Origin of the sequence: Cellulosimicrobium sp. AB352, from assembly GCF_049538415.1 — a bacterium.
GTDB lineage: Bacteria > Actinomycetota > Actinomycetes > Actinomycetales > Cellulomonadaceae > Cellulosimicrobium > Cellulosimicrobium funkei.
Genome location: NZ_JBMVFX010000003.1, coordinates 171,885 through 227,813 on the forward strand (window position 1 = coordinate 171,885; position 55,929 = coordinate 227,813).

51 protein-coding genes (1 of these 51 cut by a window edge) are annotated in these 55,929 nt (G+C 74.8%); 24 read left to right on the forward strand and 27 right to left on the reverse strand.

Features of this window, described 5'->3' with window-relative positions; genetic code table 11:
- Positions 1-63 precede the first annotated feature (63 nt).
- The 3 genes from thiD (at position 64) to ACPCUX_RS03745 (ending at position 4,444) form a co-directional block, all read left to right on the forward strand.
- A complete protein-coding gene (thiD, locus tag ACPCUX_RS03735; protein ID WP_021483778.1) occupies positions 64-882 on the forward strand; it encodes a bifunctional hydroxymethylpyrimidine kinase/phosphomethylpyrimidine kinase in 819 nt (272 codons plus the stop codon).
- A gap of 260 nt (positions 883-1,142) precedes the next feature.
- Positions 1,143-3,752 carry a phosphoenolpyruvate carboxylase gene (locus ACPCUX_RS03740; protein WP_249355972.1) on the forward strand — a complete coding sequence of 870 codons (2,610 nt, stop codon included), beginning with the start codon at positions 1,143-1,145 and terminating at the stop codon, positions 3,750-3,752.
- Between the two features lie 326 nt (positions 3,753-4,078).
- On the forward strand, positions 4,079-4,444 hold the full coding sequence (locus tag ACPCUX_RS03745; protein ID WP_021482430.1) for an STAS domain-containing protein: 366 nt from the start codon (positions 4,079-4,081) through the stop codon (positions 4,442-4,444).
- A 54-nt stretch (positions 4,445-4,498) separates the two neighbouring features.
- Here ACPCUX_RS03745 and ppgK read toward each other — a convergent pair whose 3' ends face one another.
- A complete protein-coding gene (ppgK, locus tag ACPCUX_RS03750) occupies positions 4,499-5,296 on the reverse strand; it encodes a polyphosphate--glucose phosphotransferase (protein WP_021482429.1) in 798 nt (265 codons plus the stop codon).
- Positions 5,293-6,198 (reverse strand): type I methionyl aminopeptidase, encoded by a 906-nt coding sequence (gene map, locus ACPCUX_RS03755; protein WP_114552959.1) that lies wholly within the window; start codon positions 6,196-6,198, stop codon positions 5,293-5,295. Before map ends, ppgK begins: the two co-directional genes overlap by 4 nt.
- A 69-nt stretch (positions 6,199-6,267) precedes the next feature.
- On the opposite strand from map, the gene ACPCUX_RS03760 reads away from it, so the two are divergent.
- Together ACPCUX_RS03760 and ACPCUX_RS03765 are read left to right on the forward strand one after the other, a co-directional pair.
- Positions 6,268-6,489, forward strand: coding sequence for a hypothetical protein (locus ACPCUX_RS03760; protein ID WP_043653514.1), 222 nt, complete (start codon positions 6,268-6,270; stop codon positions 6,487-6,489).
- A complete protein-coding gene (locus ACPCUX_RS03765; RefSeq protein WP_170982170.1) occupies positions 6,486-7,403 on the forward strand; it encodes an N-acetylmuramoyl-L-alanine amidase in 918 nt (305 codons plus the stop codon). Before ACPCUX_RS03760 ends, ACPCUX_RS03765 begins: the two co-directional genes overlap by 4 nt.
- A 21-nt stretch (positions 7,404-7,424) precedes the next feature.
- Here ACPCUX_RS03765 and panB read toward each other — a convergent pair whose 3' ends face one another.
- Together panB and ACPCUX_RS03775 are read right to left on the reverse strand one after the other, a co-directional pair.
- Positions 7,425-8,273 (reverse strand): 3-methyl-2-oxobutanoate hydroxymethyltransferase, encoded by an 849-nt coding sequence (gene panB / locus ACPCUX_RS03770; protein ID WP_034653916.1) that lies wholly within the window; start codon positions 8,271-8,273, stop codon positions 7,425-7,427.
- A gap of 55 nt (positions 8,274-8,328) precedes the next feature.
- The gene (locus ACPCUX_RS03775) at positions 8,329-10,032 is read right to left on the reverse strand and encodes an NAD+ synthase (RefSeq protein ID WP_423388190.1); all 1,704 of its coding nucleotides are present in this window, start codon (positions 10,030-10,032) and stop codon (positions 8,329-8,331) included.
- A gap of 116 nt (positions 10,033-10,148) precedes the next feature.
- On the opposite strand from ACPCUX_RS03775, the gene glnA (ACPCUX_RS03780) reads away from it, so the two are divergent.
- Entirely contained in the window at positions 10,149-11,486 is a 1,338-nt protein-coding gene (glnA, locus tag ACPCUX_RS03780; RefSeq protein ID WP_021483141.1) for a type I glutamate--ammonia ligase, read from the forward strand.
- The gene (locus ACPCUX_RS03785) at positions 11,483-14,638 is read left to right on the forward strand and encodes a bifunctional [glutamine synthetase] adenylyltransferase/[glutamine synthetase]-adenylyl-L-tyrosine phosphorylase (protein WP_423388191.1); all 3,156 of its coding nucleotides are present in this window, start codon (positions 11,483-11,485) and stop codon (positions 14,636-14,638) included. Before glnA (ACPCUX_RS03780) ends, ACPCUX_RS03785 begins: the two co-directional genes overlap by 4 nt.
- A 20-nt stretch (positions 14,639-14,658) precedes the next feature.
- On the opposite strand, the gene ACPCUX_RS03790 is transcribed toward ACPCUX_RS03785, so the two are convergent.
- On the reverse strand, positions 14,659-15,366 hold the full coding sequence (locus ACPCUX_RS03790; protein ID WP_423388192.1) for an NADPH-dependent F420 reductase: 708 nt from the start codon (positions 15,364-15,366) through the stop codon (positions 14,659-14,661).
- A gap of 23 nt (positions 15,367-15,389) precedes the next feature.
- On the opposite strand from ACPCUX_RS03790, the gene ACPCUX_RS03795 reads away from it, so the two are divergent.
- Positions 15,390-16,985, forward strand: coding sequence for an SLC13 family permease (locus ACPCUX_RS03795; RefSeq protein ID WP_228485379.1), 1,596 nt, complete (start codon positions 15,390-15,392; stop codon positions 16,983-16,985).
- 119 nt (positions 16,986-17,104) lie between these two features.
- Positions 17,105-18,838, forward strand: a complete 1,734-nt coding sequence (locus ACPCUX_RS03800) for a flavin-containing monooxygenase (protein WP_021482456.1) — start codon at positions 17,105-17,107, stop codon at positions 18,836-18,838.
- Between the two features lie 99 nt (positions 18,839-18,937).
- Here ACPCUX_RS03800 and ACPCUX_RS03805 read toward each other — a convergent pair whose 3' ends face one another.
- Positions 18,938-19,855, reverse strand: a complete 918-nt coding sequence (locus tag ACPCUX_RS03805; RefSeq protein ID WP_415296291.1) for a glycoside hydrolase family 19 protein — start codon at positions 19,853-19,855, stop codon at positions 18,938-18,940.
- 179 nt (positions 19,856-20,034) lie between these two features.
- Positions 20,035-21,459, reverse strand: coding sequence for a type I glutamate--ammonia ligase (gene glnA / locus ACPCUX_RS03810; RefSeq protein WP_061269191.1), 1,425 nt, complete (start codon positions 21,457-21,459; stop codon positions 20,035-20,037).
- Between the two features lie 262 nt (positions 21,460-21,721).
- Here glnA (ACPCUX_RS03810) and ACPCUX_RS03815 point away from each other — a divergent pair, with 262 nt between their 5' ends.
- Positions 21,722-22,198 carry an RDD family protein gene (locus tag ACPCUX_RS03815; RefSeq protein ID WP_043656555.1) on the forward strand — a complete coding sequence of 159 codons (477 nt, stop codon included), beginning with the start codon at positions 21,722-21,724 and terminating at the stop codon, positions 22,196-22,198.
- A gap of 105 nt (positions 22,199-22,303) precedes the next feature.
- On the opposite strand, the gene ACPCUX_RS03820 is transcribed toward ACPCUX_RS03815, so the two are convergent.
- The 5 genes from ACPCUX_RS03820 to ACPCUX_RS03840 all read right to left on the reverse strand — a co-directional run bounded on the left by ACPCUX_RS03820 (position 22,304) and on the right by ACPCUX_RS03840 (position 26,765).
- Complete coding sequence (locus tag ACPCUX_RS03820; RefSeq protein ID WP_021480396.1) at positions 22,304-23,047, reverse strand: DUF4191 domain-containing protein; 744 nt, start codon at positions 23,045-23,047, stop codon at positions 22,304-22,306.
- A gap of 10 nt (positions 23,048-23,057) precedes the next feature.
- The gene (gene lipA, locus ACPCUX_RS03825) at positions 23,058-24,068 is read right to left on the reverse strand and encodes a lipoyl synthase (RefSeq protein ID WP_163186892.1); all 1,011 of its coding nucleotides are present in this window, start codon (positions 24,066-24,068) and stop codon (positions 23,058-23,060) included.
- Between the two features lie 106 nt (positions 24,069-24,174).
- Positions 24,175-25,497, reverse strand: coding sequence for an MFS transporter (locus tag ACPCUX_RS03830; RefSeq protein WP_423388193.1), 1,323 nt, complete (start codon positions 25,495-25,497; stop codon positions 24,175-24,177).
- A gap of 83 nt (positions 25,498-25,580) precedes the next feature.
- Positions 25,581-26,252, reverse strand: a complete 672-nt coding sequence (lipB, locus tag ACPCUX_RS03835; protein WP_137281109.1) for a lipoyl(octanoyl) transferase LipB — start codon at positions 26,250-26,252, stop codon at positions 25,581-25,583.
- A gap of 9 nt (positions 26,253-26,261) precedes the next feature.
- On the reverse strand, positions 26,262-26,765 hold the full coding sequence (locus ACPCUX_RS03840) for a MarR family winged helix-turn-helix transcriptional regulator (protein ID WP_255438072.1): 504 nt from the start codon (positions 26,763-26,765) through the stop codon (positions 26,262-26,264).
- A 104-nt stretch (positions 26,766-26,869) separates the two neighbouring features.
- Between ACPCUX_RS03840 and ACPCUX_RS03845 the strand changes: the two genes are divergently transcribed.
- The gene (locus ACPCUX_RS03845) at positions 26,870-29,164 is read left to right on the forward strand and encodes an MMPL family transporter (RefSeq protein WP_423388194.1); all 2,295 of its coding nucleotides are present in this window, start codon (positions 26,870-26,872) and stop codon (positions 29,162-29,164) included.
- Here ACPCUX_RS03845 and ACPCUX_RS03850 read toward each other — a convergent pair.
- Positions 29,077-29,790, reverse strand: a complete 714-nt coding sequence (locus ACPCUX_RS03850) for an HNH endonuclease family protein (protein ID WP_253705625.1) — start codon at positions 29,788-29,790, stop codon at positions 29,077-29,079. The genes ACPCUX_RS03845 and ACPCUX_RS03850 overlap by 88 nt on opposite strands.
- A 163-nt stretch (positions 29,791-29,953) precedes the next feature.
- On the opposite strand from ACPCUX_RS03850, the gene ACPCUX_RS03855 reads away from it, so the two are divergent.
- Both ACPCUX_RS03855 and ACPCUX_RS03860 read left to right on the forward strand, forming a co-directional pair.
- Complete coding sequence (locus ACPCUX_RS03855; protein ID WP_085387750.1) at positions 29,954-30,994, forward strand: Gfo/Idh/MocA family protein; 1,041 nt, start codon at positions 29,954-29,956, stop codon at positions 30,992-30,994.
- Positions 30,995-31,080: 86 nt separating this feature from the next.
- Complete coding sequence (locus ACPCUX_RS03860; RefSeq protein ID WP_396051991.1) at positions 31,081-32,601, forward strand: hypothetical protein; 1,521 nt, start codon at positions 31,081-31,083, stop codon at positions 32,599-32,601.
- A gap of 81 nt (positions 32,602-32,682) precedes the next feature.
- Here ACPCUX_RS03860 and ACPCUX_RS03865 read toward each other — a convergent pair whose 3' ends face one another.
- The 3 genes from ACPCUX_RS03865 to lpdA all read right to left on the reverse strand — a co-directional run bounded on the left by ACPCUX_RS03865 (position 32,683) and on the right by lpdA (position 36,991).
- The gene (locus ACPCUX_RS03865; protein WP_043660186.1) at positions 32,683-33,576 is read right to left on the reverse strand and encodes a TIGR01777 family oxidoreductase; all 894 of its coding nucleotides are present in this window, start codon (positions 33,574-33,576) and stop codon (positions 32,683-32,685) included.
- Between the two features lie 169 nt (positions 33,577-33,745).
- Positions 33,746-35,578, reverse strand: a complete 1,833-nt coding sequence (gene sucB / locus ACPCUX_RS03870) for a 2-oxoglutarate dehydrogenase, E2 component, dihydrolipoamide succinyltransferase (protein ID WP_137281114.1) — start codon at positions 35,576-35,578, stop codon at positions 33,746-33,748.
- 30 nt (positions 35,579-35,608) lie between these two features.
- Entirely contained in the window at positions 35,609-36,991 is a 1,383-nt protein-coding gene (lpdA, locus tag ACPCUX_RS03875; RefSeq protein ID WP_034652939.1) for a dihydrolipoyl dehydrogenase, read from the reverse strand.
- A 215-nt stretch (positions 36,992-37,206) separates the two neighbouring features.
- On the opposite strand from lpdA, the gene ACPCUX_RS03880 reads away from it, so the two are divergent.
- Positions 37,207-37,563, forward strand: a complete 357-nt coding sequence (locus ACPCUX_RS03880) for a hypothetical protein (protein ID WP_043658675.1) — start codon at positions 37,207-37,209, stop codon at positions 37,561-37,563.
- An 83-nt stretch (positions 37,564-37,646) separates the two neighbouring features.
- Here ACPCUX_RS03880 and ACPCUX_RS03885 read toward each other — a convergent pair whose 3' ends face one another.
- Complete coding sequence (locus ACPCUX_RS03885) at positions 37,647-39,152, reverse strand: leucyl aminopeptidase (protein ID WP_034652934.1); 1,506 nt, start codon at positions 39,150-39,152, stop codon at positions 37,647-37,649.
- 89 nt (positions 39,153-39,241) lie between these two features.
- Between ACPCUX_RS03885 and ACPCUX_RS03890 the strand changes: the two genes are divergently transcribed.
- The 4 genes from ACPCUX_RS03890 to ACPCUX_RS03905 are packed head-to-tail and all read left to right on the forward strand — an operon-like array spanning position 39,242 to position 41,463.
- Positions 39,242-39,598, forward strand: coding sequence for a hypothetical protein (locus ACPCUX_RS03890; protein WP_034652936.1), 357 nt, complete (start codon positions 39,242-39,244; stop codon positions 39,596-39,598).
- Positions 39,599-39,614: 16 nt separating this feature from the next.
- On the forward strand, positions 39,615-40,148 hold the full coding sequence (locus ACPCUX_RS03895) for a hypothetical protein (RefSeq protein WP_051028504.1): 534 nt from the start codon (positions 39,615-39,617) through the stop codon (positions 40,146-40,148).
- Complete coding sequence (locus tag ACPCUX_RS03900; protein WP_163186877.1) at positions 40,145-41,257, forward strand: quinone-dependent dihydroorotate dehydrogenase; 1,113 nt, start codon at positions 40,145-40,147, stop codon at positions 41,255-41,257. Before ACPCUX_RS03895 ends, ACPCUX_RS03900 begins: the two co-directional genes overlap by 4 nt.
- The gene (locus ACPCUX_RS03905) at positions 41,254-41,463 is read left to right on the forward strand and encodes a hypothetical protein (RefSeq protein ID WP_076405433.1); all 210 of its coding nucleotides are present in this window, start codon (positions 41,254-41,256) and stop codon (positions 41,461-41,463) included. Before ACPCUX_RS03900 ends, ACPCUX_RS03905 begins: the two co-directional genes overlap by 4 nt.
- Positions 41,464-41,572: 109 nt before the next feature.
- Here the strand turns inward: ACPCUX_RS03905 and ACPCUX_RS03910 are convergent, their stop codons facing one another.
- Positions 41,573-43,084 (reverse strand): PLP-dependent aminotransferase family protein, encoded by a 1,512-nt coding sequence (locus tag ACPCUX_RS03910; RefSeq protein ID WP_423388195.1) that lies wholly within the window; start codon positions 43,082-43,084, stop codon positions 41,573-41,575.
- A 62-nt stretch (positions 43,085-43,146) separates the two neighbouring features.
- On the opposite strand from ACPCUX_RS03910, the gene ACPCUX_RS03915 reads away from it, so the two are divergent.
- A complete protein-coding gene (locus tag ACPCUX_RS03915) occupies positions 43,147-43,914 on the forward strand; it encodes a YczE/YyaS/YitT family protein (RefSeq protein ID WP_423388196.1) in 768 nt (255 codons plus the stop codon).
- A gap of 58 nt (positions 43,915-43,972) precedes the next feature.
- On the opposite strand, the gene ACPCUX_RS03920 is transcribed toward ACPCUX_RS03915, so the two are convergent.
- Together ACPCUX_RS03920 and ACPCUX_RS03925 are read right to left on the reverse strand one after the other, a co-directional pair.
- Entirely contained in the window at positions 43,973-44,986 is a 1,014-nt protein-coding gene (locus tag ACPCUX_RS03920) for an aldo/keto reductase family protein (protein WP_061269428.1), read from the reverse strand.
- Positions 44,987-45,036: 50 nt separating this feature from the next.
- Positions 45,037-45,630 (reverse strand): DUF3043 domain-containing protein, encoded by a 594-nt coding sequence (locus ACPCUX_RS03925; protein ID WP_043658508.1) that lies wholly within the window; start codon positions 45,628-45,630, stop codon positions 45,037-45,039.
- A 74-nt stretch (positions 45,631-45,704) separates the two neighbouring features.
- On the opposite strand from ACPCUX_RS03925, the gene ACPCUX_RS03930 reads away from it, so the two are divergent.
- A complete protein-coding gene (locus ACPCUX_RS03930) occupies positions 45,705-47,114 on the forward strand; it encodes a dipeptidase (protein ID WP_370512500.1) in 1,410 nt (469 codons plus the stop codon).
- 37 nt (positions 47,115-47,151) lie between these two features.
- Here the strand turns inward: ACPCUX_RS03930 and ACPCUX_RS03935 are convergent, their stop codons facing one another.
- Both ACPCUX_RS03935 and ACPCUX_RS03940 read right to left on the reverse strand, forming a co-directional pair.
- A complete protein-coding gene (locus tag ACPCUX_RS03935) occupies positions 47,152-47,991 on the reverse strand; it encodes a hypothetical protein (protein ID WP_391515339.1) in 840 nt (279 codons plus the stop codon).
- A 49-nt stretch (positions 47,992-48,040) separates the two neighbouring features.
- The gene (locus tag ACPCUX_RS03940; protein WP_396051980.1) at positions 48,041-48,571 is read right to left on the reverse strand and encodes an acyl-CoA thioesterase; all 531 of its coding nucleotides are present in this window, start codon (positions 48,569-48,571) and stop codon (positions 48,041-48,043) included.
- Between the two features lie 93 nt (positions 48,572-48,664).
- Between ACPCUX_RS03940 and ACPCUX_RS03945 the strand changes: the two genes are divergently transcribed.
- Positions 48,665-49,030: a DUF3817 domain-containing protein gene (locus ACPCUX_RS03945; RefSeq protein WP_241769880.1), complete on the forward strand. Its 366-nt coding sequence runs from the start codon at positions 48,665-48,667 to the stop codon at positions 49,028-49,030.
- A gap of 37 nt (positions 49,031-49,067) precedes the next feature.
- Here the strand turns inward: ACPCUX_RS03945 and ACPCUX_RS03950 are convergent, their stop codons facing one another.
- Both ACPCUX_RS03950 and nadA read right to left on the reverse strand, forming a co-directional pair.
- Entirely contained in the window at positions 49,068-49,667 is a 600-nt protein-coding gene (locus tag ACPCUX_RS03950) for a DJ-1/PfpI family protein (RefSeq protein ID WP_391515344.1), read from the reverse strand.
- Positions 49,668-49,723: 56 nt separating this feature from the next.
- Positions 49,724-50,932: a quinolinate synthase NadA gene (nadA, locus tag ACPCUX_RS03955; RefSeq protein ID WP_043658512.1), complete on the reverse strand. Its 1,209-nt coding sequence runs from the start codon at positions 50,930-50,932 to the stop codon at positions 49,724-49,726.
- A gap of 138 nt (positions 50,933-51,070) precedes the next feature.
- Here nadA and ACPCUX_RS03960 point away from each other — a divergent pair, with 138 nt between their 5' ends.
- The gene (locus tag ACPCUX_RS03960) at positions 51,071-52,288 is read left to right on the forward strand and encodes a glycerate kinase (protein ID WP_423388197.1); all 1,218 of its coding nucleotides are present in this window, start codon (positions 51,071-51,073) and stop codon (positions 52,286-52,288) included.
- Between the two features lies 1 nt (position 52,289).
- Here the strand turns inward: ACPCUX_RS03960 and ACPCUX_RS03965 are convergent, their stop codons facing one another.
- Positions 52,290-52,718, reverse strand: coding sequence for a VOC family protein (locus ACPCUX_RS03965; RefSeq protein WP_415296268.1), 429 nt, complete (start codon positions 52,716-52,718; stop codon positions 52,290-52,292).
- Between the two features lie 187 nt (positions 52,719-52,905).
- Here ACPCUX_RS03965 and erpA point away from each other — a divergent pair, with 187 nt between their 5' ends.
- Entirely contained in the window at positions 52,906-53,256 is a 351-nt protein-coding gene (gene erpA / locus ACPCUX_RS03970; RefSeq protein WP_043658948.1) for an iron-sulfur cluster insertion protein ErpA, read from the forward strand.
- Between the two features lie 110 nt (positions 53,257-53,366).
- On the opposite strand, the gene ACPCUX_RS03975 is transcribed toward erpA, so the two are convergent.
- Entirely contained in the window at positions 53,367-53,663 is a 297-nt protein-coding gene (locus tag ACPCUX_RS03975) for a sulfurtransferase TusA family protein (protein ID WP_415296266.1), read from the reverse strand.
- Positions 53,660-54,805 carry a cysteine desulfurase family protein gene (locus ACPCUX_RS03980; protein WP_415296265.1) on the reverse strand — a complete coding sequence of 382 codons (1,146 nt, stop codon included), beginning with the start codon at positions 54,803-54,805 and terminating at the stop codon, positions 53,660-53,662. Before ACPCUX_RS03980 ends, ACPCUX_RS03975 begins: the two co-directional genes overlap by 4 nt.
- A 401-nt stretch (positions 54,806-55,206) precedes the next feature.
- On the opposite strand from ACPCUX_RS03980, the gene coxB reads away from it, so the two are divergent.
- On the forward strand, positions 55,207-55,929 hold the 5' portion of the coding sequence (gene coxB / locus ACPCUX_RS03985; protein ID WP_021482035.1) for a cytochrome c oxidase subunit II. The gene runs 198 nt beyond the window's last position; 723 of the gene's 921 nt are visible here — the first part of the coding sequence; it begins with the start codon at positions 55,207-55,209; its stop codon lies beyond the right edge, outside the window.

Below are 55,929 nucleotides of genomic sequence, written 5' to 3' on the forward strand. Positions count from 1 at the left end.
CCGCCCGCCCCTCCCGGCACCACCGGGAGGACGGACCCCGTCCTACTCGTGCCGAGGAGCACCATGTCGCACCACGACTCGCACACGCCTCCGCTCGCCTACGTCATCGCCGGTTCCGAGGCCACCGGCGGCGCCGGCATCCAGGCCGACCTGAAGACGTTCCAGGAGCTCGGCGCCTACGGCGTCGGCACGCTCACGTGCATCGTCTCGTTCGACCCGAAGAACGACTGGGGCCACCGCTTCGTCCCCGTGGACCCGCAGGTGATCGCCGACCAGTTCGAGGCGGCGACGGTCACGCACGAGCCCTCGGTCGTGAAGATCGGCATGCTCGGCACGCCCGCGACGATCGACGTCGTCGCCGAGTCGCTGCGCTCGCGCACGTGGGAGCACGTCGTGCTCGACCCGGTCCTCATCTGCAAGGGCCAGGAGCCCGGTGCCGCCCTCGACACCGACACGGCGCTGCGCGCGCAGGTCCTCCCGCTCGCGACCGTCGTCACGCCCAACCTCTTCGAGACGCGCACGCTCGCGGGCGTCGAGTCGATCGAGACGGTCGAGGAGCTCGTCGAGGCGGCGCGCAAGGTCCAGGCGCTCGGCCCGCGCGCCGTCGTCGCGAAGGGCGGCGTCGAGCTGCCCGGCCCCGACGCGGTCGACGTCCTGGTCGACGGCGACGAGGTGCACGTGCTGCGCACCCCGAAGATCGGCGAGGAGCGCGTGAGCGGGGCCGGCTGCACGTTCGCCGCCGCGATCACCGCGGAGCTCGCGAAGGGCGCCTCGGTGCTCGACGCCGCGCGCGTCGCCAAGGACGTCGTCACCGCCTCCATCGAGGACCGCGTGGCCTCGAACGCGCCGTTCGACGCGGTGCGGGTCGGCGCGCGCCGCTGACCTCCTGCGGTGCGCCCGGGCTGCGCTCCACGACCCCGGGCCGACCCGTGCTCGACCAGCGATCACCCCTCGGACGTCTCGACGTCCCCTGACGGTCAAGGAATACTCTCGTCACCGTGAACGACCTCTCCCCTTCGGAACTGTCCCCGTCCCCGGGTGCTGCCGACGGCCCCGACCGGGTCTCCGCCGACGTCTCCGACCTCCCCGACGACACCGGGCACGCCGGGCGCGGCCTCGCGCGCCACGACGTCCCGGGCCCGCTGCGCGACGACGTCCGCCTCCTCGGCGGCCTGCTGGGCACCGTGCTGCGCGAGACGGGCGGCCAGGACCTGCTCGACGACGTCGAGCGGCTCCGCGAGCTCTCGATCCGCGCGTACGACGACCGGTCGGACGCGGTGCTCGCCGAGGCCGAGGCGCTCGTCGAGGGCCTGTCCATGGCGCGCGCCGAGCAGGTCGCCCGGGCCTTCACGTGCTACTTCCACCTCGCGAACCTCGCGGAGGAGTACCACCGCGTGCGCGTCCTGCGCGAGCGCGAGGCGGAGTTCGCGACCCGCGCCACGACGCCCGACGACTCGCTGCCCGAGGCGTTCGAGCAGCTCGTCGGCGAGGTCGGGCGCGAGGAGGCGCTGCGCCGGCTGCGTCGCCTCGAGTTCCGCCCCGTGCTCACCGCGCACCCCACGGAGGCGCGCCGTCGTGCGGTCTCCGGCGCGGTGCGGCGCATCGCGACGCTCCTCGACGAGCGGGACGCGCAGCGCCTCGGCGGCACGTCGCTCGCGGAGAACGAGCGTCGTCTCCTCGCCGAGATCGACACGATGTGGCGCACCGCCCCCATCCGCGAGCACAAGCCGTCGGTCCTCGACGAGGTGAAGACGGCGCTCGGCGTGTTCGACGCGACGATGTTCGACACGTTCCCCACCGTCTACCGCCGCCTGGACGACTGGCTGCTGGGCGACGAGGCGGGGCGCGAGGAGCCGCTCGTGCGGCCGTTCGTCAGCCTGGGTACGTGGATCGGCGGCGACCGCGACGGCAACCCGAACGTCACGGCCGACGTCACGCGCCAGGCCGCTGCGATCGCCGCCGACCACGCGCTCGCGGCGCTCGAGCAGCAGGCGCGCGCCGTCGGGCGCAAGCTCACGCTCGACCAGGACGGCACGCCGCCGTCGGACGGCCTGCGCGCCCTGTGGGAGCGTCAGCGCCGGCTCTCGGAGGCGGTCACCGTCGCCGCGTCGGAGGCGTCGCCGCGCGAGCCGCACCGTGCGGTCCTGCTCGTCGTCGCGGACCGCATCGCCGCGACGCGGGCCCGCAACGCCGACCTCGCCTACCCGAACGCCGAGCAGCTCGAGTCCGACCTGCGCGTCGTCCAGGAGTCGCTCGTGGCGGCGGGCGCGCCCCGTGCGGCGTACGGGGACCTGCAGCAGCTCGTGTGGCAGGTCGAGACGTTCGGGTTCCACCTCGCGGAGCTCGAGGTGCGTCAGCACTCCCAGGTCCACGAGGGGGCGCTCGCCGAGATCGCGGAGAAGGGCCTGCACGGCGACCTCTCCGACCGCACGCGCGAGGTGCTCGACACGTTCCGCGCGCTCGGCGCGGTCCAGCAGCGCTACGGGATCCGTGCCGCACGCCGCTACATCGTGTCGTTCACGCAGAAGCCGGAGCACCTGGCCGCGGTGTACGAGCTCGCGGAGCTCGCGTTCGAGGGCTCCGACGAGGCGCCCGTGGTCGACGCGATCCCGCTGTTCGAGACCTTCGCCGACCTCCGGGCGAGCGTCGACATCCTCGAGTCCATGCTCACGCTGCCGCAGGTGCAGCGCCGGCTCGCCGAGAACGGGCGCCGCGTCGAGGTCATGCTCGGCTACTCGGACTCGTCGAAGGACGTCGGCCCGGTGTCCGCGACCCTCGCCCTGCACGACGCGCAGAGCCGCATCGCGCAGTGGGCCGAGCGCCACGACATCACGCTCACGCTGTTCCACGGCCGCGGCGGAGCCCTCGGCCGCGGCGGCGGCCCGGCGAACCGTGCCGTGCTCGCCCAGCCCCCGGGCTCGGTCGACGGCCGCTTCAAGCTCACCGAGCAGGGCGAGGTCATCCTCGCGCGCTACGGCGACCCGACGATCGCGTCGCGCCACATCGAGCAGGTCGCCGCGGCGACGCTGCTCGCGTCGGCGCCGTCGACGGAGAAGCGCAACGCCGAGGCGACCGAGCGCTACCGCGACCTCGCGGCCGCGCTCGACGAGTCGTCGCGCCGCCGGTTCCACGAGCTGGTGCGCGCGGACGGGTTCCCGCAGTGGTTCTCGCAGGTGACCCCGCTCGAGGAGGTCGGCCTCCTGCCGATCGGCTCCCGCCCGGCACGTCGCGGCCTGTCGGTCTCGTCGCTCGACGACCTGCGCGCGATCCCGTGGGTGTTCTCCTGGTCGCAGGCGCGCATCAACCTCGCGGGCTGGTACGGGCTCGGCACGGCGCTGCGCGAGTTCGGCGACCTCGAGCTGCTGCGCGAGGCGCACCGCGAGTGGCCGCTCTTCGCGACGCTGCTGGACAACGTCGAGATGTCGCTCGCCAAGACGGACGAGCGCATCGCCGAGCGGTACCTCGCGCTCGGGGACCGCGACGACCTCGCGCAAGCGATCCTCGACGAGCTGCGCCTCACGCGCGAGCAGGTCCTCGCGGTGACGGAGAACGCGTGGCCGCTCGCGGGCCGGCGCGTGCTGGGCCGCGCGGTCCAGCTCCGCAGCCCGTACGTCGACGCGCTCTCGCTGCTCCAGGTCCGCGCGCTGCGCGGCCTGCGCTCCGGCGCGGAGGGCCCCGTGAAGGACGAGCTCCAGCACCTGCTGCTGCTCACCGTCAACGGGGTCGCGGCCGGCCTGCAGAACACCGGCTGAGGTCCGGCGCCCGCCACGACGGCCGTCACGTCGACCCGAGACCGGGTCCGTGGCGGCCGTCGTCGTCTGGACAGCCGTCCAGTTGTTGAATGAATCCTCAACCATCGCCCCGGTGAACGGCCGTCCACGGGGGCCTGGGTAAAGTCTTCGCCAGAGGCCTACCAGCCGACGCTATCCGTGGGGTACTCTGGCGACGACCGACCACGCCGGAGTCCTGCTGTCGCCCGACGACGTACGAGAGCAGGGGGCCGACAGGTCGGGGCGTCGGGCAGGAGGCGCGGCACTCGTCGGGGTGGGCGAGGCAAGGCGGGACGAAGGGCGGGGCAGTGTTGGTACAGGAGCTCGAACGCAGCGACACCGGGGCAGGGACGGGCGGCATCCGGCTGCTCGAGGAACGCGACGCGAGCGTCGTGGACATGTGGGGCGAGATCGACGTCGCCCTGCGCAGCGAGGCGAGCGCCGCGCTCGCCAACGCTCTTGAACGCGACGTACCCGTGGTCATCGACACGTCCAAGGTGACGTTCATGGACTCGACGGGCATCGCGTTCCTCGTGCAGTTCTACACGATCGGCTCCGAGGAGGGGCTGTCCGTGACGCTGCGCAACCCGCCGACGGTCGTCACGGACGTCCTCGAGATGCTCGGCGTCATCGAGATCTTCGGCACCGAGCACCACGAGGTCAGCCCGGCCTGACGGCACCGGCGAGCCCGGCCCCTCGGGACCGGGCTCGCGCCATGGTCACGATCGTCAGACGGCGTCGGCCGCGAGCGACGCGGCACCCACGATCCCGGCCGCGTTGCGCAGCTGGGCGGGCACGATCGGCGCCCGCAGGTGCAGCAGCGGCAGGAAGTGCTCGTGCTTCTTGCTCACGCCGCCGCCCACGACGATGAGGTCGGGCGAGAACAGGTCCTCGACGACCCCGAAGTAGCGCTGGAGCCGCTCGGCCCACTGCGCCCAGTCGAGGTCCTCGCGGTCGCGCGCGGCGTCGGAGGCCCGGGTCTCGGCGTCGTACCCGTCGATCTCCAGGTGCCCGAGCTCCGTGTTGGGGAGCAGGTGGCCCTCGACGAGGATCGCGCTGCCGATGCCGGTGCCGAGCGTCGCGACGAGCACGACCCCGTCCGCGTCGCGCGCGGCGCCGTAGCGCACCTCGCCCACGCCCGCGGCGTCGGCGTCGTTGACGGCGACGACGTGCCGTCCCGTCTCGCGCGCGACGAGCGCCGGGAGGTCGACGCCCGTCCACGACTTGTCGAGGTTCGCGATGAACCGCACGACGCCGTGCTGGAGCGGAGCGGGGAACGCGACGCCGATCGGCACGTCCTGCGGGAGGTCGTAGGCGCCCACGAGCTCGGCGATCACCTCCGCGACGGCCTGCGGCGTCGACGGCTGGGGGGTGGGGATGCGGTGCCGCTCCTGCGCGAACTCGCCCGTGGCGAGGTCGACCGGGGCGCCCTTGATGCCGCTGCCGCCGACGTCGATGCCGAAGGCGGTGCGGGGGCGCGGGCGGTCCGCGGGGGGTGCGGCGTGCGAGTCCTGGTGGGCGTTCATGGCAGTGTGAGGATCTCCGCTCCGTCGTCGGTCACCAGCAGCGTGTGCTCGAACTGCGCGGTCCGCGAGGCGTCCGCGGTGACTACCGTCCACCCGTCGTCCCACATCCGCCACTCGGACGTGCCGAGGGTGAGCATGGGCTCGATGGTGAAGACCATCCCGGGCTCGATCACGGTCGCGTGGTCGGGCGCCGCGTCGTAGTGCGGCACGACGAGCCCCGAGTGGAACGCGCGCCCCACGCCGTGGCCCGTGTACTCGCGCACGACCCCGTACCCGAAGCGGGCGGCGTAGCGCTCGATGACACGACCGACGACGTTGATCTGGCGGCCGGGCGCGACGGCCTTGATGCCGCGGGCGAGCGCCTCGCGCGTGCGCTCGACGAGCAGCGCCGACTCCGGGTCCACCTCCCCGACGGTGAAGGTGGCGTTCGTGTCGCCGTGCACGCCGCCCACGTAGGCGGTGATGTCGACGTTGACGATGTCGCCCTCGACGAGCTCGGTGGAGTCCGGGATGCCGTGGCACACGACCTCGTTGAGCGAGGTGCACAGCGACTTGGGGAACCCGCGGTAGCCGAGCGTCGACGGGTAGGCGCCGTGGTCGAGGAGGAACTCGTGGCCCACGCGGTCGAGCTCGTCCGTCGTGACGCCGGGGGCGACGTGGCGCCCGACCTCGACGAGCGCCTGCGCCGCGACGCGCGAGGCGACCCGGATGCGCTCGACGGTCGCGGGGTCGTTGACCTCGCTCCCCTCGAAGGGTCGCGGTCCCGGCCGACCCACGTACTCGGGGCGCTCGATCGTCGTCGGGACCTGCCGCTGCGGCCCCACGACGCCCGGCGTCAGGGGACCACGGCGCCCGGGGCGTGGGGGAGCGGCGGCGTCGGGCGGGACGGGGGCGGTGCTCATGGCCGCCAGTCTACGAACGCGCGGGCGCCGTGGGCGGCCGGCCGGGCCGGGATGGGGGAGGATCGAGGCATGAGCACCGGATCACGCTTCAGCGACGACGGCGAGCCCGCGGCCGCGGACGGGTACTACTACGACACGCGCACCGGCGAGGTGCACCGCGGCCCGAGCGCGTCGTGGTCGCACCGCATGGGCCCGTACCCGACGCGCGAGGCCGCCGAGAAGGCCTTGGAGACGGCGCGCGAGCGCACCGACGCCTGGGACGAGGAAGACCGCCGCGAGCGCGAGGAGTGACCCACGCCCCACCGCCCGGCCCGCGCCGGGTGTGGTCGGGCCGTCTCGGCCTGCTCCTCGCCGGGCTGGCGGTGGGCGCGCTGACGTTCCTCGTCGCGCTGCAGGTCCGCGCCGTGTCGGGGGCCGACCCGACGACGGTCACCCCCTCGGGCGGGGCCGTGCCCGCCGCGCCGGAGCCCGCGCCGTCGACGGCGTCGCCCGACCCGACCGCCACGGAGACCGGGCCGGCGCCCCCGCTCGCGGGCGTGACGGTCGCCGTCGACCCGGGGCACAACGGCGGGAACGGGGCGAACCCGCTCGTCGTGAACGCGCCCGTCCCCGACGGCCGGGGCGACACCAAGGCCTGCAACACCGTGGGGACGTCCACGGACTCCGGCTACCCGGAGCACGCGTTCACGTGGGACGTGGCGGGGCGGCTCGCGGGACGCCTGACCGAGCTGGGCGCCGTCGTCGTGCTCACGCGCCCCGACGACGCGGGCGTGGGACCGTGCGTCGACGCGCGCGGCCGGTTCCCGCAGGAGAACGACGCGGACGTGCTCGTCTCGCTCCACGCCAACGGCACGGAGGACCGCCGCGCGCACGGGTTCTTCGCGATCGTGTCCGACCCGCCCGTGGACGAGGCCCAGGGGGAGCCGAGCGTCGCGCTCGCGCACGAGCTCGTGGCCGCGCTGACGGCGGCCGGGTTCGCGCCGTCGTCGTCGGTCGCGGCCGACGACGGCCCCGTCCAGCGGCGCGCCGACCTGGCGACGCTCAACCACGCCGAGCGGCCGGCCGTGATGCTCGAGCTGGGGGAGATGCGCAACCCCGACGAGGCCGCGGTCATGGAGTCGGAGGAGGGGCGCCAGCGTTACGCGGACGCCGTCGCGAGCGGCGTCGCCGCGTGGGTCGCCGACGGCGGTGCGGGCGCAGGGTGACCCGGCGCCCGCACCGGGTGCTCAGCGGGCGAAGCTGTGCGCGTCGTCGGGGAAGGTCCCGCCGCGCACGTCGGCGGCGTAGTCGGCCGCCGCCTGGCCGAGCGCGGCGCCGATCTCGGCGTAGCGCTTGGCGAACCGGGGCGACCAGTCCGTCATCCCGGCCATGTCGGTCCAGACGAGCACCTGGCCGTCGCACGCGGCGCCCGCGCCGATGCCGATGGTGGGGATGCGCAGGATCTCGGTGACGCGCGCGGCCACCTCGACCGGCACCATCTCGAGCACGACCGCGACGGCGCCCGCCTCGGCCACGGCGAGCGCGTCCTCGCTGAGGCGCTCCGCGGCGTCGTCGCCCCGCCCCTGGACGCGCGGGCCGCCGAGCAGGTTCTCGGACTGCGGCGTGAAGCCGAGGTGCCCGACGACGGGGATGCCCGCGTCCGTGAGCGCCTGGATCTGCGCCGCGACGCGGCGGCCGCCCTCGAGCTTGACCGCGCTCACGCCCGTCTCCTTGAGGAACCGGACGCCGGTGGCGAGCGCCTGCTCGGGGCCCGCCTCGTACGAGCCGAACGGCAGGTCCACGACGGTGAACGCGCGGCGCGCGGCGCGCGCGACGGCGCGGGCCGGGGGGATGAGGTCGTCGACCGTGACGGGCAGGGTCGACGCGTGCCCGTGCATCGTGTTGCCGATCGAGTCGCCGACGAGCAGCATGTCGATCCCCGCGTCGTCGAAGATGCGCGCGGTCACCGCGTCGTAGGCGGTGAGCATGGTGATCTTCTCGCCGCGCGTCTTGGCCTCGGCGAGGTGGTGCACGCGGACGCGGCGCGGTCCCGTGCCGCCGGTCGCGGCGGGCTCGGGGGCGGTGTGAGCAGACATGACGGCCTTTCCTGGGTGCGGGAGGGGGCGGACGGCGCGCGGGGTGCCGGCGTCGTCAGGCGAGCGGCTCGCGCCAGCGGTTCGTGATCGGCAGACGGCGGTCGCGGCCGAACGCGAGCGCCGTGACCTTCGGGCCCGGCGGGTACTGGCGGCGCTTCCACTCGGCGCGGTCGACGAGCGTGACGACCTTGTCGACGACCTCGGGGTCGAACCCGCGGGCGAGGAGCTCGGCGCGTCCCTCGGCGTGCTCGATGTAGGCGTCGAGGACCTCGTCGAGCAGGTCGTAGGGCGGCAGCGAGTCCTGGTCGGTCTGGCCGGGGCGCAGCTCCGCCGACGGCGGCTTGGTGATCGACGACTCCGGGATGGGCGGGATCTCGCCGCGGTCGAGCGCGGCGTTGTTGCGCCAGCGCGCGAGCTGCCACACGCGCGACTTGTCGACGTCCTTGAGCGGGGCGAACCCGCCGATGCTGCCCGCGTCGTAGATCGTGGCGTACCCGGTCGCGAGCTCGGACTTGTTGCCCGGCGCGATGACGAGGTGGCCCTCGCGGTTGGAGATCGCCATGAGGATCACGCCGCGCACGCGCGCCTGGAGGTTCTCCTCCGCGACGCCCTCGAGCTCGAGCTCGCCCTGGAACGCCTCGACCATGGGCGCGATGGGCTGGACGCGGTAGTCCGCGCCGAGCCGCTTCGCGAGGTCGGCCGCGTCGTCCTTGCTGTGGTCCGACGAGTACCGCGACGGCATCGAGACGCCGACGACGTTCTCGCCCCCGATCGCGTCCGCGGCGACGGCGGCGGTGAGCGCCGAGTCGATGCCGCCCGAGGCGCCGAGGACGACCGAGCGGAAGCCGTTCTTGCGCACGTAGCCCGCGAGGCCCGTCACGCACGCCCGGTACACCTCCTCGTCCGGGTGCAGGTCGCGGGCGCGCGGCCCGCGCGGGGCGCCGTCGGCGGGGAGCTCCCAGACGAGCAGGTCCTCCACGAACTGCGGCGACGAGGCGACCACCGTGCCCGCGGCGTCGGTGACGAACGAGCCGCCGTCGAACACGAGGTCGTCCTGGCCGCCCACGAGGTTCACGTACGCGACCGGGGCGCTCACCTCGCGCGCGCGGCGCGCGGCGAGGTCCGTGCGGACGTGCCCCTTGCCCTCCTCGTACGGCGAGCCGTTGAGCACGAGCAGCAGGTCGAGCCCGTCGCCCGCCTCGTCGAGCGTCGCCATCTCCGCGACGGGGCCGCCGTCCTGCCAGATGTCCTCGCAGATCGCGATGCCGACGCGGCGCCCCTCGACCTCGACGACCGTCGTCGTCTCGCCGGGCGCGAAGATGCGGAACTCGTCGAACACGCCGTAGTTGGGCAGGTGGTGCTTGTCGTACGCAGCCTGCACGGCGCCGTCGCGCAGCACGACGGCGCGGTTGGTCGGCAGGTCGGCGGGGGAGCCCGAGGCCTCGCGCTCCGCGGCGCCCGCACCGCGCGGCGCGCCCGAGGTGCCCACGGTGCCGAGCACGACGGTGACCGCGCCCAATCCCTCGGCGTCGAGCCGCGCCGCGATGTCCGCGGCGGCGTCCCACGCCGCGCGCCGGAACGACGCCCGCAGCGCGAGGTCCTCGATCGGGTAGCCGGTGAGGGTCATCTCCGGGAAGGCGACGAGCTGCGCGCCCGCGGCCGCGGCCTCCCGGGTGCGCTCGAGGACCAGGGCGGCGTTGCCGTCGAGGTCCCCCACGCACGTGTCGACCTGTGCCAGCGCGACGCGCAGATCAGCCATGCGTCCACCCTAGACGAGCAGGGCGGACGGCTCGTCCGGGGGGCCGCCGCGCGGCACGACGTCCAGGACACGACCGTGTCACCCGTTCGTCACACGGATCAGGCAGGATGTACCGCATGGACAGGCAGCAGGAGTTCGTGCTCCGCACGGTCGAGGAGCGCGACATCCGCTTCATCCGGCTCTGGTTCACCGACGTGCTCGGCATGCTCAAGTCGGTGGCGATCGCGCCGGCGGAGCTCGAGTCGGCGTTCGCCGAGGGGATCGGGTTCGACGGCAGCTCGATCGAGGGCCTCACGCGCGTGTACGAGGCCGACATGATCGCCAAGCCGGACCCGACCACGTTCCAGGTGCTGCCGTGGCGCGGCGAGCGGCACGGCACCGCCCGCATGTTCTGCGACATCCTCACGCCCGACGGCGAGCCGTCCCTCGCGGACAGCCGCAACGTCCTCAAGCGTGCGCTCGCCCGGGCGAGCGACAAGGGGTTCACGTTCTACACGCACCCCGAGGTCGAGTTCTACCTGTTCAACCAGCCGGCCGACGCCGGGTCGCCGCTCGTCCCCGTCGACCAGGGCGGGTACTTCGACCACCTCGCGCGCGGGAGCACGCACGACTTCCGGCGCGCCGCGATCACGATGCTCGAGTCCATGGGCATCTCGGTCGAGTTCTCCCACCACGAGGCGGGGCCGGGGCAGAACGAGATCGACCTGCGCTACGCCGACGCGCTGACGACGGCCGACAACCTCATGACGTTCCGCACGGTCGTCAAGGAGGTCGCGCTCGAGCAGGGCGTGTTCGCGTCGTTCATGCCCAAGCCGATGGCCGACCACCCCGGCTCGGGCATGCACACGCACCTGTCGCTCTTCGAGGGCGACCGCAACGCGTTCCACGAGCCCGGCGCCCAGTTCGAGCTGTCCAAGACGGCGCGCCAGTTCATCGCGGGCCTGCTCGTCCACGCGGCGGAGATCACCGCGATCACGAACCAGTACGTGAACTCGTACAAGCGCCTGTGGGGCGGGGCCGAGGCCCCCAGCTACGTGTGCTGGGGCCACAACAACCGCTCCGCGCTCGTGCGCGTCCCCATGTACAAGCCGGGCAAGGGCAACTCGAGCCGCGTGGAGTACCGCGCGCTGGACTCGGCCACCAACCCGTACCTGGCGTTCGCCGTCATGCTGGCCGCCGGGCTCAAGGGCATCGAGGAGGGCTACGAGCTCCCCGAGGAGACCGAGGACGACGTCTGGGAGCTCACCGACGCGGAGCGTCGTGCGCTCGGCATCAAGCCGCTCCCGCAGTCGCTCGACGAGGCGATCCGCATCATGGAGGGCTCCGAGCTCGTCGCCGAGACCCTGGGCGAGCACGTGTTCGACTTCGTGCTGCGCAACAAGCGCCAGGAGTGGGACGCGTACCGCGCGCAGGTCACGCCGTTCGAGCTGAAGCGGTTCCTCCAGGTCCTGTGAGCGGGTCCACGACGACGTCCGGTCGGTCCGGCGGGTCCCGCCGGCCCACGCTCACGGGTCGGCTCGCGCGGTTCGGCTTCGCCGACATCACGCGTTCGGCCGGCCTGCTCGCGGACCCGGACCTGGCGCTGCTGCTCGACCCGGGTGCTCGGTCCGTCGACGGTCCCGAGGCCGGCGCCGCCGACCCGGCGGGCGTCGTCGACGACGAGCTGCTCGCCGCGTTCGGCCAGGCCGCCGACCCGGACCTCGCGCTCCTGCAGGTCGTGCGGCTCGCGGGCGCGCTGCGCCCCGACGTCGAGGCGCGCGGTGCGCTCGCGGACCTCGCGCGCGGCACCCTGCGGCCCGGCCCGGCGCGCGACAGGCTCCTCGCGGTGCTCGGGGCGTCGGTCGCGCTCGGCGACGACGTCGTGCGGCGCCCCGCGCTGCTCGAGGTCGTCGCGGACCCGGCGCCGGGCACCGGGGTGGCCGCGGGCGACGTGCGGGCCGAGCTGCTGCGCGCCGTGGGCGCCGACCCGGACGCCGCCGTCCCGGTCGCGGCCGAGCCGGGGCCCGAGCGGGTCGACGCGCTGCGCCGCGCCTACCGCGAGCGGATCCTGCGCATCGCGGCGACCGACCTCACCGTCACCGACCCCCTGACGCGCATGCCCGCGGTCGGTGCGGCCCTGGCCGACCTCGCCGCCGCCGCGCTCGAGGGCGCGCTCGCCGTCGCGCGCGCGGAGCTCGACGACCACGGCGCGGGGGTGCGACTCGCGGTCATCGGCATGGGCAAGTGCGGGGCGCGCGAGCTCAACTACGTCTCCGACGTCGACGTGATCTACGTCGTCGAGCCCGCCGACGGCTTCGACGAGGAGCACGCCACGACGGTGGGCGCGCGCCTCGCGACGAGCCTCGCGCGCGTGTGCTCCGGCACGTCCGGCGAGCCCGCCCTGTGGCAGGTCGACGCCGCGCTGCGCCCCGAGGGCAAGCAGGGCCCGCTCGTGCGCACGCTCGCGAGCCACGTCGCGTACTACGAGCGCTGGGCCAAGACGTGGGAGTTCCAGGCGCTGCTCAAGGCGCGCACCGTCGCGGGCGACCGCGAGCTCGGACGCGCGTACGAGGAGGCGATCGCCCCGTTCGTGTGGTCGGCCGCGGGCCGCGAGAACTTCGTCGAGGACTCGCAGGCGATGCGCCGCCGCGTCGAGGCGCACGTGCCCGCGGCGGAGGCCGACCGCCAGCTCAAGCTCGGCAAGGGCGGGCTGCGCGACGTCGAGTTCACCGTGCAGCTGCTCCAGCTCGTGCACGGGCGGTCCGACGACTCGATCCGCAGCCGCAGCACCCTCACCGCGCTCGCCGAGCTCGCCGCCGCCGGGTACGTGGGGCGCGAGCACGCGGCCCGGCTCGGCGTCTGCTACCGGTTCCTGCGCTCGCTCGAGCACCGCATCCAGCTCTTCCGGCTCCGGCGCACGCACCTGCTCCCGACGGCCGACGACGAGCTGCGCCGTCTCGCCCGGTCGCTCGGCATGCGGACCGAGGGCGCGGCGGGTCTCACCGAGCGATGGCGCGCGACGCGGCGCGAGGTGCGCGGCCTGCACGAGGAGATCTTCTACCGGCCGCTCCTGCCGGTCGTCGCGCAGCTCTCGCCGGACGAGGTGAGCCTGGCGCCGGAGGCCGCGAAGGCCCGCTTCGCCGCCATCGGCTACCGCGACCCGGCGGGCGCCATGCGGCACGTCACCGCGCTCATCGAGGGCGTGAGCCGTCGCGCCGCCATCCAGCGCCAGCTCCTGCCCGTGATGCTCGGCTGGTTCGCCGAGGGCGCGGACCCGGACGCCGGGCTGCTCGCGTTCCGCACGCTCTCCGAGACGCTCGGCACGACGCACTGGTACCTCCAGCTCCTGCGCGACTCCGGGTCCGCGGCCCAGCGGCTCGCGCACCTCCTGGCGAACTCGCGCTACATGGCCGACGCGCTCGGCCGGTCGCCCGAGTCCGTGCGCTGGCTCGCGGGCGACGCGGACCTCGTCCCGCGCGGCATCGAGCGCCTCGCGGCGGAGACCGACGCGATCCTCACGCGCGCCGACGAGGTGGAGCCGGCCACGGTAAGCCTGCGCGCCGTGCGGCGGCGCGAGCTGGCCCGCACGGGCGCCGCCGAGCTGCTCGGGGTCGTCGACCCGGTCGACGCCGCGCGCAGCATCTCCGACGCGGCGGACGTCGTGCTCGCGGGCGCCCTCCGGGTCGCGGAGTTCGTGGCGCGCGACGAGCTCGGGTACGACGCGCCGGACCCGTCGTCCGCGCCGGCGCGCCTGCTCGTCGTCGCGATGGGGCGCCTGGGCGGCCGGGAGATGGGCTACGGCTCGGACGCCGACGTCATGTTCGTGCACGACCCGGCGCCCGGTGCGGCCGGCGACGCCGCCCAGGCGTACGCGCTCGCCGCGGCGACGCGGCTGCGGCAGCTGCTGTCCGCCGTCGGGCCGGAGCCCGCGCTGCCCGTGGACGCCGACCTGCGGCCCGAGGGGCGCAACGGCCCGCTCGTGCGCTCGCTCGCGTCGTACGCCGAGTACTACGAGCGCTGGTCGAGCGTGTGGGAGGCGCAGGCGCTCCTGCGCGCGCGGCCCGTCGCGGGCGACGTCGCCGGGCTCGGCGAGGCGTTCATGCGGGTCGTCGACGCGCGGCGCTACCCGGCCGGGGGCCTCGACCTCGCCCACGTGCGCGAGGTGCGGCGCATCAAGGCCCGGGTCGAGGCGGAACGGCTCCCGCGCGGGGTCGAGGCGTCGCGGCACCTCAAGCTCGGGCGCGGGGGAGTGTCCGACGTCGAGTGGACCGTCCAGCTCCTCCAGCTCCAGCACGCCCACGAGGTCCCCGCGCTGCGGACCACGTCCACGGTGGACGCGCTCGACGCCGCGGTCGACGTCGGGCTCGTCGACCCCGACGACGCCGCGACCCTCGGCGAGGCGTGGCACCTCGCGTCGCGGCTGCGCAGCGCGCTCGTGCTGTGGTCCGGGCGCACGACCGGCACGACGGTGGACGTGCTGCCGCACGACCGCTTCGCGCTCAACGGCCTCGCGCGCGTGCTCGACCTGCCGGGCGTGGACACGGGCGCCGAGCTGGAGGAGCACTACCTCCGCACGGCCCGCCGGGCCCGCACCGTCATGGAGCGCGTCTTCTACGGCGAGGACTGACCGCGGGCCGCGCGGGGCGGTCAGATCGTGCGCGGGGCGCGCGCGAGGTTGGCCCGCAGCTCGTCGGCGTCCTGGCGCGCCACGTACGCCGGGCGGTCGCGCTCGACGCGCCACGACTCCGCGAGCGGGCTCGTGTCGACGGTGTCGAACCCGAGCTCGTCGTAGAACCGCTCGACCCACGCGGCGGCCTCGGGGAAGTCGCTCGACGTCGCCAGCGCGCGGCGCCCCGGCGTCCCCGCGGGCGTGCCGTCGGTCGTGATGTGCGCCGACTGGATGTGGTTGAACGCCTTCGCGACCTTGGACGACGGCAGGTGCTCCTGGAGCAGGCCCGACGACGTCGCCTCGCCGCGGTCGAGCGCGTCGACGTGGCCGTCGCGCTCCCAGTAGTAGTTGTTCGTGTCGAGCACGATCTTCCCCGCGAGCGGCTCGACCGGGACGTCGCGGTACGCGTGGAACGGCACCGCCACGACGGCCACGTCAGCGGCCCGCGCCGCCTCCTCCGCGGTCGCCGCGCGCGCCCGCGGACCGAGCTCGGCGACGAGGTCGTCGAGCGTGCGGGGGTCGCGCGAGTTCGCGATGACCACGTCGTACCCCTGCCCGACGGCGGCCCGCGCCACCTGGGAACCGATGTTGCCTGCGCCGATGATGCCGAGAGTCGTCATGGTCATCGACAACGCACCTGCGGCGTCACTATTCCGCACGGCTCGCCGTCCGGGCCGCTGTGGCATCCTGACGTCCGAGAGGGGGCCCCATGATCGATCCGCTGGTCGCCACGTTCGCGATCCTGGCCCTCGCCGTCGTGGGCTTCATGACGAACCGCCTGCCGCTCGTCGTCGTCGCGCTCTTCGTGCCCGTCGCGCTGTGGGCGACGGGCGTGCTCCCGCTCGACGAGGCGCTGGGAGGCTTCAGCGACCCGATCGTCCTCTTCATCGCGTCGCTCTTCGTGCTCAGCGACGCGCTGGACTCCACCGGCGTCACGGCGTGGATCGGGCAGTGGCTCGAGCGGCGCGCGTCGCTCGGGCGCGCGGGCCTGCTCACGCTCATGGTGGGCGTCGCGGCGCTGCTCGCGGCGGTCATCAGCATCAACGGCGCCGTCGCGGCGCTGCTCCCCGTCGCGGTGGTCGCGGCGGCGCGCGCCGGGATCGTGCCGTCGCGCATGCTCGTCCCGCTCGCGTTCGCCGCCGGCGCGGGGTCGCTGCTCACCCTCACGGGCACGCCCGTGAACATCATCGTCTCCGAGGCGGCGGCCGAGGCCGGCGGCCGCGAGTTCGGCTACTTCGAGTTCGCGCTCGTCGGCGTCCCGCTCGTCCTCGCCACCGCGGTGCTCGTCGTGACCCTCGGTGACCGGCTGCTGCCCGAGCGCGTCCCCGAGCACCTCGCCGACACCGCGACCGACCCGCGCGAGCGCGTGCGCTCGTGGCGCGAGAGCTACACGCCCGACCTCGACACGGGCCGCCTGTTCACCGGCGGCACCGGGGTCGTGGAGGTGGTCATCGCACCCCGATCGACCCTCGTCGGGCGCACCGTCAGCCCGGGCATGACGACGCGCGACGAAGGGCTCGTCGTGGTCGCCCTCCGGCGGGGCGAGGCGCACGCGTCGGCGTCCGACGCCGAGCGGGCCTCCGGGACGCTGACCCTCCAGCCGGGCGACGCCGTGCTCGTGCGCGGCCCGTGGGACGCGCTCCACCGGTACACGCAGTCGCCCGACGTGCTCGCGGTCGACTCGGCGCGCAGCCTGCAGCGCGGCGTCCCGCTGAGCCGCGGCTGGCGTCGCTGCCTCGCCGTGCTCGTCGTGACCATCGTGCTGCTCGCGACCGGCGTCGTGCCGCCCGTCATCGCCGGTCTGCTCGCCGCGGGTGCCCTGGTGGTCGGCGGGGTGGTCACCGTGCCGCAGGCGTTCCGTGCGATCTCGTGGGACACCGTCGTGCTCATCGCGGCGCTCATCCCGCTGTCCGCGGCGTTCGTCTCGTCCGGGGCGGCGGAGGCGATCGCCGGGCTCGTGCTCCGGCTCACGGGCGACGGGTCGCCGCGCCTCGCGCTGCTCGTGGTGTGCGTGCTCACGCTCGTGCTCGGGCAGTTCATCTCGAACGTCGCGACGGTGCTCGTCATGGCTCCCGTCGCGGTGTCGTTCGCGCAGACGCTCGACGTGAGCGTGCTGCCGTTCATGATGGCGCTCACGGTCGTGGGCGCGGCCGCGTTCCTCACCCCGATCGCGACCCCCGTCAACCTCATGGTGCTGCAGCCCGGCGGGTACCGGTTCGGCGACTACTGGCGCCTCGGCCTGCCGCTCGCCCTGGTCTTCCTCGCGGCCGCGGTCCTCTACGTGCCGCTCGTCTGGCCGTTCTGAGCCGCGGCCCCTGACCGTCCTGCGGTCGCCGTGGCACGACGTCGCAGGTCGTGGCACGGTATACCGCGTCGCGCGGGCACCGGGCCCGCGCCGACGTACCTGACACGGGGGAGTCGTCCATGGCGGAGACCACGAACGGCACGCTCTACGACGCGGTCGTCATCGGGGCGGGCTACTCGGGCCTGGCGATGCTGCACCACCTGCGCGAGATCGGTCTGTCCGTGCTCGTCGTCGACGCCGCGGACGGGATCGGCGGTACCTGGTGGGCCAACCGCTACCCGGGCGTGCGGACCGACTCCGAGTACCTCGCGTACGCGTACTCGTTCTCGCGCGAGGTGCGCGACGAGTGGGACTGGTCCGAGCGCTACCCGCGCGGCGAGGAGATCCGCGCCTACCTCGAGTTCGTCGCCGACCGGCTCGACCTGCGCCGCGACATCCGGCTTGGCGCCGCCGTCGAGCGGGCCGAGCACTCCGACGCGACGAACCTGTGGACCCTCACCCTCGCGGACGGCTCCCGGCTGCACGCGACGTACGTCGTCTCCGCGACCGGCCTGCTCTCCCGGCCCCTGTACCCGGACCTGCCCGGGCTCGACACGTTCGCAGGGCCGGTCCACCACTCGGCCCGCTGGCCGCACGACGGCGTCGACCTGGCGGGCAAGCGCGTGGGCCTGCTCGGGGTCGGTGCCTCGGGGATCCAGATGCTGCCCGAGCTCGCGGCGGTGGCGGAGCACGTCACCGTCTTCCAGCGCACCCCCAACTATGTGCTGGAGACGACGAGCCCCGCCGTGAGGGCCGACGAGCTCGCCGCCCTGCGCGCCCGCTACGACGAGGTCTTCGAGCGCGCCGCGCGCCACCCCTTCGGTGTCCCCATGGAGATCCCCACGCGGTCCGCGCTCGAGGTCGACGCCGAGGAGCGCCGCCGCGTCTTCGAGTCCCGCTGGGAGGCGGGCGGCTTCCGGTTCGCCAACGAGTGCTTCACGGACCTCGTGTCCAGCCCCGAGGCGAGCGAGCTCGCGTCCGAGTTCCTGCGCGGCAAGATCCGCGAGGTCGTCGAGGACCCGCAGACGGCCCGCCTGCTCACCCCGACGACGTACCGCTTCATGGGCAAGCGGCCCCCGACGGGCCACGGCTACTACGCGGCGTACAACCGCGAGAACGTCGAGCTCGTCGACGTGCTGACCACGCCGGTCACGCGCGTGACGCCGCGCGGGATCGTCGTGGGGGAGGTCGAGCACGAGCTCGACGTGCTCGTGCTCGCCACGGGCTTCGACGCCATGACCGGGGCGCTCACGGCGTTCGACGTCGTCGGGCGGGACGGCGTCACCCTGCGCGAGCGCTGGGAGCGCGACGGCCTGCGCACCTACCTCGGCATCTCCGTGCACGGCTTCCCGAACTTCTTCATGTCCCTCGGTCCGCAGACGCCGCTGTCCAACCTCACGGTGCCGGTCCAGCGCGGCGCGCAGTGGCTCCAGCGCGCGCTCGCGTACGCGCGCGAGCACGGCGTCGACCGGCTCGAGGCCACGCCCGAGGCGGAGGAGTGGTGGCGCGCCGAGACGGAGCGCGCGGCCCGCGCGACCGTCATGTACGAGGAGGGCAAGAAGGCGGGCGCCTGGTTCGTGGGCGGGAACGTGCCCGGCAAGCGCGAGGAGATCGCCGTGTACCTCGGTGGCGGGCACGTCTACCAGGACGAGTGCGCCCGCGCCGCGGCCGAGCACTACGCCGGGTTCCGCCCTGGTGCGGGGCTGCCGTCGTCCCACGTCGTGCGGTCCGTGCCTGACCCGGAGCCTGTGCCCGACGTCGGTTCGGCGTCCGGGGCCGAGGACACGCCGCTGGCCGCCGGGGTCGGCGGCTGACCGGCGGGTGCGGTGCGCCCCCTGCGTGCACCGCACCCGCCGCTCACGCCGCCGGACGTGCTGCGGCCGACCGGCCGCCCACGCCGCGGTCCGGACAGCTCAGCAGGTCAGTCCCGAGCCCGGGGCGACGCCCAGCACCTCGGTGATCCGCACGTAGCGGTCCACGCGCGACTGCACCGACGCCGGGTTGCCCCCGTCGCACTCGAGCGCCCCGTTGAGCGAGTTGATCGTCTGGCCGAAGCCGGCGCCGGACACCATCGCCTGGTGCGACGTCATCACTCCGGGCCCGTTCTGGGTGTTCCAGTACCAGAGCGCGGTCTGCCACGCGACGGACGGGTCCTCCTCGACGAGCCACGGGTCGTTGAGGAGGTCGATGCCCAGGGCGTCGCCGGCGGCCTTGTAGTTGAAGTTCCAGCTGAACATGATCGGCCCGCGCCCGTAGTAGGCCGTCTGGCCCGCCGGGCAGCCGAACGGCTGCTCGTCGTCGCACTTGATCCAGTAGTTCGCCTCGTTGATCTCCTTCACGTACCGGAGCCCGACCGACTCGAAGTCCGCGTGCGTGAGGAACGCCGCGGCCTCGCGCGTCCGGGTCTCCGGCGTCCCCGTGCTGGCGAACGCCGGGTACGCACCGAGCGCGTCGACGAACCCGTCGTACGTGTAGAACGGGTGCCGCTTCGGGAAGATCGCGTCGAACTCCGTGCGGCTCACCACGAAGTCGTCCCCGCCGCCCGTGCACCGGCCCGCGTCCACCCACACGCTCGTCGACCCGGGCGTCTCCCGCTGGGTCCACCACCGCGCCGTCCAGTTCCGCCCGTGGTGCGACGCCGTCTCCCCACCCGAGTACGCGGTCGTCGGAGACCACGTCGCGGCGCACGCGGCGGCGCTCGCGGGCTGGTCGGCGCTCGCGGGGGAGAGGCCCGTTCCCGCGCCCGCCGGGGCGGTGACGGACACGGCGAGGACCGCCGAGGTGAGGACGGAGACGACGGTGGTGAGGGCGCGCCGGAAGCGAGTGCTCATGAATCCCCCTGCTGTTGCGGGCGGCCTCGTTACCGCCGCTCGCAAACCTAGCGCGAGGCATGCGACGACGACAAGGGCATGCTCGTCGCACCACGCGGAACGGCGCCCGGCCGGCACCGAAGAGGTGCGGGTCGGGCGCCGTTCGCTGTCATCCTGGGCAGGGCCGCGAGGCCCTCCGATCAGATGTCGTAGTAGAGCTCGAACTCGTGCGGGTGCGGGCGCAGGCGGATCGGGTCGATCTCGTTGGCACGCTTGTAGTCGATCCACGTCTGGATGAGGTCCGGCGTGAACACGTCGCCCTGCGTGAGGAACTCGTGGTCGGCCTCGAGGTTGTCCAGCGCCTCGGAGAGCGAGCCGGGGACCTGCTGGATCTGCGCGTGCTCCTCGGGCGGCAGCTCGTACAGGTCCTTGTCGATCGGCTCCGGCGGCTCGATGCGGTTCTTGATGCCGTCGATGCCGGCGAGGAGCTGCGCGGCGAACGCGAGGTACGGGTTGGCCGACGGGTCCGGCACGCGGAACTCGACGCGCTTCGCGGCGGCGGACGAGCCGGTCACCGGGATGCGGATGCACGCGGAGCGGTTGCGGGCCGAGTAGACCAGGTTGACCGGGGCCTCGTAGCCGGGGACCAGGCGGTGGTAGGAGTTCACCGACGGGTTGGTGAACGCGAGCAGCGACGGCGCGTGCTTGAGCAGGCCGCCGATGTACCAGCGCGCGAGGTCGGAGAGACCGCCGTAGCCCTTCTCGTCGAAGAACAGCGGCTTGCCGTCCTTCCACAGGGACTGGTGCGAGTGCATGCCCGAGCCGTTGTCGCCGAAGATCGGCTTCGGCATGAACGTGACCGACTTGCCGGCCTCGAACGCCTCGTTGCGGATGACGTACTTGAACTTCATCAGGTCGTCGGCCGCGTGCAGCAACGTGTTGAAGCGGTAGTTGATCTCCTGCTGGCCGGCGGTGCCCACCTCGTGGTGCGCGCGCTCGACCTCGAGGCCGACCTTCTCCAGCGTCGCGCACATCTCGTCGCGCAGGTCCGCGAAGCGGTCGGACGGGGAGACGGGGAAGTAGCCGCCCTTGTAGCGCGTCTTGTACGCGAGGTTGCCGCCCTCCTCCTCGCGGCCCGTGTTCCACGCCGCCTCGACGGAGTCGAGGTAGTAGAAGCTCGAGTGCTGGTTCGTCGCGAAGCGTGCCTCGTCGAAGAGGTAGAACTCGGCCTCGGGCGCGAAGAACGCCGTGTCGGCGATGCCGGTGGAGCGCAGGTACGCCTCGGCCTTGGCCGCGATGTTGCGGGGGTCGCGCGAGTACGGCTCGCCCGTGAACGGGTCGACGATGGAGAAGTTCACGACGAGCGTCTTGCGCTTGCGGTACGGGTCCACGAACGCGGTCTTGACGTCCGGCACGAGCTTCATGTCCGACTCGTGGATCGCCTGGAAGCCGCGGATCGACGACCCGTCGAACATCAGGCCGTCCTCGAACGCCGACTCGTCGAACTGCGAGACGGGGATGTTGAAGTGCTGCATGATGCCGGGCAGGTCGCAGAACCGGACGTCGACGAACTCGACGCCTTCGTTCCGCGTGAAGGCGATTGCCTCCTCCGCGTTGTTGAACATCCGTTGCTCCTTGATCGGGTGGTGCCGTCGGGCTGCGCGGCGGACGAGCCGCTGACGTGGCGCCCACGAACCTAGGCCGGGGCGGTTTCCCTGCGGTGTACCCCTTGTTTCGGTCGTGTTACGTCCCGCGTCCCCGTGTGACGATCGTGCGACACGAGGGCGCGCGGCAGCCGACGTGGGGTCGGTGTGCCGTTCGGCACGATACCGCCGTCCGGCCGCCGGCGGGCGGTCCCGTCCACCGCGTGGCACGTACGCTGGTCCCGTGGTTTCACGCGAGGACATGGGTTCGTGGCTCGAGGGCGCCCCGGGCGGCCAGAACAGCGGTCGCGGTGCGCGGCTCGGACTCCCGCCGGACGGCCCCGGCTCCCTCGCGACGCTCGGTCGGCGCGTCGTCGCGCTGGTCATCGACTGGGTCCTCGCGACCCTGGTCGCGTTCCTCTTCTTCCGGCCCGCCGCGCCGGGGTTCTTCGAGGGCATCTCGGCGCTGCCCGTCTGGTCGCAGCCGCTGGTCTTCGCGATCGAGAACGTGCTGCTCGTGAGCACGCTCGGGTTCACCGTCGGTCACCGCGTCATGGGGATCCGGGTCCGGCGACTCGCCGAGCCGGCCCGCATGGTGGGTCTCGGTCGCGGCGTGCTGCGCACGGTCCTGCTGTGCCTCGTCATCCCGGCGGTCGTGTGGGACGCCGACGGTCGCGGCCTGCACGACCGCGCCGCGGGCACCGTGCTCGTCCGCTCCTGACCCCGGCGGCCGGGGCGGCCGGATCCCCACCCCTTCGCACGACGACGCCCGGCCGGCAGAGGGAAGATCCTCGCCGACCGGGCGTCGGTCGTGGTGCAGGGTGTGTCAGCGCCCCTTGAGGCCCTTGCGGTCGGGGCGGGCCCGGGTCGGGTCGATCCCCTTCGGGATCGGCAGGCGAGAGACGCCGAGCGCGCGCAGGCGCTTGGAGACCTCCGCCGTCTCGGGCTTCGTGAGGGTCGGCTTGAGCTTCTGGACCGCGCGGGGGAGCTTGGGCAGCGCCACCTGGTCCTCGCCGTCACCGACCTGGATCGTGGTGACCGGCACGTTCGGCAGCACGCGCGCGACGCGCTTGCGCTCGGCGTCGAGCAGCCGCTTGGCGCGGTGGGGCGGGCCCTCGCTCACGAGCACGACGCCCGCGCGCCCGACGCCGCGGAACACGAGGTCCTGCGTGCGGGGGTCGATCGCGACGGGCTCCTCGTCGAACGTCCACCCGCGGCGGATCGTGCCGAGCGCGGCGCGCGCGGCGCCGGGCTGACCCTCGATCTGCTGGTAGGCGGCGCGCTCGGCGCGGCGCGTGAGGACGAACATCGCGCCCAGCGCCGCGAACGGGATGCCGACGATGAGCGTGTAGACCCACTGGCCCCACCACAGGCCGATGCCCAGCGCGACGGCGAGGATACCGACGAACACGCCGAGCATGACCCACGTGACCGCCGGGTCCTGCTTGCGGGTCATCTGGTAGGCGGCCCACACCTGGTGGTACCAGCGCTGCTTCTTGGGCTTCTTCTGCTTCGCGACCTGCTCGCCGGCGGCGGGCGCGCCGGTGCTGTCCGAGTTCTTGCGGGCCATGCCGGTCAGTCTAGTGGGGCGAGCGGGCCAGCAGGCTCGCGGCCTCCTGGCGGGACGTCGTCGGCTCGGCGAGGTGCGCGAGCGCGGCGGGGATCTCCATGCCGCGGCGCGTCATGGCCTGGCCCCAGAGCCGCCCGGCGCGGTACGACGACCGCACGAGCGGGCCGGACATGACGCCGAGGAAGCCGATCTCCTCCGCGGCGTCCGACAGCTCGACGAACTCCTCGGGCTTGACCCAGCGGTCCACCGGGTGGTGCCGCAGCGACGGGCGCAGGTACTGCGTGATCGTCACGAGGTCGCAGCCGGCGTCGTGCAGGTCCTGCAGCGCCTCCTTCGCCTCGTCGATCGTCTCGCCCATGCCGAGGATGATGTTCGACTTGGTGACGAGCCCCGCCTCGCGCGCGCGCGTGAGCACGGACAGCGAGCGCTCGTACCGGAAGCCGGGACGGATCTGCTTGAAGATGCGCGGCACCGTCTCGAGGTTGTGCGCGAGCACCTCGGGCCGGGAGTCGTTCACCTCGTCGAGCAGCTCGGGGATCGCGTTGAAGTCCGGGATGAGCAGCTCGACGCCCGTGCCGGGGTTGAGCGCGTGGATCTGGCGGACGGTCTCCGCGTAGAGCCAGGCACCGCCGTCGGGCAGGTCGTCGCGCGCGACGCCCGTGATGGTCGAGTAGCGCAGGCCCATCGCCTGGACGGACTCCGCGACGCGGCGCGGCTCGTCCGCGTCGAAGTCGGCCGGCTTGCCCGTGTCGATCTGGCAGAAGTCGCACCGGCGCGTGCACTGGTCACCGCCGATGAGGAACGTCGCCTCGCGGTCCTCCCAGCACTCGAAGATGTTGGGACAGCCCGCCTCCTCGCAGACCGTGTGCAGACCCTCGCGCTTCACGAGCCCCTTGAGCTCGGAGTACTCCGGGCCCATGGTCGCGCGGGTCTTGATCCACTCGGGCTTCTTCTCGATCGGCGTCGCGGCGTTGCGGGCCTCGACCCGCAGCATGCGCCGTCCTTCAGGTGCGATCGTCACGGGTGTCTCCCGGTCGTCGTGGCGAGTGAGCGCCGACGTCGCGCCGAGCAAACGGGCGGGCGGCGCACCGTTCGGGTGCGCGCCCTGGTACGGCGCCGGACTCCGGTCAGACTACGCGCTCACGCTCGTCGTCTCCCGCGCGTCGCTCACCCTGTGGACGTGACGTCAGCGACACCCCGGTCACGACGAGCAGGGCCGCCGCGACGACCGGCAGCGCGAACGCGCTCGTCGTCGAGACGGTGTCGGCGAGCGCACCGCCCCCGGACGCACCGATCGCGACGCCGACGACGTTCGCGCTGGCCACGAGCGTCATGGCCGACGCCGTCCGCCCGGCCGGCGCGCGCTCGCCCGCGACGGTGAACACGGTGACCATGACGGGCCCGACGAACAGGCCGGTCGCTGCGACGGCGACGACGACGGCGGTCAGCGAGCCGCCCGCGGCCGCGAGCACGAGACCGGCCGTGCCGACCAGGAGCCCGGCCGCGAACGTGATCCAGCGGCTGCGCAGCCCCCAGCGGCGGGGGAGGGCGACCACGGAGAGCGCGGTGATCGCGGAGCCGACGCCCATGACGGCGTACACGAGCCCCGCGCTGCCGGGCACGCCCGCGTCGCGCGTGAGGGCGGTGAGCGCGGCCTGGGTCCCGCCGAACAGCAGCCCCATGGCGAGCATCCCGACGAGGACGACCGCCTCGCGACGCACGAGCGCGGCCGTCCCGCCGTCCGCCGCACCGGCCGTCGCGGCGTGCGGGCCGTGGCCGTGCGGCGTGGTCGCGCGCGCCGTGGGGTGGAGCGCGAACGCGGCGCCGAACACGGCGATGCCACCGGCCGCGGCGAGCACCGCGACCTGGGGCGAGCCCGCGGACGCGAGGACGCCCACGAGGGCGGGCCCCAGGACGAAGCTCACCTCGTCGGCCGTGCTCTCGTAGCTCATCGCGGCCTCGACGGTGCGCGGCTCGTCGGGCGCGAGACGCAGCCAGCGCACGCGGGCCAGCGGACCGACCTGGGGAGCGCTCGCGCCGGTCGCCGCCGCGGCGAGCAGCACCGCGGCCGTGGCGCCGGGCGCGGACGCCGAGAGGACGAGCGCCAGCACGGCGACCGTCGCGACCGGCACGCACACGAGCAGGACCCGGCGCTGACCGACGCGGTCGGCGAGCGCGCCCTGGGTCGGGCCGCCGAGCGCCGTCCCGAGCGCCGTCGCCGCGGAGGCGAGGCCGCCGAGCGCGACCGACGACGTCGTCGACGACACGAGCAAGAGTGTCCCGATCGTCAGCATGGAGAACGGCAGGCGCGCGAGGAACGCGACGGGGAGGAACGCGCGGCCCGCGAGCTGGGGGAGCCGGGCGTAGCCCGTGCGGACGGGAGCGCCGCCGGGCGGGGGAGGTGCGGGGGTGCGGGGGCGCGACGTCGCGCGCGCGGGGGTGGTGGTCATGCGGTCCAGGTCCTCGGGGTACGTCCAGCCGCGCGCCGACCCACCCGTACTCCGGCGCGCGAGGATTCCCTGGAGCCTCCAGCCTATCCCGCGAGCGCGGCCGGCGGGGCGTCCGGAGCGTCGGCCGCGAGCAGCGGGCCGAGCGCCGTCCCGAGCGCGTCGACGAGGAGCGGCGAGACCTCGGCGAGCGTGACCTCGCGGCCGAGCTCCGCCGTGAGCGACGTCACGTCGGCGTCCTCGATGCCGCACGGGACGATCCGCTCGAACCTCGACAGGTCGGGCACGCAGTTCAGCGCGAGGCCGTGCATCGTCACGCCGCGCGCGACCCGCACGCCGATTGCGCAGACCTTGCGCTCGCGGCGGGTCTCGTCGGCCGCGACCCAGACCCCGCTGCGGCCCTCGACGCGCATCGTCGCGAGCCCGAGGCGGCTGCAGACCGCCATGACGGCCTCCTCGAGCGCCCGGACGTACGCGACGACGTCCACGGGCTCGGCGAGCCGGACGATCGGGTAGACGACCTGCTGGCCCGGGCCGTGCCAGGTGATCTTCCCGCCGCGGTCGACGTCCACGACGGGCGTGCCGTCGTCGGGCCGGTCCGAGCGGTTCGTGCGGCGGCCGGCCGTGTAGACGTCCGGGTGCTCGACGAGGATCAGGGTGTCCGGCCGCGTGCCCGCGACGACGTCGTCGTGCACCGCGCGCTGGAGGTCCCAGGCCTCGTGGTAGTCCGTGATCCCCGGCAGCGCGAGCAGGTCCATCGGGTCAGGCTAACGCTCGTCGCCCGGTGTGCGGGGGAGGGTCTCGAGGAGGGTGAGGAGCGCCGCGCGCATGGCGGCGATCTGCTCGTCGTCGAGGCCGCGGGTCGCGAGGTCCTCCGCGGGGCGGCGGCGCGCCGCCGCGAGCCCGGCCGCGCGCCCGGCGTCGGTGATGGCCACGGCCCGACGGCGGCGGTCGGCCGGGTCGTCGGTGCGCGTCACGTAGCCGGCCCGCTCGAGCCGCGCCACGATCCGGCTCATGGTCTGCTCGGTGACGCCCGACTCGTCCGCGAGGACGCGCTGGGACCGCGGCCCGGCGAGCAGGTGCATGAGCACGGGGAAGCCGGCGTGGTTGAGGTCCCACTGCCCGAGGTGGGCGTTCCACTCCCGTTCGATCCGGCGCGCGACGGCGAAGAGCAGCCGGCCGGTGGCCCACTCCTGGGGGTCGCCGGGGGTGGGGTCGCCGACGTCCGGGTCGACGTGCGGCCCGGTGCGGTCCCTCGGTGCAAGCTCCAACGTGCATTCCTCCCTCCACCATGGCACCATTCCTCAGCATGCTGAGCAATCGGACGGGCGGGTTCCTCCGCGGACTGATCATTGTCGCAGTCATCGGTCTCTGGATGGCCATCGGCGCACTGGGTGGTCAGGCGCAGGGTCGTCTGAGCAGCGTGCAGACCAACGACGCCGCGGCGTTCCTGCCCGCGAGCGCGGAGTCGACGCGCGCAGCCGAGGTCGCGCGGGAGTTCACCGACTCCGAGACGCTGCCCGCGCTCGTCGTCGCGACGACCGGCGATGGGAGCGCGCTCACTCCCGACGACCTCGCGGCGCTCGACGCCTACGCGCAGGCCGTCCCCGCCGCGCCGCTCGAGGGGACCTCGGGCGACGAGCCCGCGACCGTGGGCGACGTCTCGATCGCCGACCCGGTCCTCGTGCCGTCCGAGGACGGGGAGGCCGCGCTCGTCGTCGTCTCGCTCGACGCGTCCGTCGCGTCGGACCGCGTGGGGGCGGACGAGAGCAGCGTGAGCGAGCTCGCCGTCGGCGCGCTGCGCGACCTCGCCGCCGCGGACGCGGCCGACGGCGGCCTCGCCGGCACGTCGCTCGACGTGTGGGTCACCGGCCCCGCCGGGTTCGTCGCCGACCTCGTTACGGCCTTCGGCGGGATCGACACCGTGCTGCTGCTCGTCGCGCTCGGTGCGGTGCTCGTCATCCTCGCGGTCGTCTACCGCTCGCCGATCCTGCCGTTCATCGTCATCCTCACGGCCGTGCTCGCCCTGACGCTCGCCGGTCTCGTCGTCTACGAGCTCGCGGCGGCGGACGTCCTGACGCTCAACGGGCAGTCCCAGGGCATCCTCTCGATCCTCGTCGTCGGGGCCGCGGTCGACTACTCGTTGCTCGTGGTGGCCCGCTACCGCGAAGAGCTGCGCCTCGTCCGGTCGACGGCGACGGCGCTGCGCCGTGCCGTGCGGGCCTCGGTCGAGCCGATCGCGGCGAGCGCCGGCACCGTCATCGCGGGTCTGCTCTGCCTGCTCCTGTCCGACCTGTCGTCCAACCGCAGCCTCGGCCCCGTCGCGGCGATCGGCATCGCCGCGGCGTTCGTCGCCGCGCTCACGCTCCTGCCGGCGCTCCTGCTCGTCGCGGGGCAGCGGTCCCGCGCGCTGTTCTGGCCGCGCATGCCGCGGTACGACGCCGACCACGCGGCCCACGAGGCCGCCGTCGCCCAGGCGTCGCCCGAGAACGAGAACAGCGTGAGCATCGAGGGGCACGGCGTGTGGTCGCGCGTCGCGAGCTTCGTCGGCCGCCACGACCGGCGCGTGTGGATCGTCACGGCGCTCGTCCTGGCCGCGTGCGCCGCGTTCGTGCCGACGCTCGACGCCGAGGGGACCGGCGACTCGGAGGTGTTCCTGGCGGACGTCGACTCCGTCGCGGGCGAGGAGGCGCTCACCGCGCACTTCGAGGGCGTGTCCGCGCAGCCGGCGACCGTCATCGCCCCCGAGGCGGACCTCGACGCCGTCGTCACGGCGGCCGAGAGCACGGACGGCGTCGCCGCGGCGACCCCCGTCACCGACCAGCCCGCCGTCGCCCCCGGGGCCCCCGCGCAGGGCGACCCGCTCGTCGTCGACGGGCAGGTGCGCGTCGACGTCACGACCGAGGCGCCGTCCGACAGCCAGGAGGCCGTGGAGACGGTCTCGGCGCTGCGCGACGCCGTGCACGAGGTCTCGCCCGAGGCCGTCGTCGGCGGTGCCGCGGCCGAGCGCCTGGACACCCAGCTCGCGGGGCAGCGCGACCTGCGGGTCATCGTGCCCGTCGTGCTGGTCGTGATCCTGCTGATCCTCATCCTGCTGCTGCGGTCCGTGCTCGCGCCCGTGCTGCTCATGCTCGCGAACGTGCTGTCGTTCGGGGCCGCGCTCGGCGTCGCCGCGATCGTCTTCAACCACGTGCTCGACTTCCCCGGCGCGGACCCGGCCGTCCCGCTCTACGCGTTCTGCTTCCTCGTCGCGCTGGGCGTGGACTACTCGATCTTCCTCATGACGCGGGTGCGCGAGGAGAGCCTGCGCGTCGGGACGCGGCGCGGCGTGCTGCGCGGGCTCGCGGTCACGGGGTCGGTCATCACGTCCGCGGGCGTGGTGCTCGCGGCCACGTTCGCCGCGCTCGGGATCATCCCGCTGCTCTTCCTCGCCCAGCTCGCGTTCATCGTCGCGTTCGGCGTCCTCGTCGACACCCTCGTGGTGCGGTCGCTCCTCGTGCCCGCCCTCGTGCACGACGTCGGGCGTCGCGCCTGGTGGCCGAGCGCCCTCGGGCGTCTGGACCGCGGTCCGGGGGAGCCTGCTCAGCCCGCCGGGAGCGGCTCGGCGGGGCAGTCCGACAGCACGCGCGCCATCGCCTCCGACTCCGACGGCGTGACCGAGAGCTCGTAGGCCGCCTTCACGGCGATCTGCCGGGCGACGTACGGGCACCGGAACGCGTGGTTCGGGGGCAGCCACGCCGACGCGTCGCGCGCGCCCTTCGACTGGTTCGCCGGGCCGTCGGACGCGAGCAGGTTGAGGGGGTCGTTCGCGAACTGCCGACGCGTCTCGTCGTCCCAGGCGCGAGCGCCCTTGCGCCACGCGTCGAGCAGCGGCACGACGTGGTCGATCTGGACCGCCGCGCTCGTCGCGTTGCCGCGGCGGAAGTCGATCGTCTCGCCCGTGTACGGGTCGTCGAAGGTCCCGGTGCGGACCTCGCAGACGTCGCCGCGCGTCGAGAAGGTCAGGTCCGTGAGGTCGCGCGCGAGGATGTCGTTGCGGGTGTCGCACCCGTTGCCGTCGACGTCGGCCCACGCCGCGCCGAACAGCGCGCGCTCGTAGCCGGTGTCCGGACCGGGGCCCTTGACCTCGAGGCCGGCGAGGGCCTCGAGCGCGCTCCCGGCGACCGGCTCCGGGTCGGTGTCCGCCGCGACGGACCGCTGGTTGATGACGTTCGCGACGACGATCGCGATCGCCAGGGCGATGAGGACGTAGCGCAGGACGCTCCGACGAGGGACCTGGCGGCTCGTGGTGCTCAAGGGTCGACCTTCCCGAAACCGAATCTCGGCCCGACCCCCGCGAGACGGTACGCAGCGCTCCATATCGGACCAACGCGCACATTCTGCCAGGTCGCCCGAGGTGCTCCGACCCGCGCCCGGAACGCCTCGGGCACCCGTCCGCGACGCGGCTAGATTGGTCCGCATGGACACCGCCGCACGCACGCTCAGGGTCGGGATCGTCGGGTACGGAGGGGCCGGTCGAGGCATCCACGCACGTCTCGTGCGCGAGGCCGGGCACACCGTCGCGGCCGTCGTCGTGCGCTCGCCGGTGCGACGCGCCGCCGCCACTGAGGACTGGCCCGGCGTGCACCTGCACGACGACGTCGAGGCCCTCCTCGCCGACCGCGCGGCCTACGACGTCGTCGTCGTGGCCAGCCCGTCCGCGCTCCACGCGGACCACGCGACGGCGCTCGTGCGCGCGGGCGTCCCCGTCGTGGTGGACAAGCCGCTCGCCCTGGGCGCCACGGCGTCGCGCGCCGTCGTCGACGCCGCGGAGGAGGCGGGGACCCCGCTCACCGTCTTCCAGAACCGCCGGTGGGACCCGGAGCAGCTGACGCTGCGGTCCGTGCTCGGCCGCGGCGACCTCGGCCGGGTCCACACGTTCGAGCGCCGCTGGGAGCGCTGGCGTCCCGTGCCGCAGCAGCGCTGGAAGGAGAACGACCTCGTCGGAGGCGGCCTGCTCCTCGACCTCGGCCCGCACCTCGTCGACTCCGCCACCCAGCTCTTCGGCCCCGTCACCGGGGTGTGGGCCGAGCTCCGCTCGCACACGACCCCCACCGAGGACGACGTGTTCCTCGTGCTCCACCACGCCCCGGACGCCGACGGGAACGCCGTCGTGAGCCGCCTGTGGGCGGGGTCCGTCGTCGGCGCGCCCGGCCCGCGCACGCGCGTGCTCGGCACGGGCGGGGCGTACGTCGTCACGACGTTCGAGAACGACGCGTCGCCCTTCGAGGTGTTCGACGACGCCGCGCCCGCGGGCACCCTCGGCTGGGTCACGCGCGGTCGCGAGCGCGAGCCCGTGCCGCAGGCCCCCGGCGGGCACGCGGACTTCTACCGCGCGGTCGCCGCATGGCTGCTCGACGACGGCCCCGTGCCGGTCGACCCGCGCGACGCCGTCCGCACGGCCGAGGTGCTCGACGCCGCGCGCCGCAGCGCGCGGGAGGGTCGCCTGCTCGACGTGTGACGGCGCGCGTCCCCGGAACTGGCCCGGGGCAGACTCGTCCTGTGGACGACGGCTCGCGCGGGCGTGTCGTGCGGTGGGATGGGGGCATGCCGTCGTCGTCCCGCCGCCCGCGCCCGCCCGGGCCGTCCGTCGCCGACCTCGGGCCGGCGCTCGCCGCGGCGGGGTGGTCGCTGCGGCGGGAGCCGGGCGCGGTCGGCGGGGTGGTCGCCCGCGACGCCGCCGGGACGGTGTGCGAGGTCGCGCTGCTCGCGGCGCCCGCGGACCCGGGGGCGCGGGCCGCGCTCGTCGAGCACCTGCGCGGGCTCGGCGGGGAGCACGAGCACCTCGCGGCGGTGCGCGGCGTCGTGGCGGCGGACGGGTCGTCGCTCGCCGTCCTCGTCGACCACGTCGGCGGGCTGCGCCTCGACGAGCTCGCCGCCGCGCGCGAGCCGCTCCGCGCGGGGGAGGCGGTGACGGTCCTCGTCCCGGTCGCCCAGGCGCTGACGGCGCTCCACCGCGAGGGTCGCAGCCACGGCGTCCTGGACGCCGCGTCGGTCGTCGTCGCCCCGGACGGCCGGACGGTGCTGCGCCCGCCGCTGGCGCCCACGACGGCGTCGAGCGCCGACGACGTCCGCGACCTCGCCCGCACGGTCCTCGGTCTCGTCCCTCCGCCCGCGTCGAGCCACCCCGCGCACGCGGCGCCGCCCGACCCCGACGAGGCGCGGGCCCTCGCCGCGCTGCACGCGGAGCTCGCCGTCGCGCTCCGCGACGACCCGGCCGCCCGTCCCGCCGTCGGGACGTTCGCCGCGCGCTGCTACGACGCGGTCGAGCCGCAGCCGATCGTCATGCCGGACCCCGCGCGGCTCGTCGCAGGCGCCCTGGCGGGTCGGCGAGCTCCCCGCCCGGCGGTGCCGGGGCGGCGAGCGGCCCGCGACGACGTGGCCGCGGCGCCCGGCCGTCGTGGGGTGCGCGCGATCCCGGAGCGCCCGCGGCGCGGGGCGCCGCTGTCCGGCCTCGGGCGCGGGGCGAGGGCCGGTGCGCACGCCCGCCGGCCGGACCGGCGGCGACTCCCGTGGTCCGGCCGCACGACGACGGCCCTCCTCGGCGGCGCGGTGCTCGTCGTGGCGGTGGTCGTCGCGCTCGCGGTCGGCACGCCGTGGTCCTCGCCCGTGCGCGACGACGGTCCCGCGACCACCCGCACGGCGTCGGCCGCGGATCCGGCGACCGACCCCACGCTCGACCGGGCCGACCCGCTCGGTGCGGCGCGCACCCTCACGGCGCGGCGGCTGGAGCTGCTCGCGGACGGTGCGGGGGACCTGTCCGCGGTGGTGGTCGCCGATTCGGCCGCGGAGGCCCGCGACGCCGAGCTGCTCGCCGCGCTCGACGGCGTCGACGTGGTCGGGGCACGGGCCGAGGTCTTCGACGCCCGGCACGTCGAGCCCCGGCGGCCGGATGCCGACGAGGGGCACGGGGACGAGGTCGCGACGGTGGCCGTGGACTACACGGTGTCGGCCCACCACCAGCGCACGGCCGCGGGCGAGGTGGCGGTGCCCGCCACGCCGCGGACCACGGCCGTCCTGGTGCTGCGGTGGACCGACGCGGGGTGGCGCGTCGCCGAGGCGCGATGACCTCGCCCGTGCCGCAGGGCGAGCCGTCGTCAAGCGCGCCGGGTGCCGTCCGCGGGGAGGCCCGGCTGTGAGGACCGCCGGTCAGCGGCTCTCGACGACCTCGCGCGCGGCGTCCTCCAGGACGGGGTCGGACCACGTGAACCCGCTCGCCTCGAGCACGGTGGGCAGGGCGCGCTGGGAGCCGAGGATGTCGGACGCGAGCTCGCCGAGCGCGACGTGCAGGGCGAACGACGGCACCGCGAGCACGGCAGGACGGTGCAGCGCCCGCGCGAGCGCCCGGGTGATCTCGGCGTTGGTCGCCGGGTGCGGGGCGGACAGGTTGACGGGGCCGTGCACGGGCGCGGTGAGGAGGTGCTGCAGCGCGGCGACCTCGTCGCGCAGCGTGATCCAGCTCCAGTACTGCGTCCCGGGGCCGAGGCGCCCGCCCACGCCGAGCCGCAGGAGGGGCAGCAGCCGGCCGAGCGCGCCGCCGTCGGGGGAGAGGACGATGCCGGTGCGGGCGTGCACGACGCGGACCCCTGCCTGCTCGGCGGGAGCGGTCGCGGCCTCCCACTCGCGGACCAGCCGCGCGAGGAAGCCGTCTCCCGACGCGGACGTCTCCGTGAGCACCTGGGAGCCCCGGTCGCCGTAGTACCCGATGGCGGAGCCCTGGAGCCAGACCGGCGGCGGCGCGTCGAGGCCGGCGATCGTGCGGGCGAGCAGCCCGGTGGTGCGCGTGCGGGACGTGACGAGCGTCCGCTTGTACGCCGTCGTCCAGCGGTGGTCGCCGATGCCCGCTCCGGCGAGGTTGACGACGGCGTCCGCCCCCGCGAGCACGCCCGGGTCCAGCCGGCCGGAGTCGGGGTCCCACTCGTGCTCGTCCGAGGTCTGCGGTGCGCGGCGCACGAGGCGGCGCACGTGATGACCGTCCGCGCGCAGACGTTCGAGCAGCTCGGTGCCGATGAGCCCGTGCGAGCCCGCCACGACGATGTCCATGGGGACACGCTACGGGTCTGCGGCGGACTCGGCACGGTCCGCGGGACGCATCCGCGGCCGGGAGGGAGGGACGAGCGAGGGCCCCGACCGGCGTGCGGTCGGGGCCCTCGTCAGCGTCGCGCCGGAGCAGGCCGGCGCGGTCCGCGGCGGGTGCCGCGGAGCGGGTCCGTCAGAGGCCGACCTCGGCCTCGAACGCGCCCTCCTCGATGCGGTTCTTGATGGTGGTGAGGAAGCGCGCGGCGTCCGCACCGTCGACCAGGCGGTGGTCGTAGGACAGGAAGATGAAGCACGTCGAGCGGATGCCGATCGTGTCGTTCCCGTCCACGTCCGTCACCACGACGGGGCGCTTCGTGATCGTGCCCGTGCCGAGGATCGCGACCTGGCCGACCGGGACGATCGGCGTGTCGAAGACGGCGCCGCCCGAGCCGGTGTTCGTGATCGTGAACGTGGCGCCCGCGAGCTCGTCCGGACCGACCTTGTTGGCACGCGTGCGCGCGCCGAGGTCGGCGATCTTGCGCGCGATGCCGGCGAGGTTGAGGTCGCCCGCGTCCTTGATGACGGGGACCACGAGGCCGCGCTCGGTGTCGACCGCGATGCCCACGTTCTCCTGGCCGTGGTAGGTGATCTCGTCCTCGGCGAAGGTCGCGTTGATCTTCGGGTAGGCCTTGAGCGCCTCGACCGCGGCGAGCGTGAAGAACGGCAGGAACGTGAGGTTCGCGCCCTCGCGTGCCTTGAAGTCCGCCTTGGCGCGGTTGCGCAGGGCGGCGACGCGCGTGACGTCGACCTCGACCGCCGTCGTGAGCTGGGCCTGCGTGCTCAGCGCCTCGACCATGCGGCTGGCGACCAGCTTGCGCAGGCGGCTCGTCTTCTCGGTCGTGCCGCGCAGGGGGGAGACCGCCGGGACCGACGCCTTCTTCGGGGCGCCACCGGCCGCGGGGGCGGCCGGTGCGGCAGCGGCGGGCGCCGCCTTGGCCTCCTCGGCCTTGCGGGCTGCCTCGAGCACGTCCTCCTTGCGGATGCGGCCGCCGACGCCCGTGCCCGTGAGGGACGAGAGGTCGACGCCCTTGTCCGCGGCGAGCTTGCGCACGAGCGGCGTGAGGTACGTGCCGCCGGCCTTGGCGGCCGGGGCCGGGGTCGCGCCAGGAGCCGACGGCGCGGCCGGCTTCTCGGCTGCCGGAGCGGGGGCGCTCGTCGCGGGGGCGGGCGTCTCCTCCTGCGCGGCCTGCGCGGGGACGTCCGCCTCGCTCGCCGGGGTGCGCGCCTCGGTCGGCGCCTCCTCCTGCTTCGGAGCCTCCTGCTTCGGAGCCTCCTGCTTCGGCGCCTCCTGCGCGGGCTGCTCGGCCGGAGCGGCGGGGGCCGCGGCCGGGGCGGCACCGGAGCCGACGATCGCGAGCACGGCGCCGACCTCGACCGTCTCGTCCTCCTGGACGAGGATCTGCTGGACGGTGCCCGCGACGGGCGACGGGACCTCGGTGTCGACCTTGTCGGTCGAGACCTCGAGCAGCGGCTCGTCGACCTCGACGGTGTCGCCGACCGACTTGAGCCACCGCGTGACGGTGCCCTCGGTGACGGACTCGCCGAGCGCCGGGAGCTTGATCTCCTCACCGCCACCGGCGGAGTCGCCGGACGGCGCGGGCTGCTCGGCGGGCGCGGGGGCGGCGGGCGCCTCCTGGGCGGCCGGCTGCTCCGGCTCCGGCGCGGCCTGCGGGGCCGGAGCCTCGGTCTCGGCCTCGGCGGGGGCCGGCGCGGAGCCGCCACCGCCCGAGCCGTCGCCGATCACGGCGAGGTTCGCGCCGACCTCGACGGTCTCGTCCTCCTGGACGAGGATCTGCTCGAGCGTGCCCGCGACGGGCGACGGGATCTCGGTGTCGACCTTGTCGGTCGAGACCTCGAGCAGCGGCTCGTCGACGGCGACGGTGTCGCCGACCGACTTGAGCCAACGGGTGACGGTGCCTTCGGTGACGGACTCGCCGAGGGCCGGCATCTGCACGTTCTCAGACATGACCTGCCTGGTCTCCTTCGATCGTTGGGGTCAGTTGTGGGCGTGCAGAGGCTTGCCGGCCAGGGCCAGGTGCGCCTCTCCGAGTGCCTCGTTCTGGGTGGGGTGGGCATGGACCAGGGCGGCGACGTCCTCGGGGTACGCCTCCCAGCCCACGATCAGCTGGCCCTCGCCGACGAGCTCGCCGACGCGGGCGCCGATCATGTGCACGCCGACGACGGGACCGTCCTTGCGGCGCACGAGCTTGACGAAGCCGCTCGTCCCGAGGATCTTGCTCTTGCCGTTGCCGGCGAGGTTGTACTCGAGGGACTCGACCTGGTCGGCCCCCCACGTCTCGGCGGCGTCGGCCTCGGTGACGCCGACGGACGCGACCTCTGGCTCGCAGTACGTGACCCGGGGGATGGACGACTCGACGATCGGCGTCGGGTCGAGGCCCGCGATCTGCTCCGCGAGGAAGATGCCCTGCGCGAAGCCGCGGTGGGCGAGCTGGAGGCCGGGGACGATGTCGCCCGCGGCCCAGATGTTGCCGACGCCCGTGTGCAGGCGCTCGTCGACGATCACGAAGCCGCGGTCGAGCGTGAGGCCCTGCTCCTCGAACCCGAGGTCCGCGGTGCGCGGGCCGCGCCCGACGGCGACGAGCAGCAGCTCGGCCTCGAACGTCTTGCCGGACTCGAGGGCCACGGTGACCCCGGAGTCGGTCTCCTTGACGCCGGCGAACCGGTCGCCGAGCGAGAACGCGATGCCCCGCTTGCGGAACGCGCGCTCGAGCGCCTTCGACAGCGCCACGTCCTCGTTCGGCACGAGGTGGGGCAGCGCCTCGACGATCTGGACGTCGGCGCCGAACGACTTCCACACGCTCGCGAACTCGACGCCGATGACGCCGCCGCCGAGCACGACGACCGACTTCGGCACGCGGTCGAGCCGCAGCGCCTGGTCGGACGTGACGACCCGGCCCCCGATCTCGAGACCGGGCAGCGACCGCGCGTACGAGCCGGTGGCGAGCACGACGTGGCGGCCGGTGTAGCGGGTGCCGTCGACCTCGACCGTGTCCTGCGACACGAGGCGCCCGTGGCCCTCGACGTACGTGATGCCGCGCGAGGAGACGAGTCCCTGGAGGCCCTTGTACAGACCGGCGACGACGCCGTCCTTGTACGCGTTGACCCCCGCCATGTCGATGCCCTCGAGCGTGCTGCGCACGCCGAACTTCGCGCCCTCGCGGGCGCCGTCGGCGAGCTCGGCCGCGTGGAGCAGCGCCTTGGTGGGGATGCACCCGTTGTGCAGGCAGGTGCCGCCGAGCCGGCCCGACTCGACGAGCGCGACGTCGAGACCGAGCTGGGCGGCACGCAGCGCGGTGGCGTAGCCGGCGCTGCCTCCGCCCAGGACGACGACGTCGAATGGTGTGCCGGGTTCGGCCACGTGCGACTCCTTCAGCGAGGGGAGAGCGAGAGCGGGCGTCCACGGCACGACGGCGGGCCGGACGGGAACCGCTGACCCACGGTGCGTGAACGTTCTCCGGGAGCCATCTTGGCACCTCGGGGACGGGCTCCCCAATCGAAACCTGGGCCGTACGGCTGTGACGATGGAGACAGCGTGCCCACCGTATGACCAGGGTCACGCTGTACCCTGCCGCTGTGCCCCGGCTGCCCAAGCTGTCCAGCCTGTTCTCCCGCCGTCCCGCGACGACCTCGTCGCCGGGCGGCGCCGCGGCCGCGCCGTCGGACGCCCGCCGCGCGACGCTCGCGCACCTGCAGGAGTTCGTGCGCACGCGCGTGGGCGTCGAGGCGTACGTCGAGCCGCCCACGCCGGACACGGGCGCGACGCTCCTGCTCATCGCGACGACGGGGGAGTGGACGCGACGGCGCGTCCCGGACGAGAAGACGGCGTTCGACGTCGCCGGCTCGCTGGGCGTGCCCGTCTACAACGTCCGCTTCACCGGGTACCCGCAGCGCATGCGGGACTGGAACTCGCGCCAGCGCAGGAGCTCCTGAGGGGCTGTCCGCCGGGCGAGCAGGCGGTCCTGGTCCGTCGGAGCGACCGGACGGACCAGGACCACCTGCTCGGCGGGGCTGGGTCAGCGGCGGGCGCGGCCCTCGACCAGGCCCAGCAGGGTGCGGACGGCGACGCCCGTGCCGCCGACCGGCGTGTACCCGTGCGCGGAGCCCTCGTTGAACGCGGGGCCGGCGATGTCGAGGTGGGCCCACGGGGTCTCGCCGACGAACTCCTGGAGGAACAGCCCGGCGACGAGCATCCCGCCGAACCGGTCGCCGATGTTGGCGAGGTCCGCGACCTTCGACTTCAGCGACGCGCCCAGCTCCTCGGGCAGCGGCATCGGCCAGAACTGCTCGCCCGCGGCGTCGGCCGCCGCGACGACCTCCGCGCGCACGTCGTCGGCGCCCATGACCGCCGAGACGCGGTTGCCGAGCGCGACCATCTGGGCGCCGGTGAGCGTCGCGACGTCGAGCACGACGTCGGGCTTCTCCTCGACCGCCGCGACGAGGCCGTCGGCCATGACGAGGCGGCCCTCGGCGTCGGTGTTGAGCACCTCGACCGTCTTGCCGCCCCGGATCGTGATGACGTCGGACGGGCGCTGCGCGGTGCCGGACGGCATGTTCTCCGCCAGGCACAGCCAGCCCGTGACCGCCACGGGCAGGCCCAGGCGCGCGGCGGCGACGACGGTCTGGAGCACCGCGGCGGCGCCGGCCATGTCGGACTTCATCGCCTCCATGCCCTTCGCGGGCTTGATGGAGATGCCGCCCGAGTCGAACGTGATGCCCTTGCCGACGAGCGCGACCTTCGCCGCAGGGCGCGACGGCGTGTAGGCGACCTTGACGAGGCGCGGCCCGCGCGCCGAGCCCTGGCCCACGCCGACCAGGCCGCCGTACCCGCCCGCGGCGAGCGCCTTGTCGTCGAGCACGGTGACCTTGAGGCCCTTGGCGCCGGACTCCTTGACGGCCTGCTTCGCGACGTCGGCGAACGCGGCCGGGTACAGGTCGTTCGGCGCCGCGTTGACGAGGTCGCGCGTCGCGTTCACGGCGGCGGCGACGACCGTCGCGCGCTCGACCGCGGCCTTCGCGGCGGCGCTGCGCGCGTTCGCCGCGAGGATCTCGACGGTCGCGGGCGGACGGCTCCCGGCCGACGTCGCGGCCTCGCCCGTGCGGTAGCGCGCGAACGTGTACGTGCCCAGGAGCGCGCCCTCGGCGACGGCGGCGAGCTGCGCGTCGTCCTCGACGGGCAGCGCGACGGCGACCGACGCGGTGCCGGCGAGCGCGCGCAGCGCGGCCCCTGCCGCACGGCGCAGCGCCTCGGCGCCGAACGTGCCGTCGGCCCGACGGGCGCCGAGGCCCACGAGCACGAGCACGCCCGCCTTGAGGTCGGGACCGGCGGGGACCTTGCGGACCTCGTCGGCGGCGCCCGTGATGCCGAGCGCGGGTGCGAGGTCCTCGAGGGCGGCGACCACCGGACGGGGCAGGTCGCCCCCGACGATCGCGACGCCGTCGGACGTCGTGTGGGTGCCGACGACGAGCGCGTCGACCTTGGCACCGGCGGGATTCTTGCTGGAGACGGTCAGTTCAGCCACCCCGCGATGCTATCCCCGGCCGCCCGCGGGGTCCGCCGGGCCTGTGGACGATTCCCGCGGCGCCCACCGCCCCCGGTACGCTCGGCGGCGTGGTCCTCCCCCTCCTGCTCCTCGTGGTCGCGGCGTGCGTCGCGCTCGCCGCCTGGGCGGTCGTGTTCGTCGCGCGCGACCGCGCGGTGATCCTGCGCCAGCTGTGGGGCGCCGCGGTGATCGAGGGGCTGATCCTCGTGCAGGCGGTCGTGCTCGGCGTGCTCGGCGCGACCGGGACGGCGCCCACCGACCCGGTCCTGCTGTGGGGCTACCTCGTGACCGCACTCGTCATTTTGCCCGTCGCCGCGCTGTGGGCGTTCGCGGAGCGCTCGCGCTGGAGCTCCGTCGTGCTCGCGGTCGCCGCGCTCACGGTCGCGTTCCTCGAGTGGCGGCTGTGGCAGATCTGGAACGCCTGACCTGGAGGCCCACGCCATGAGCGCACCTGCCGCCCCCGACGGGGCGGACCCGGCGGCGACGCCCGCAGCGGGCGGTCGCCCGGACCCACGGTCGGGGCAGCGCCGCACCAACGGCGGCTTCGGCCGGGTGCTCGTCGCCGTCTACGGGATCTTCGCGCTCGCCGCGACCGCCCGTGCGGGGGTCCAGCTCCTGCGCGACTGGCACGAGGCGCCGCTCGCCTACGCGCTGTCGGCGCTCGCGGCGGCGGTCTACGTCGTCGCGACGATCGCCCTCGCGCGGGGCGGCCGCGTCGCGCGCCGCGTCGCGTGGCTCGCCGTGGGCGTCGAGCTCGTCGGCGTCCTGACCGTCGGCGCGTTCTCGCTCGCCGACCCCGAGGCCTTCCCGCGCGCGACCGTCTGGTCGGGCTTCGGCCAGGGCTACGGCTACGTCCCGCTCGTGCTGCCGTTCGTCGGGCTCTGGTGGCTCTGGCGCACCCGGCCCGCCGCGCCCGGCGCGACCACCCCGCCCCCCACCACCCCCGCCACCGACGCCCCGGAGGACGCCGCATGACCCGCCGCCGACCGCTCCTCTACGGCCTCCTCTTCGACACCGTGTTCCGCCGGATGGACCCCGAGCGGGCGCACCACGTGGCGTTCGACCTCATCGGGTTCGCCGGGCGCGTGCCCGTGCTGCGCGACGTCGTCCAGGGGGCGCTCGCGCCCTACCTGGGCCGCGCGGCGGGGGGCCGGGGGAGCGTCGAGGTGCTCGGCAAGGTCTTCCCGGCGCCGTTCGGGCTCGCGGGCGGCTTCGACAAGGACGCCCGGGCGGTGCGCGGGCTGACGATGCTCGGCTTCGCGTTCGTCGAGATCGGCACCGTGACGGCGCACGCCCAGCCCGGCAACGAGCGGCCGCGCCTGTGGCGCGAGCTCGACGTCCAGGGCGTGCGCAACCGCATGGGGTTCAACAACGAGGGCGCCGCGGCGGCCGCGCGCCGGCTCGCGGCCCTGCGCTCGACGCGAGGCGGGCGGGCCGTGCTCGTCGGGGCGAACATCGGCAAGACGAAGGTCACGCCCGCCGAGGAGGCGGCCGCGGACTACGCGACGAGCGCGGGCCTGCTCGCGCCGTACGCGGACTACCTCGTGGTGAACGTGTCGTCCCCGAACACCCCGGGCCTGCGCGACCTCCAGGAGGTCGAGTCGCTGCGGCCGATCCTCGTGGCCGTGCGCGAGGCGGCCGACGCGGCCACGGCGGACGCGGGCGTCGACCGGGTGCCGCTGCTCGTCAAGATCGCCCCGGACCTCGCGGACGAGGACGTCGACGCCGTCGCCGACCTCGTGGACGAGCTCGACCTCGACGGCGTCGTCGCCGTGAACACGACGATCGGGCACGACCGCGGGCCCGGCGGCCTCTCGGGCCCGCCCGTCCGCGCGCGCGGCCTGGCCGTCGTCGCGCGCCTGCGCGAGCGGCTCGGGCCGCAGCGCGCGATCATCGGCGTCGGGGGGATCACCACCGCGCACGACGCGCGCGACTACCTGCACGCGGGCGCGGACCTCGTGCAGGGGTACACCGGGTTCCTCTACCAGGGCCCGCTGTGGGCGGCGCGGATCAACCGCTCGCTCGCGCGGCACCCCGAGCCCGGCGCGCACGTGCGGGGCGCCGACGCGAAGGAGGCACGATGATCCGGCCGCAGTGGGTCTGGGAGCTCGACGACGCCGAGGGGCGCGCGCTCGCCTCGCCGGTGAGCCCCGTCTTCACGACGCAGTACGACGCCGAGCAGTGGCTCGGCGAGACCTGGCGGAGCCTCGCCGCGGAGGGCGCTGCCGCCGCCCGGCTCCTGCACGACGGCAGCCAGGCGACGGCGACGGTGGAGCTGCGCGTCCCCTGACCGGGTCGCCCGCCTCCTGACCCGGACGCACGGCCGGCGGGTCCGCCCCTGGCGACGCGGGCGACGCGGGCGCGCGAGCCTGTCGCGCGCCGTCGTCCCGGGGGGACCGTCAGCCCGCGACCCGGGCCCACGCGGCGGCGAGCCGTGCCACGGCGTGCTCGAGCTGCTCGGGCGGTCGGGAGAACGTCAGGCGTAGCCGGTCGGCCGCGCTGCCGTCGGGCGTGAAGGTCGGGCCGGCGTTGACGAGCACGCCCTCGGCCGCCGCGGCGGCGGCGAGGGCCTGCGCGACCGGGGCGCCCAGGTCGACCCACAGCGAGAGACCGCCCTCGGGCACGTCCACGCGCCACTGCGGCAGCGCCCGGGCGAGCAGCCCGCACAGGAGGTCGCGCTGCGCGCGGAGCGTCCGACGGCGCTCGGCGAGCACCGCGGGGGCGTCGTCGAGCAGCTCGACGACGGTGAGCTGCTCCAGCACCGCGGTGGCGATGTCCGCCGACTGGCGCGTGCGCGCGAGACGCGCGACGAGGTCCGGGTGGGCGCGGACCCAGCCGACCCGCAGCCCGCCCCAGAACGACTTGGACGCCGAGCCGACCGTGACGACGTACGGCGAGGTGCCGTCGCCCGCGAGCGGCTCCACGACCGGACCGGTGGCGTCCGGGTCGCCGTCGAGGTCGAGGTCGGTGAGCGTCTCGTCGCCGACCACGGTCACGCGGTGGCGCGCCGCGGCGTCGCGCACGCCCGCCCGCTCCTCGGGCGTGAGGGTGTAGGCGGTCGGGTTGTGAAAGTCGGGCACGAGGTAGACGAGGCGCGGCGCGACCTGGCGCAGCGTCGAGTCGAACAGGTCGACGTCGAACCCCGGCGCGTCGTGGTCGTGGCCGCCCCGCGCCCCGCTGTCGCCCCGGCCCACGGGGACGGGCACCAGCCGCGCGCCCGCCCGTCGCAGCGACTCCATCGCGTGGTAGTACGTGGGCGACTGCACGACGGCGCGGTCACCCGCCCCGAGGAGGGTGTCGGCGAGCGTGGTGATGGCGTGCTGGGCACCCGTGGTGACGAGCACCTCGTCGGGCGTGGTGGGCGTGCCGCGGCGCGTGTGGTGGTCGGCGAGGGCCTCGCGGAGCACGCCGAGGCCGTACGGCTCGTAGCCGCCGCCGGACAGGTACTCGGGCAGCCGCTCCAGCGCGCGCGAGTAGGCGGCGTGCAGGCCGCTCGGGGCGGCGGAGGTCGCCTGCGACAGGTCGGCGAGGTCGATCGGCGCGGTGCGCGGCGCGGGCCCGGGCGGGGCGTCGCCGCCGGCCGCGCGGTCCGCGGGCCGGCGCGCGCTCGGGCGGGGAAGCACGACGACGGTCCCCGAGCCGGTGCGCGAGCGTGCGAACCCGAGCTCGCGCAGCCGCCCGTACGCGGCGGCGGTCGTGGTGCGCGAGACGCCGAGCGCGACGGCGAGGTCGCGCTCGGACGGCAGGCGCGTGTGGGGCGCGAGGGTTCCCGCGAGGACGGCGGCCCGCAGCGCGTCGGCGAGGGCGGTGTACGCGGGGCCGCCCGCGTGCCACCGGCCGAGCAGCCGCGCGGCAGCAGCGGGGGACAGGTGGCGGTGGACGTCGACCGTCCCGGCCGGGGCAAGGCTCATGGGGCCACTCTCTCGCGATTGGCTATGGATGTCGATGCCACTCGGCGGTCAGGATGACACCCATGAGCCCCACCCGCCGCACCGTCCAGCTCCTCCTCGGCCTGCTCGGCTACGCGCTGTCCATGGCGCTGCTGATCCACGCGGGCCAGGGCGGGATGCCGTGGGACGTGCTGCACCAGGGCGTCGTCCGCCGCACGGGGCTGCCGTTCGGTGTCGTCGTCGGGTCGCTGAGCGTGCTGGCCCTGCTGGCCTGGATACCGCTCCGGCAGCGGCCCGGGATCGGTACGGTCGCGAACGTCGTCGTCATCACGCTGACGATCGACCCGGCCATCGCGCTCGTCACGCGCCTCGTGCCCGACCCGGGCGTCGCCGCGAGCGTGGCCCTGGCCGTCGGGGGCATCGTGCTCAACGGCCTCGCGACGGCGGCCTACCTGGGCGTGCGGCTCGGCCCGGGACCCCGCGACGGACTCATGACCGGCCTGGTGGCGCGCACCGGCTGGTCGGTGCGGCTCGTGAGGACACTCCTCGAGGTCGTCGTCGTGACGCTGGGCTGGGCGCTCGGCGGCACGCTCGGCTGGGCGACGGTCGCCTACGCGCTCGCCGTCGGGCCGATCGTCCAGCTCACGGCGCGCTGGTTCGCGCCGCGCGGGCTCGTCACCGCCCCGGCCGTGCACGCGCCCGCGCGTAGCCACGGCCGCGAGAGCGCGGCCTCCGAGGCGGCGGCGGACGGCGAGCCCGCGTCGGACGTCGAGAACCTGTCGTGGGAGCCCGTCCCCGCGATCGCAGGTCCCCGGCCGGACGAGGGAGGCATGCCCGCGTCCGGCCGGTGAGGAGACGACGACGGCCCCGGCGTGCTGCCGGGGCCGTCGTCGCGTGCGGTGGCGTGCGTCAGGCGACGCGGCCCTGCGGGGCGTTCTCCGCCGTCTTGCCCGGGTCGCGCTCGACGGCGCCCCCGAGGATCTCGTCGATCCGGGCCATGAGCTCGGCCGGGATCGTCACGCCTGACGCCTTGACGTTCTCCGCGACCTGCTCGGGGCGCGACGCCCCGACGAGCGCCGCGGCGACGTTGTCGTTCTGCAGCACCCACGCGATCGCGAGCTGCGCCATGCTCAGGCCCAGCTCGTCCGCGACGGGCCGGAGGTTCTGCACGCGCGTGAGCACGTCGTCGGTGAGGAAGCGCTGGATCATGCGCGCGCCGCCCTTGTCGTCGGTCGCACGCGACCCCGCCGGCAGCGGCTGCCCAGGGAGGTACTTGCCGGACAGCACGCCCTGCGCCATGGGCGACCAGACGATCTGCGAGAGCCCGAGCTCGCGCGACGTCGGCACGACCTCGTCCTCGATGACGCGCCACAGCATCGAGTACTGCGGCTGGGAGGAGATGAGCTGGAACCCGAGGTCCTGCGCGAGCGCGTGGCCCGCGCGGATCTGGTCCGCCGTCCACTCGGAGACGCCGATGTACAGGGCCTTGCCCTGGCGCACGATGTCGGCGAACGCCTGCATCGTCTCCTCGAGCGGCGTCTCGGTGTCGTACCGGTGCGCCTGGTAGAGGTCGACGTAGTCGGTGCCGAGCCGCTTGAGGGAGCCGTTGATCGACTCCATGACGTGCTTGCGCGACAGGCCGGTGTCGTTGGGGCCGCCGGGGCCGGTCGGCCAGTAGACCTTCGTGAAGATCTCGAGCGACTCGCGTCGCTGGCCCTTGAGGGCGTCGCCGAGCACCTGCTCGGCCTTCGTGTTGGCGTAGACGTCCGCGGTGTCGAACGTCGAGATGCCGGCGTCGAGGGCAGCGTGCACGCACGCCGTCGCGACGTCGTTCTCGACCTGGGAGCCGTGGGTGAGCCAGTTGCCGTAGGTGATCTCGGAGATCTTGAGACCCGAGTTGCCGAGGTAGCGGTAGGTGGGCATGGACCCAACCTAGCCGCGGGCCCGGCCGCTCGCGGGGCCGGGCGCCGTCGTCACTCGGGGTAGACGCCGTGCTTCTTGTGCGTCGGCTTGGGCAGCCGCGCGCGGCGGAGCTGGAACGCCCGCATGACCGCGTACATGACCGTGCCCTTGGGGATGTCGCCGAACTTCGCGAGGAGGCGCTTGCGCAGGCGCCGCCACATGATGAAGCCGTCGACGACGGTGAGCAGGACGATGACGTACAGCGTCATGACCGTGAGGAACGCGAGCTCCTGGTTCCGCGCCGTGAGGAACGAGAACACGATGAAGACGAGGGCGACGGGCAGGAAGAACTCACCGAGGTTCCAGCGGGCGTCGACGTACTCGCGCACGTAGCGCTTGACCGGGCCCTTGTCGCGCGGCGGCAGGTAGCGCTCGTCGCCGGTCTGCATGGCCTGGTACTGACGGTCACGCATCTCGCGCTGCTTCTCCCGCGCGGACTTCGCGGCGGCGCGGCGGTCGTTCGGCACGAGGGGACGCTTGTTCGCGGCCTCGGAGACCTTGCGCTTAGGGGTCGGGCGGCCCTTGCCGGCGCGCTCGATCTCGGCCGCCTCCTCGACGGGGTCGGGGGCGGCGGGGGTCGCGGCGGCCTTGTTGCGGGAGAACACCCCTCCAGGGTAGTCGAGCCGACGGGGTGCCTGGACGCGGGTCCGGGGCCGCGCGGTGTCGTACCGTGCTGGTCGTGACGAACTCACCCGAACCCACCGCCCCCGCGCCCGGCACCGCCCTCGCGACCACGCTCCGCGAGACCGTCGCCCGGCTCTTCCCGGCGCTGCGCGCCGACCTGGAGTCGCTCGTGCGCGTGCCGAGCGTCTCGAACGCCGCGTTCGACCAGGCGCACGTCGCCGCCAGCGCCGACGCCGTGGCCGCGCTCCTGCGCGACGCCGGACTGCCCGAGGTCCAGGTGCTGCGCGCCCGGGCCGAGGACGGCACCGAGGGCGCGCCCGCCGTCGTCGCGCGCCGCCCGGCGCCCGACGGCGCCCCGACCGTGCTGCTGTACGCGCACCACGACGTCCAGCCCCCGGGCGACGCCGGCACGTGGGAGACCGACCCGTTCGAGCCGACCGAGCGCGACGGCCGTCTCTACGGCCGCGGCGCGGCCGACGACAAGGCGGGCGTCGTGGCCCACCTCGGCGCGCTGCGCGCCCTCCTGGAGATCGGCGACCTCCCCGTCGGGGTGACGGTGTTCGTCGAGGGCGAGGAGGAGATCGGCTCGCCGACGTTCCTGCCGTTCCTCACGCAGCACCGCGACCTGCTCGCGGCCGACGTCATCGTCGTCGCCGACTCCTCGAACTGGAAGATCGGCGTGCCTGCGCTCACGACGTCGCTGCGCGGGCTCGTGGACTGCGAGGTCGAGGTCGCGGTGCTCGACCACGCGGTGCACTCGGGCATGTTCGGCGGCCCCGTGCTCGACGCCGTGACGCTGCTCGCGCGGCTGATCACGACGCTGCACGACGACGCGGGCAACGTCGCCGTGCCCGGGCTCGCCACCGCGGACGAGCCGACCGTGGACTACGCCGAGGCCGACTTCCGCGCCGACTCCTCGCTCCTCGACGGCACGGTCCTCGCGGGCGAGGGCAGCATCGCCGGGCGGCTGTGGACCAAGCCGGCGATCGCCGTGATCGGGCTCGACGCGCCGAGCGTCGCGCACGCGTCGAACACCCTCACGCCCCGCGCGACCGCGAAGCTCTCGGTGCGGCTCGCGCCCGGCCAGGACCCGGCGGCCGCGATGGCGGCGCTGCGCACGCACCTCGAGTCGCACGCGCCGTTCGGCGCGCGCGTGACCGTGCGCGACGGCGAGCAGGGCAAGCCGTTCCTCGCCCCCGGCGACTCCGAGGCGATGCGCGCCGCGCGGTGGGCGTTCGCGACGTCGTGGGGCACCGACCCGGTCGACATCGGCATCGGCGGGTCGATCCCGTTCATCGCCGACCTGCTCGAGGTCTTCCCCGGCGCGGCGATCCTGGTCACGGGCGTCGAGGACCCGGACTCGCGCGCGCACGGCGCGAACGAGTCCGTCCACCTCGGCGAGCTGGAGAAGGTGGTGCTCGCCGAGGCGCTCCTGCTCGCGCGGCTCGGCGGCGCGGTCGCCTGACTCGCGACGTCTGGCTCCGCGCGGCGGCGTTCCCCGGTCAGCCGGGGAGCGTCGCCCGCACGTCGGCCGCCTCGGCGAGCGCGGGACCGACGGCGTCGCGCACCTCCGGGTCGAGGGTGCCTGCGAGCGCGTCGAGGTCGTCGAGGTACGTGCGCGCCGCGGCGGCGTCGTCCGTGCGCGCGGCGAGCTCGACGAGGTAGGCGAGGGCCCGCACCCGGTCGGCGGCGCCGACGTCCTCCCCGGCGCGCCGGAGCGCCCCTGCGAGGATCTTGCGGGCCTGGGCGGGGTTGCCGTGCGAGTCGGCCTGCACGACGGCGTCGTCCAGCGCCCGGGCGAGCCGTCCCTCGGGGCGTGCGGCGTAGGCGCCGGCGGAGGAGTCGCCCGCGGCGCCCGGAGAGGTGTCCGTGGCGGTGTCCGTAGAGGTGTCCGTGGAGGCGTCCGCAGCGGGGGAGCGGCGCATGACCCGGACCCAGTTGCCCGCCGGGTCGACGAGGCTGAAGCCGGTCGTGCCGCCCGCGTTCGCGCGCCGCCGTGGACGGGTGATGCGCGGGAAGCCGGTGAGCGGCAGCCGTCCGTAACGGGCGCGGAGCCCCGCGGCGAACGCCTCGAAGACCGGCGCCGTGTCGTCCACGACGACGATGCACGTGCTGTAGCTGTCCTGCGGCGCGAGCCCGTCGAGGCCGAAGTAGTGGATGTCGACGCCGCCGCGTCGCACCGCGAGGTAGGGGTTGGGTCGCAGCTGGCGGTAGGTGACGTCGAAGCCCAGCGCGGTCCAGAAGTCGCGCACCTCGTCGATGTCCCGGCAGGGCAGGGCCGGGACCATGGTCGCGTCGAACGGGTCGGCCGCTGGGTGGTCGTGCTCTCGGTCGGCGGTCACCGACCCATCGAAGCACCCGGCCCACGCCCGGTACAGGGCGCCCCGGGTGTCAGCCGCGGTGCGCGACGTCGACCGCCCGGGCCCACCGGGCGACGTCCTCCGGGAGCTCGGGGGCGGCGACGTCGCCGCCCAGGAGCCCGACGACGTCGGGCGCGGCGATCCGGTCGCCCGACCCGCGCGCGAGGAAGCGCCCGGCGACGAGCCCGCGCGCGCAGAGGTCCCCGCGGCGTGTGAACACCTGCTCGAGGTACACGACGCGCTCGTCCCACCCGAGCACGCGCGTCGTGATCTCGAAGCGGTCCCCGAGCTGCAGGGAGCGGCGGTACTTCATGGTCGACGCCGCGACGACGGGGTACCAGCCCTTGTCCTTGAGCAGGGGGAACCCGCCGAGGTCGGCGATGAAGTTGCTGCGCGCGACGTCCATCATCTGGAGATACGTCCCGTTGTTCACGTGCAGGTAGAAGTCGAGGTCGCCCGGGCGCACGCGCATGCGGGTGACGGACGGCTCGAGGACGCCGCGGCCCGGCACGGCCTTGCGCGGCATCGTGCTGGCGACGAGGAGCTGGATCTGGCGGGTCACCGGGGCAGGCTACTACCCCGCACCAGCGGTATCGGGTATCCGGCACCGACGGCGGGGGACGCCCCTCCAGGTCGGTGTGCGAGGATGCGCGCCGTGACGACGACGAGCCCCGCCCCTCGCCCCACCGCCACCGCCGACACCGGGTCGCCCGCCCCGCACCCGTGGCAGGTCCGCGCGTTCCGCGCGGTCGCGATCGCCGAGGCGTTCTCCTGGGCCGGCCTGCTCGTCGGCATGTACCTCAAGTGGGTCGCCGGGACGACCGAGCGCGGCGTGGAGATCTTCGGGCCCGTCCACGGGGCGCTCGTGCTCGTGTACGTCGCGCTCGCCGTGCTCGTCGCCGTGCGCGTCCGCTGGTCGCTCTGGACGACCTTCCTCGCGCTCGCCGCGACCGTCCCGCCGTTCTGCACCGTCCTCTTCGACGTCTGGGCGCACCGCACCGGCCGCTACGCGCGCCGCTGACCGCTCGGGTCGGCTGACCCCAGACCGGGCTGACCGCTCAGACCGGCGGGTCGGGGTCGTACTGGATCCCGCGCCGCACGGCGCGTGCGACGTCGTCGCTCTCCAGGCGCGCGACGAGGTGCAGCGCCATGTCGATCCCCGCGGAGACGCCGGCGGACGTGACGACGTCGCCGTCGTCGACGTAGCGCGCCTCCGTGTCGACCACGACGCTCGGGTCGATCCGCGCGAGCTCGTCGTAGTGCGCCCAGTGCGTCGTCGCGGGCCGGCCCGCGAGGAGCCCCGCCGCGGCGAGGACGAGCGAGCCCGTGCAGACGCTCGCGATCACCGGGGTGCGCGCCCGCATCGCGCGCAGCCACTCGAGGTGCACGCGGTCGGCGAGCAGCGGGCGCGTCCCGCGACCGCCGGGGTACACGAGCAGGTGGAGGGGGCCGACGTCGTCCGCCGAGCGGTCGGGGAGCAGCCGGAGGCCCTTCGCGAGCCGCACGCCGCCGCCGTCCCACGAGAACGTCGACACCTGGGGCTTGAGCACCGAGTGCTCGGCCCAGGCCGACAGCACCTCGAACGGCCCGGCGACGTCGAGCTCCTCGGCCTCGTCGAAGACGAAGATCCCGACGTTCGTCCCGTTGCCCGTTCCCATGGCCACCTCCGCGCGCCCCCGCGTCCCGAGGGCCTCGACCGCTCCTGCCCGCGCGCCTAGAGGCCGGGCAGGGCGAGCATCTGGTCGAGCGCGACGCGCGCCCAGTGCGCGTCGTCGGCGTCCACGACGATCCGGTTCACCACGCGACCGGCGACGAGCGACTCCATCGCCCACACGAGGTGCGGCAGGTCGATCCGGTTCATCGTCGAGCAGAAGCACACCGTCGAGTCGAGGTAGTGCACCTGCTTGTCCGGGTGCGCCCGCGCGACGCGGCGCACGAGGTTGAGCTCGGTCCCGATCGCCCACGCCGAGCCCGGCTCGGCGGCGTCGAGCATCTTGATGATGTACTCCGTCGACCCGACGAAGTCCGCCGCCGTGACGACCTCGTGCTTGCACTCGGGGTGCACCAGCACGTTGACGTCCGGGACGGCCGCGCGGACGTCGTCGACGTTCTTCGCCGAGAACCGCCCGTGGACCGAGCAGTGCCCGCGCCACAGGATCATGCGCGCGTCGCGCAGCTCGGCGTCGGTGAGGCCGCCGTTCGGCTTGCGCGGGTCGAACACGACGCAGTCGTCGAGCGACATCGCGAGCTTGAGCACCGCGGTGTTGCGCCCCAGGTGCTGGTCGGGGAGGAACAGGACCTTGCCCGTGCCGTCCACGCCGCCCACCTGGTCGAACGCCCAGCGCAGCGCGACCTCCGCGTTCGACGACGTGCACACCGTGCCGCCGTGGCGCCCCGTGAAGGCCTTGATCGCGGCCGAGGAGTTCATATAGGTCACGGGGATCGTCGAGTCGGCGATGCCGACCTCCTGCAGCACGTCCCACGCGTCCTCGACCTGGTCGATCGCGGCCATGTCCGCCATCGAGCAGCCCGCCGCGAGGTCCGGCAGCACGACCTGCTGCGCGTCGGAGGTGAGGATGTCCGCGCTCTCGGCCATGAAGTGCACGCCGCAGAACAGGATGAACTCCGCCTCGGGGCGGGCGGCCGCCTCGCGCGCGAGCTTGAAGGAGTCGCCCGTGACGTCGGCGAAGTCGATGACCTCGTCACGCTGGTAGTGGTGGCCGAGGACGAACGCCCGCTCGCCCAGCGCGGCGCGCGCCGCGCGGGCGCGCTCGACCAGGTCGGGGTCGCTCGGCGCGGGCAGGTCGCCCACGCACTCGACGCCCCGCTCGGACGCGAGGTCGCGGCCCTGCCCCAGCAGGAGCAGGGCGGACGGGCTGGGCTCGACGAAACCGCCCGGGCGTGCGGTGCTCGGACCGCCCACGGACGACAGCAAGGTGCTCCCGGTGCTCACGGGACCATCGTCGCACAGCGCCGCGGAGACGGAGAGGGCCCTCCCACCCCGACTCGGCGCGCCCCGGCGCGACCCGCCGGACCGCGCCCGGGCTGGCACAATCCGGGCATGCGCGTGCTGCTCACCGGGTCCGCCGTCCCGCCCCCGCCCGACGGCGCGTGGCCGGGCCGCGACGTCGTGCCGACTGCCGCCGGACCGAGCCTCGCCGACGTCGCCTCGTGGTGGTCCGCGCACGGCGCCGTGGACACCGTGCCCCTCGCGGCATCGGGGCCCGCGTTCCTCGACGCCCTCGCCCCCGTCGCGCCCGAGGTCCTCGCGGGCGTCGTGCCGGGCCCGGGCGGCGCGGAGGTCCCGGTCGCCGTCCGACGGCGCGCGTCCTCGCCGCACGAGGGCGCGCAGGCCCGGACCGTCGTCGTCGACGTGTCCCAGGTCCCGGCCACCGGGGAGGCCGTCGTCGTCGACGCCGACGGCACGTCGACGACGGTGCCCGCCCGCTCGTCGACCGCCGTCGGGCACCTGCTCGCGCTCGCGGTCGACGCTGCCCGGGTGGGTTCGGACCCCGGCCGGGTCGTCCTCGCGACCGGGGGCAGCACGAGCCACGACGCGGGCCTCGGGGCGCTCCTGGCGCTCGCGGGCGAGCCGCCGTCGGCCGGAGGCGCGCCGGACCTCGCGCCCGCCCGGCTGGCGGACGTCGTGCGCGCCGCGCGCGCCGCGCTGGGCGGCACCGACCTCGTGGCGGCCGTCGCGTCGGACGTCCCGCTCCTCGGTCTGCACGGCGCGAGCGCGACCCTCGACGCGCGCGGCGTCGACCCGCTGGTGGCCCAGCACCTCGAGCGCGCCCTCGGTGCGGTCGCGCACGACGTCGCCGCCGCCGTCGACCGCGCGGACGCGGCCGGGCCGGGGGAGCACGGGATCGTCGGGCGCGACCTGCTCGCGGGCGCGACGGCGGGCCGCCGCCTCGCCGGGCTGCCAGGAGCGGGCAGCGGGGGAGGGCTGGGTTTCGCCGTCGCGGCGCTGGGCGGCAGGCTCGTGCCCGCGCTGCGGGTCGTGGCGGACGACGTCGGGCTCGACGCGCGGCTCGCGGCCGCGGACGTCGTCGTCGTGCTCGCGGACGAGCTCGGCGCGCACGAGCTCGGCGAGGGGACCGTCCGCGAGGTGTCCGGCCGGGCGGCGCGGCACGCGCTCCCGGTGGTGGTCGTCGCGCGCGCGGTCGTCGCGGGCCGCCGCGAGCAGGCGGCCGCAGGGCTCAGCGGCGCGTACGCGTGGGGTGACGGCGACCCGCGCGACCTCGTGGAGCGCGTCGCGCGCACGTGGTCGCGCGGCTGAGTCAGCCGAGCTCCACGTCGCCGTCCGCGCGCACGGACCACGCGGGGTTGTGCGCGATCTCCCACACGAGGTCGTTCGGGTCGGCGACGTGGGCGTGGAAGACGCCCCCGAACTCACCCTCCTGCGGCTCCTTGCGGACGGTCCCGCCCGCGGCGACCATCGCGTCCACCAGCTCGACGACGGCGTCGCGCGACCCGACGTTGTGCGACAGGGTCACACCCGTGGTCGCGGCCGGCGCCCCGGCCGAACCGGCGTCGCGCGCGAAGCTCGCCGCGTCGAAGAAGCCGAGGAGCTGGCCGGCCGCGGACCGGTAGAACACGATCTCGCCCGGCACGTCGAGCCGAGGCTCCCAGCCGAGCGCGCCGTAGAAGCGTCGGGCCGCGCCGAGGTCTCGCGTCGCGACCGTCACGAAGTGCACCGCCTGGTCCATGGGTCCTCCGTCGTCACCCTCGCGCCCCGTGCGGCGAGGCCCGTTCGACCCTAGTCCCGCGCGGGGTCGTAGACTCGGGAACACCACCGGCACGTGTGGTGTTGAGGACCTGACGGGATCTCTCTCGAGAGATCCGAGAAGCCGGCCACCACCGGGGCAGCACTGCCCCCGACAGCGCGGAGACGAGATGAGCGAGACCACCGACATTGCCACGCACGGCGTCAACCTGACCGACGAGGCCGCGGACAAGGTCCGCACGCTCCTCGAGCAGGAGGGTCGCGACGACCTGCGCCTGCGGGTCGCGGTGCAGCCCGGCGGCTGCTCCGGCCTGATCTACCAGCTCTACTTCGACGAGCGCGTGCTCGACGGCGACGCGCTGCGCGACTACGACGGCGTCGAGGTCGTGGTCGACAAGATGAGCGTCCCGTACCTCGAGGGTGCGACGATCGACTTCGCCGACACGATCGAGAAGCAGGGCTTCACGATCGACAACCCCAACGCGGGCAGCGCCTGCGCCTGCGGCGGCTCCTTCAGCTGAGCTGTCCGGCGTGCCGCGCGCACGCCACCGGACCGCACGAGCCCGGTCACCCGTCCGCGGGTGGCCGGGCTCGCGTCGTCCGCGGGTCGGGCCGCCCAGCTCGGGCGGGGTCAGCCGCCGATCTCGACGGTGATCGCCCAGGCCTCGGCCTCTCCCTGACCGGGGAGCTGCTCCTCGCCCACGACCGTGTGCCCGCGCATCCGCGCCCACGCGGGGACGTCGAGGCGCGCGGCCGGGTCGGTCGACCACACGGTGAGCCGAGCGCCCGGTGCGAGGTCGCGCGCCGCCGCGGCGAGCCGGATCACGGGGAGCGGGCAGCGCAGCCCGCGCGCGTCGACCACGTCGCCGGCCGCGCCCGCGTCGCCGGACGCGCCGGACGCCGGCAAGGGCGGGGGAGCGCCGGTCACAGACCCTGCACCCCCAGCGCCGCGCGCACGCGGGCGACGGCGTCCGGCAGGGCGGCGAGCAGCCGCTCGACGTCGTCCTCCGTCGTCGAGCGGTCCAGGGCGACGCGCACGTTGCCGTGCGTGAGCACGCCCATCGCCGCGAGGACGTGCGAGGGCTCGAGCGAGCTCGACGTGCACGCCGACCCGGAGCCGACGGCGACGCCCTCGCGGTCCAGGTCGGTGAGCAGCGCCTCGCCGTCCACGTAGAGGAACGAGAAGGTCGCGACGTGGGGGAGCCGGTCGACCGGGTCGCCGACCACCTCGACGTCGGGGATCTGCGCGACCCGTGCCCGCACGCGGTCGACGAGCGCCCGACGCCGCGCGTCCTCCGCGTCCCGGTCGGCCAGCACCGCCTGCAGCGACACGGCCGCGGCGAACGCCGCCGGGACGGACACCCCGCCGGGTGCCCACGGGTCCGCGTCCTCGGGGAACGGGCTGCGCCGTCGGACGCGGGAACGCACCGCGAGGACACCGATGCCCGGACCGCCGCCCCAGTCCGCCGGGTCGGCGGCGAGCGCGTCCCAGGTCTCGGGGACGACGTCGTGCCCGAGCGTGGCCCCCGCGTCCACGAGCAGCGGGACCCCCGCCCGCCGCGCCGCCTCGTGCACGGCCGCGACCGGCTGACGCGTCCCCACCTCGCCGTTGGCGGCCTGGAGCGCGGCGAGCGCCACGCCCGGGCGACCGACGGCGTCGGTCATCTCCGCGGCGTCGACGCGGCCGGACCCGTCCACCCCGACGACTTCCCGCTCCAGGCCACCGTGCTCGGCGGCGTGCAGGACGGCGGCACGCTCGACGGCGCCGACGACGACCCGTCGCCCCGCGCGGTGACGCGCGCCGGCGAGCGCGGCGACGGCCGTGTGGAGGGACGCGGTGTGGTTGGCGGTGAAGACGACATCCTCCGTGCGCGCGCCGAGCGCGGCGGCGACGGCCTCGCGGGCGCCGTCGAGCAGGGCCGCGGCACGCCTGCCCTCCGCGTGCAGACGTCGGGGGTCGGCCCAGCCGTCGTCGAGCGCGCGGTCGAAGGCCTCGCGCGCGAGCGGGTGCCAGGGGGCGTGCCCCCCGTTGTCGAGCAGGACCCGGCGATCGGGGGTGGTGTGTGTCACATGGCCTCCAGGGCGCGGGCGGGGCCGTCGTGGAGCGAAGGACGGCCGGGCTGAGACGGCCCGAGCGGGCGCGGGGCGCCGGTCGGGGTCCGGCGCACGGCGTCGGATCGTTGCGCTCGCGCGCCCCGCGACGAGGTGCCTCCGGGAGTCCGAAGGTCCTACCGGCACGCTACCGTGCTGCTCGGTGGGCCGACGGTGTGGCAAGGATCTGACAGACTCGGGACGGGTGTGGCGAACCCACCCCTGACCGGCCACGACGTGTGCCGCATCTCGCCCGTCCGCAGCGCGTTCCGGGCCACGAAGGGCGGAATCCCGCGCTAGGCTTCGTGTGTCGAGGACGAAGGTCCTGTGCTGGGCTCGTAAAGACGGGCACGGGCAGGACGTGACGTGAAAGGCCCCCCTTGCACTCGCAACCCCCTAGCCGCACACGGCGCACCATCCTGCGGGCGACGGCCCTCGCCGTCGCCGTCGCCGCGGTGGCGTCCGGCTGCGCCACCGACACCGTCCAGCGCGGGTTCCTGCCCGGTTACGAGGACGGGGAGGTGACCAACCAGACCGCCCGGATCACGTCGCTGTGGACCGGCTCCTGGATCGCGGCCCTCATCGTCGGCGTGATCACGTGGGGCCTGATGCTGTGGTGCGTCGCCGCGTACCGCAAGCGCAAGGACGACCACCAGCTCCCCGTGCAGACGCGCTACCACCTGCCGCTCGAGATCATGTACACGGCCGTGCCGATCCTCATGGTCCTCGTCCTCTTCTTCTACACGGACCGCGACATGAGCGCGATCGTGGACAAGGACGTCGAGTCCGACCTCACGGTCCAGGTCATCGGCAAGCAGTGGAGCTGGGACTTCAACTACGTGGACGACGACGTCTACGAGACGGGCCAGCACCTGGCGGACGTCGGCGACACCATGACCGACGACGCGACGATCGACGGAGCCCCGGGCACGGCGGCGGCGCTGCCGACGCTCTACCTGCCCGTCGGTGAGTCGGTGCGGTTCGAGCTGCAGTCGCGCGACGTCATCCACTCCTTCTGGATCCCCGCGTTCCTCTACAAGCTCGACATGATCCCGCACCGGACGAACGAGTTCGTGGTCACCCCGGAGCGCGAGGGCGTCTAC

Excerpts from the sequence above, each read along its gene's own strand:
- thiD (WP_021483778.1), top strand. The coding sequence starts at position 64 with ATGTCGCACCACGACTCGCACACGCCTCCGCTCGCCTACGTCATCGCC.
- ppgK (WP_021482429.1), bottom strand. The coding sequence starts at position 5,296 with ATGAACGCCCACCAGGACTCGCACGCCGCACCCCCCGCGGACCGCCCG.
- map (WP_114552959.1), bottom strand. The coding sequence starts at position 6,198 with ATGAGCACCGCCCCCGTCCCGCCCGACGCCGCCGCTCCCCCACGCCCC.
- ACPCUX_RS03760 (WP_043653514.1), top strand. The coding sequence starts at position 6,268 with ATGAGCACCGGATCACGCTTCAGCGACGACGGCGAGCCCGCGGCCGCG.
- panB (WP_034653916.1), bottom strand. The coding sequence starts at position 8,273 with ATGTCTGCTCACACCGCCCCCGAGCCCGCCGCGACCGGCGGCACGGGA.
- ACPCUX_RS03775 (WP_423388190.1), bottom strand. The coding sequence starts at position 10,032 with ATGGCTGATCTGCGCGTCGCGCTGGCACAGGTCGACACGTGCGTGGGG.
- glnA (WP_021483141.1), top strand. The coding sequence starts at position 10,149 with ATGGACAGGCAGCAGGAGTTCGTGCTCCGCACGGTCGAGGAGCGCGAC.
- ACPCUX_RS03790 (WP_423388192.1), bottom strand. The coding sequence starts at position 15,366 with ATGCCACAGCGGCCCGGACGGCGAGCCGTGCGGAATAGTGACGCCGCA.
- ACPCUX_RS03795 (WP_228485379.1), top strand. The coding sequence starts at position 15,390 with ATGATCGATCCGCTGGTCGCCACGTTCGCGATCCTGGCCCTCGCCGTC.
- ACPCUX_RS03800 (WP_021482456.1), top strand. The coding sequence starts at position 17,105 with ATGGCGGAGACCACGAACGGCACGCTCTACGACGCGGTCGTCATCGGG.
- ACPCUX_RS03805 (WP_415296291.1), bottom strand. The coding sequence starts at position 19,855 with ATGAGCACTCGCTTCCGGCGCGCCCTCACCACCGTCGTCTCCGTCCTC.
- glnA (WP_061269191.1), bottom strand. The coding sequence starts at position 21,459 with ATGTTCAACAACGCGGAGGAGGCAATCGCCTTCACGCGGAACGAAGGC.
- ACPCUX_RS03820 (WP_021480396.1), bottom strand. The coding sequence starts at position 23,047 with ATGGCCCGCAAGAACTCGGACAGCACCGGCGCGCCCGCCGCCGGCGAG.
- ACPCUX_RS03830 (WP_423388193.1), bottom strand. The coding sequence starts at position 25,497 with ATGACCACCACCCCCGCGCGCGCGACGTCGCGCCCCCGCACCCCCGCA.
- lipB (WP_137281109.1), bottom strand. The coding sequence starts at position 26,252 with ATGGACCTGCTCGCGCTGCCGGGGATCACGGACTACCACGAGGCCTGG.
- ACPCUX_RS03845 (WP_423388194.1), top strand. The coding sequence starts at position 26,870 with ATGGCCATCGGCGCACTGGGTGGTCAGGCGCAGGGTCGTCTGAGCAGC.
- ACPCUX_RS03855 (WP_085387750.1), top strand. The coding sequence starts at position 29,954 with ATGGACACCGCCGCACGCACGCTCAGGGTCGGGATCGTCGGGTACGGA.
- ACPCUX_RS03860 (WP_396051991.1), top strand. The coding sequence starts at position 31,081 with ATGCCGTCGTCGTCCCGCCGCCCGCGCCCGCCCGGGCCGTCCGTCGCC.
- ACPCUX_RS03865 (WP_043660186.1), bottom strand. The coding sequence starts at position 33,576 with ATGGACATCGTCGTGGCGGGCTCGCACGGGCTCATCGGCACCGAGCTG.
- sucB (WP_137281114.1), bottom strand. The coding sequence starts at position 35,578 with ATGTCTGAGAACGTGCAGATGCCGGCCCTCGGCGAGTCCGTCACCGAA.
- ACPCUX_RS03895 (WP_051028504.1), top strand. The coding sequence starts at position 39,615 with ATGAGCGCACCTGCCGCCCCCGACGGGGCGGACCCGGCGGCGACGCCC.
- ACPCUX_RS03900 (WP_163186877.1), top strand. The coding sequence starts at position 40,145 with ATGACCCGCCGCCGACCGCTCCTCTACGGCCTCCTCTTCGACACCGTG.
- ACPCUX_RS03905 (WP_076405433.1), top strand. The coding sequence starts at position 41,254 with ATGATCCGGCCGCAGTGGGTCTGGGAGCTCGACGACGCCGAGGGGCGC.
- ACPCUX_RS03910 (WP_423388195.1), bottom strand. The coding sequence starts at position 43,084 with ATGAGCCTTGCCCCGGCCGGGACGGTCGACGTCCACCGCCACCTGTCC.
- ACPCUX_RS03915 (WP_423388196.1), top strand. The coding sequence starts at position 43,147 with ATGAGCCCCACCCGCCGCACCGTCCAGCTCCTCCTCGGCCTGCTCGGC.
- ACPCUX_RS03920 (WP_061269428.1), bottom strand. The coding sequence starts at position 44,986 with ATGCCCACCTACCGCTACCTCGGCAACTCGGGTCTCAAGATCTCCGAG.
- ACPCUX_RS03950 (WP_391515344.1), bottom strand. The coding sequence starts at position 49,667 with ATGGGAACGGGCAACGGGACGAACGTCGGGATCTTCGTCTTCGACGAG.
- ACPCUX_RS03960 (WP_423388197.1), top strand. The coding sequence starts at position 51,071 with ATGCGCGTGCTGCTCACCGGGTCCGCCGTCCCGCCCCCGCCCGACGGC.
- ACPCUX_RS03965 (WP_415296268.1), bottom strand. The coding sequence starts at position 52,718 with ATGGACCAGGCGGTGCACTTCGTGACGGTCGCGACGCGAGACCTCGGC.
- erpA (WP_043658948.1), top strand. The coding sequence starts at position 52,906 with ATGAGCGAGACCACCGACATTGCCACGCACGGCGTCAACCTGACCGAC.